57 protein-coding genes and 1 pseudogene are annotated in these 53,680 nt (G+C 45.2%); 24 read left to right on the forward strand and 34 right to left on the reverse strand.

Features of this window, described 5'->3' with window-relative positions; all coding sequences use genetic code 11:
• The 9 genes and pseudogenes from LGT40_RS07780 to cobO all read left to right on the forward strand — a co-directional run.
• A pseudogene (locus LGT40_RS07780) lies at positions 1–492 on the forward strand (cobyrinate a,c-diamide synthase); the annotation flags it as partial.
• Positions 489–1,151, forward strand: coding sequence for a 5,6-dimethylbenzimidazole synthase (gene bluB, locus LGT40_RS07785; protein ID WP_226070369.1), 663 nt, complete (start codon positions 489–491; stop codon positions 1,149–1,151). The pseudogene LGT40_RS07780 and the gene bluB, both read left to right, overlap by 4 nt.
• Entirely contained in the window at positions 1,148–2,056 is a 909-nt protein-coding gene (cbiB, locus tag LGT40_RS07790; protein ID WP_226070371.1) for an adenosylcobinamide-phosphate synthase CbiB, read from the forward strand. The genes bluB and cbiB overlap by 4 nt, the downstream gene beginning before the upstream one ends.
• Positions 2,049–3,038: a threonine-phosphate decarboxylase CobD gene (gene cobD, locus LGT40_RS07795; RefSeq protein WP_226070372.1), complete on the forward strand. Its 990-nt coding sequence runs from the start codon at positions 2,049–2,051 to the stop codon at positions 3,036–3,038. The genes cbiB and cobD overlap by 8 nt, the downstream gene beginning before the upstream one ends.
• The gene (locus tag LGT40_RS07800) at positions 3,035–4,501 is read left to right on the forward strand and encodes a cobyric acid synthase (RefSeq protein WP_226070375.1); all 1,467 of its coding nucleotides are present in this window, start codon (positions 3,035–3,037) and stop codon (positions 4,499–4,501) included. The genes cobD and LGT40_RS07800 overlap by 4 nt, the downstream gene beginning before the upstream one ends.
• Complete coding sequence (gene cobU / locus LGT40_RS07805) at positions 4,494–5,012, forward strand: bifunctional adenosylcobinamide kinase/adenosylcobinamide-phosphate guanylyltransferase (RefSeq protein WP_226070376.1); 519 nt, start codon at positions 4,494–4,496, stop codon at positions 5,010–5,012. Before LGT40_RS07800 ends, cobU begins: the two co-directional genes overlap by 8 nt.
• Positions 5,013–6,074: a nicotinate-nucleotide--dimethylbenzimidazole phosphoribosyltransferase gene (gene cobT, locus LGT40_RS07810; RefSeq protein WP_226070377.1), complete on the forward strand. Its 1,062-nt coding sequence runs from the start codon at positions 5,013–5,015 to the stop codon at positions 6,072–6,074.
• Positions 6,071–6,793 (forward strand): adenosylcobinamide-GDP ribazoletransferase, encoded by a 723-nt coding sequence (locus LGT40_RS07815; protein WP_226070378.1) that lies wholly within the window; start codon positions 6,071–6,073, stop codon positions 6,791–6,793. The genes cobT and LGT40_RS07815 overlap by 4 nt, the downstream gene beginning before the upstream one ends.
• A 7-nt stretch (positions 6,794–6,800) precedes the next feature.
• Complete coding sequence (cobO, locus tag LGT40_RS07820) at positions 6,801–7,409, forward strand: cob(I)yrinic acid a,c-diamide adenosyltransferase (protein WP_226070379.1); 609 nt, start codon at positions 6,801–6,803, stop codon at positions 7,407–7,409.
• A gap of 368 nt (positions 7,410–7,777) precedes the next feature.
• Here cobO and clpA read toward each other — a convergent pair whose 3' ends face one another.
• The 6 genes from clpA to LGT40_RS07850 form a co-directional block, all read right to left on the reverse strand.
• Entirely contained in the window at positions 7,778–10,027 is a 2,250-nt protein-coding gene (gene clpA / locus LGT40_RS07825; RefSeq protein ID WP_226070380.1) for an ATP-dependent Clp protease ATP-binding subunit ClpA, read from the reverse strand.
• 32 nt (positions 10,028–10,059) lie between these two features.
• Complete coding sequence (clpS, locus tag LGT40_RS07830) at positions 10,060–10,386, reverse strand: ATP-dependent Clp protease adapter ClpS (RefSeq protein ID WP_226070381.1); 327 nt, start codon at positions 10,384–10,386, stop codon at positions 10,060–10,062.
• Between the two features lie 8 nt (positions 10,387–10,394).
• Positions 10,395–10,706 carry a Grx4 family monothiol glutaredoxin gene (gene grxD, locus LGT40_RS07835; protein WP_014707423.1) on the reverse strand — a complete coding sequence of 104 codons (312 nt, stop codon included), beginning with the start codon at positions 10,704–10,706 and terminating at the stop codon, positions 10,395–10,397.
• Positions 10,707–10,768: 62 nt separating this feature from the next.
• Positions 10,769–11,611 (reverse strand): phosphoserine phosphatase SerB, encoded by an 843-nt coding sequence (serB, locus tag LGT40_RS07840; protein ID WP_226070384.1) that lies wholly within the window; start codon positions 11,609–11,611, stop codon positions 10,769–10,771.
• A gap of 89 nt (positions 11,612–11,700) precedes the next feature.
• On the reverse strand, positions 11,701–12,228 hold the full coding sequence (ppa, locus tag LGT40_RS07845; protein ID WP_226070386.1) for an inorganic diphosphatase: 528 nt from the start codon (positions 12,226–12,228) through the stop codon (positions 11,701–11,703).
• A 94-nt stretch (positions 12,229–12,322) separates the two neighbouring features.
• Positions 12,323–13,117 (reverse strand): sulfite exporter TauE/SafE family protein, encoded by a 795-nt coding sequence (locus LGT40_RS07850; RefSeq protein ID WP_226070389.1) that lies wholly within the window; start codon positions 13,115–13,117, stop codon positions 12,323–12,325.
• A gap of 110 nt (positions 13,118–13,227) precedes the next feature.
• Between LGT40_RS07850 and LGT40_RS07855 the strand changes: the two genes are divergently transcribed.
• The gene (locus LGT40_RS07855) at positions 13,228–14,547 is read left to right on the forward strand and encodes an MATE family efflux transporter (RefSeq protein WP_226070391.1); all 1,320 of its coding nucleotides are present in this window, start codon (positions 13,228–13,230) and stop codon (positions 14,545–14,547) included.
• On the opposite strand, the gene LGT40_RS07860 is transcribed toward LGT40_RS07855, so the two are convergent.
• Together LGT40_RS07860 and LGT40_RS07865 are read right to left on the reverse strand one after the other, a co-directional pair.
• Entirely contained in the window at positions 14,544–14,747 is a 204-nt protein-coding gene (locus LGT40_RS07860; protein WP_226070393.1) for a hypothetical protein, read from the reverse strand. The genes LGT40_RS07855 and LGT40_RS07860 overlap by 4 nt on opposite strands.
• A 67-nt stretch (positions 14,748–14,814) precedes the next feature.
• Positions 14,815–15,627, reverse strand: coding sequence for an RluA family pseudouridine synthase (locus tag LGT40_RS07865; protein ID WP_226070395.1), 813 nt, complete (start codon positions 15,625–15,627; stop codon positions 14,815–14,817).
• A gap of 55 nt (positions 15,628–15,682) precedes the next feature.
• Between LGT40_RS07865 and LGT40_RS07870 the strand changes: the two genes are divergently transcribed.
• The 7 genes from LGT40_RS07870 to LGT40_RS07900 all read left to right on the forward strand — a co-directional run bounded on the left by LGT40_RS07870 (position 15,683) and on the right by LGT40_RS07900 (position 21,749).
• On the forward strand, positions 15,683–16,141 hold the full coding sequence (locus LGT40_RS07870) for a DUF4124 domain-containing protein (protein ID WP_226070397.1): 459 nt from the start codon (positions 15,683–15,685) through the stop codon (positions 16,139–16,141).
• Positions 16,142–16,143: 2 nt separating this feature from the next.
• Positions 16,144–16,479, forward strand: coding sequence for a phenylpyruvate tautomerase MIF-related protein (locus LGT40_RS07875; RefSeq protein WP_226070399.1), 336 nt, complete (start codon positions 16,144–16,146; stop codon positions 16,477–16,479).
• Positions 16,480–16,561: 82 nt separating this feature from the next.
• The gene (locus tag LGT40_RS07880) at positions 16,562–18,274 is read left to right on the forward strand and encodes a proline--tRNA ligase (RefSeq protein ID WP_226070400.1); all 1,713 of its coding nucleotides are present in this window, start codon (positions 16,562–16,564) and stop codon (positions 18,272–18,274) included.
• A 2-nt stretch (positions 18,275–18,276) separates the two neighbouring features.
• On the forward strand, positions 18,277–19,806 hold the full coding sequence (locus LGT40_RS07885) for a fumarate hydratase (RefSeq protein ID WP_226070403.1): 1,530 nt from the start codon (positions 18,277–18,279) through the stop codon (positions 19,804–19,806).
• A 10-nt stretch (positions 19,807–19,816) separates the two neighbouring features.
• Entirely contained in the window at positions 19,817–20,269 is a 453-nt protein-coding gene (locus LGT40_RS07890; RefSeq protein WP_226070405.1) for a CopD family protein, read from the forward strand.
• 5 nt (positions 20,270–20,274) lie between these two features.
• Positions 20,275–20,976 (forward strand): lytic transglycosylase domain-containing protein, encoded by a 702-nt coding sequence (locus LGT40_RS07895; RefSeq protein WP_226070407.1) that lies wholly within the window; start codon positions 20,275–20,277, stop codon positions 20,974–20,976.
• Between the two features lie 56 nt (positions 20,977–21,032).
• Entirely contained in the window at positions 21,033–21,749 is a 717-nt protein-coding gene (locus tag LGT40_RS07900) for an ElyC/SanA/YdcF family protein (RefSeq protein ID WP_226070409.1), read from the forward strand.
• Here LGT40_RS07900 and LGT40_RS07905 read toward each other — a convergent pair.
• Positions 21,735–22,259: a retropepsin-like aspartic protease family protein gene (locus LGT40_RS07905; protein ID WP_226070410.1), complete on the reverse strand. Its 525-nt coding sequence runs from the start codon at positions 22,257–22,259 to the stop codon at positions 21,735–21,737. The genes LGT40_RS07900 and LGT40_RS07905 overlap by 15 nt on opposite strands.
• A gap of 106 nt (positions 22,260–22,365) precedes the next feature.
• Between LGT40_RS07905 and LGT40_RS07910 the strand changes: the two genes are divergently transcribed.
• Both LGT40_RS07910 and LGT40_RS07915 read left to right on the forward strand, forming a co-directional pair.
• Positions 22,366–23,046 carry a tellurite resistance TerB family protein gene (locus LGT40_RS07910; RefSeq protein WP_226070412.1) on the forward strand — a complete coding sequence of 227 codons (681 nt, stop codon included), beginning with the start codon at positions 22,366–22,368 and terminating at the stop codon, positions 23,044–23,046.
• 12 nt (positions 23,047–23,058) lie between these two features.
• Positions 23,059–24,624, forward strand: a complete 1,566-nt coding sequence (locus tag LGT40_RS07915; RefSeq protein ID WP_226070414.1) for a hypothetical protein — start codon at positions 23,059–23,061, stop codon at positions 24,622–24,624.
• On the opposite strand, the gene LGT40_RS07920 is transcribed toward LGT40_RS07915, so the two are convergent.
• A complete protein-coding gene (locus LGT40_RS07920; protein WP_226070416.1) occupies positions 24,621–25,649 on the reverse strand; it encodes a CNNM domain-containing protein in 1,029 nt (342 codons plus the stop codon). The genes LGT40_RS07915 and LGT40_RS07920 overlap by 4 nt on opposite strands.
• Positions 25,650–25,794: 145 nt before the next feature.
• Positions 25,795–28,542, reverse strand: coding sequence for a cation-transporting P-type ATPase (locus LGT40_RS07925; RefSeq protein ID WP_226070418.1), 2,748 nt, complete (start codon positions 28,540–28,542; stop codon positions 25,795–25,797).
• A gap of 105 nt (positions 28,543–28,647) precedes the next feature.
• Between LGT40_RS07925 and LGT40_RS07930 the strand changes: the two genes are divergently transcribed.
• Both LGT40_RS07930 and LGT40_RS07935 read left to right on the forward strand, forming a co-directional pair.
• Positions 28,648–29,457 carry an NAD(P)H-binding protein gene (locus LGT40_RS07930; protein ID WP_226070420.1) on the forward strand — a complete coding sequence of 270 codons (810 nt, stop codon included), beginning with the start codon at positions 28,648–28,650 and terminating at the stop codon, positions 29,455–29,457.
• On the forward strand, positions 29,457–29,915 hold the full coding sequence (locus tag LGT40_RS07935; protein ID WP_226070422.1) for a YchJ family protein: 459 nt from the start codon (positions 29,457–29,459) through the stop codon (positions 29,913–29,915). The genes LGT40_RS07930 and LGT40_RS07935 overlap by 1 nt, the downstream gene beginning before the upstream one ends.
• Here the strand turns inward: LGT40_RS07935 and olsF are convergent.
• The 14 genes from olsF to glyA all read right to left on the reverse strand — a co-directional run bounded on the left by olsF (position 29,906) and on the right by glyA (position 42,816).
• Positions 29,906–31,639, reverse strand: coding sequence for a bifunctional ornithine lipid synthase OlsF (olsF, locus tag LGT40_RS07940; protein WP_226070424.1), 1,734 nt, complete (start codon positions 31,637–31,639; stop codon positions 29,906–29,908). The genes LGT40_RS07935 and olsF overlap by 10 nt on opposite strands.
• A 137-nt stretch (positions 31,640–31,776) precedes the next feature.
• Positions 31,777–32,157 (reverse strand): aspartate 1-decarboxylase, encoded by a 381-nt coding sequence (gene panD / locus LGT40_RS07945; RefSeq protein WP_226070426.1) that lies wholly within the window; start codon positions 32,155–32,157, stop codon positions 31,777–31,779.
• Between the two features lie 50 nt (positions 32,158–32,207).
• Positions 32,208–33,062, reverse strand: coding sequence for a pantoate--beta-alanine ligase (gene panC, locus LGT40_RS07950; RefSeq protein ID WP_226070428.1), 855 nt, complete (start codon positions 33,060–33,062; stop codon positions 32,208–32,210).
• Complete coding sequence (panB, locus tag LGT40_RS07955) at positions 33,062–33,856, reverse strand: 3-methyl-2-oxobutanoate hydroxymethyltransferase (protein WP_226070430.1); 795 nt, start codon at positions 33,854–33,856, stop codon at positions 33,062–33,064. The genes panC and panB overlap by 1 nt, the downstream gene beginning before the upstream one ends.
• Positions 33,853–34,512, reverse strand: coding sequence for a deoxynucleoside kinase (locus LGT40_RS07960; RefSeq protein WP_226070431.1), 660 nt, complete (start codon positions 34,510–34,512; stop codon positions 33,853–33,855). Before LGT40_RS07960 ends, panB begins: the two co-directional genes overlap by 4 nt.
• The gene (gene folK / locus LGT40_RS07965) at positions 34,509–34,997 is read right to left on the reverse strand and encodes a 2-amino-4-hydroxy-6-hydroxymethyldihydropteridine diphosphokinase (RefSeq protein ID WP_226070432.1); all 489 of its coding nucleotides are present in this window, start codon (positions 34,995–34,997) and stop codon (positions 34,509–34,511) included. Before folK ends, LGT40_RS07960 begins: the two co-directional genes overlap by 4 nt.
• Positions 34,997–36,370 (reverse strand): polynucleotide adenylyltransferase PcnB, encoded by a 1,374-nt coding sequence (gene pcnB, locus LGT40_RS07970; protein ID WP_226070433.1) that lies wholly within the window; start codon positions 36,368–36,370, stop codon positions 34,997–34,999. Before pcnB ends, folK begins: the two co-directional genes overlap by 1 nt.
• Before the next feature lie 51 nt (positions 36,371–36,421).
• Entirely contained in the window at positions 36,422–36,994 is a 573-nt protein-coding gene (gene rnhB / locus LGT40_RS07975) for a ribonuclease HII (RefSeq protein ID WP_226070434.1), read from the reverse strand.
• Entirely contained in the window at positions 36,991–38,127 is a 1,137-nt protein-coding gene (lpxB, locus tag LGT40_RS07980; RefSeq protein ID WP_226070435.1) for a lipid-A-disaccharide synthase, read from the reverse strand. Before lpxB ends, rnhB begins: the two co-directional genes overlap by 4 nt.
• 10 nt (positions 38,128–38,137) lie before the next feature.
• Complete coding sequence (gene ribBA / locus LGT40_RS07985) at positions 38,138–39,244, reverse strand: bifunctional 3,4-dihydroxy-2-butanone-4-phosphate synthase/GTP cyclohydrolase II (protein WP_226070436.1); 1,107 nt, start codon at positions 39,242–39,244, stop codon at positions 38,138–38,140.
• On the reverse strand, positions 39,245–39,886 hold the full coding sequence (locus LGT40_RS07990; RefSeq protein WP_226070438.1) for a riboflavin synthase: 642 nt from the start codon (positions 39,884–39,886) through the stop codon (positions 39,245–39,247). It lies immediately after the preceding gene.
• 3 nt (positions 39,887–39,889) lie between these two features.
• Entirely contained in the window at positions 39,890–40,987 is a 1,098-nt protein-coding gene (gene ribD, locus LGT40_RS07995) for a bifunctional diaminohydroxyphosphoribosylaminopyrimidine deaminase/5-amino-6-(5-phosphoribosylamino)uracil reductase RibD (protein WP_226070440.1), read from the reverse strand.
• Between the two features lie 87 nt (positions 40,988–41,074).
• Positions 41,075–41,548: a transcriptional regulator NrdR gene (nrdR, locus tag LGT40_RS08000; RefSeq protein WP_226070441.1), complete on the reverse strand. Its 474-nt coding sequence runs from the start codon at positions 41,546–41,548 to the stop codon at positions 41,075–41,077.
• A 14-nt stretch (positions 41,549–41,562) separates the two neighbouring features.
• Positions 41,563–42,816 (reverse strand): serine hydroxymethyltransferase, encoded by a 1,254-nt coding sequence (gene glyA, locus LGT40_RS08005; protein ID WP_226070442.1) that lies wholly within the window; start codon positions 42,814–42,816, stop codon positions 41,563–41,565.
• Positions 42,817–42,920: 104 nt separating this feature from the next.
• Between glyA and LGT40_RS08010 the strand changes: the two genes are divergently transcribed.
• Complete coding sequence (locus LGT40_RS08010) at positions 42,921–43,784, forward strand: NAD(P)-dependent oxidoreductase (RefSeq protein WP_226070443.1); 864 nt, start codon at positions 42,921–42,923, stop codon at positions 43,782–43,784.
• Positions 43,785–43,842: 58 nt separating this feature from the next.
• Here LGT40_RS08010 and LGT40_RS08015 read toward each other — a convergent pair whose 3' ends face one another.
• The 9 genes from LGT40_RS08015 to rho all read right to left on the reverse strand — a co-directional run bounded on the left by LGT40_RS08015 (position 43,843) and on the right by rho (position 52,380).
• The gene (locus LGT40_RS08015) at positions 43,843–45,138 is read right to left on the reverse strand and encodes an adenylosuccinate synthase (protein ID WP_226070444.1); all 1,296 of its coding nucleotides are present in this window, start codon (positions 45,136–45,138) and stop codon (positions 43,843–43,845) included.
• Positions 45,131–46,321, reverse strand: coding sequence for an ATP phosphoribosyltransferase regulatory subunit (locus LGT40_RS08020; RefSeq protein WP_226070445.1), 1,191 nt, complete (start codon positions 46,319–46,321; stop codon positions 45,131–45,133). The genes LGT40_RS08015 and LGT40_RS08020 overlap by 8 nt, the downstream gene beginning before the upstream one ends.
• Positions 46,322–46,326: 5 nt before the next feature.
• The gene (locus LGT40_RS08025) at positions 46,327–46,524 is read right to left on the reverse strand and encodes a DUF2065 domain-containing protein (RefSeq protein ID WP_226070446.1); all 198 of its coding nucleotides are present in this window, start codon (positions 46,522–46,524) and stop codon (positions 46,327–46,329) included.
• Positions 46,521–47,393, reverse strand: coding sequence for a protease modulator HflC (gene hflC, locus LGT40_RS08030; RefSeq protein WP_226070447.1), 873 nt, complete (start codon positions 47,391–47,393; stop codon positions 46,521–46,523). The genes LGT40_RS08025 and hflC overlap by 4 nt, the downstream gene beginning before the upstream one ends.
• 2 nt (positions 47,394–47,395) lie before the next feature.
• Positions 47,396–48,604 (reverse strand): FtsH protease activity modulator HflK, encoded by a 1,209-nt coding sequence (hflK, locus tag LGT40_RS08035; RefSeq protein ID WP_226070448.1) that lies wholly within the window; start codon positions 48,602–48,604, stop codon positions 47,396–47,398.
• A 93-nt stretch (positions 48,605–48,697) separates the two neighbouring features.
• The gene (gene hflX / locus LGT40_RS08040; RefSeq protein ID WP_226070450.1) at positions 48,698–49,843 is read right to left on the reverse strand and encodes a ribosome rescue GTPase HflX; all 1,146 of its coding nucleotides are present in this window, start codon (positions 49,841–49,843) and stop codon (positions 48,698–48,700) included.
• Between the two features lie 13 nt (positions 49,844–49,856).
• On the reverse strand, positions 49,857–50,081 hold the full coding sequence (gene hfq / locus LGT40_RS08045) for an RNA chaperone Hfq (protein ID WP_226070451.1): 225 nt from the start codon (positions 50,079–50,081) through the stop codon (positions 49,857–49,859).
• A 73-nt stretch (positions 50,082–50,154) separates the two neighbouring features.
• Complete coding sequence (gene miaA, locus LGT40_RS08050; protein WP_226070455.1) at positions 50,155–51,072, reverse strand: tRNA (adenosine(37)-N6)-dimethylallyltransferase MiaA; 918 nt, start codon at positions 51,070–51,072, stop codon at positions 50,155–50,157.
• Positions 51,073–51,120: 48 nt separating this feature from the next.
• The gene (gene rho, locus LGT40_RS08055; RefSeq protein WP_014707466.1) at positions 51,121–52,380 is read right to left on the reverse strand and encodes a transcription termination factor Rho; all 1,260 of its coding nucleotides are present in this window, start codon (positions 52,378–52,380) and stop codon (positions 51,121–51,123) included.
• 246 nt (positions 52,381–52,626) lie between these two features.
• Here rho and LGT40_RS08060 point away from each other — a divergent pair, with 246 nt between their 5' ends.
• Both LGT40_RS08060 and LGT40_RS08065 read left to right on the forward strand, forming a co-directional pair.
• On the forward strand, positions 52,627–53,184 hold the full coding sequence (locus tag LGT40_RS08060) for a Slp family lipoprotein (protein WP_226070453.1): 558 nt from the start codon (positions 52,627–52,629) through the stop codon (positions 53,182–53,184).
• 256 nt (positions 53,185–53,440) lie between these two features.
• Positions 53,441–53,680 (forward strand): hypothetical protein (locus tag LGT40_RS08065; protein WP_226343188.1); only part of this gene is annotated, 240 nt, incomplete at its 3' end.

Here is a 53,680-nt window from a genome sequence, read left to right on the forward strand (position 1 = left end):
TTTTTTTCACCGTTAATGGATACAGCGCTGCCTGAGGTCGATAGCCTTTATCTGCCCGGTGGTTACCCTGAACTGCATCTGGAAACGCTCAGTCAAAATATGTCGATGCGTCAGGCAATATGTGAACACATTAATGCCAATAAACCGGGTGTGGCTGAATGTGGTGGCATGCTGTATTTGTGCCGTACATTAACCGATAAGCATGGCCAACAAGCTGAAATGTGTGGCGTGCTGGCGGCGGATGCCAGATTACAAGCCAGACTGACAGCCTTGGCTCTACAACAAGTCACTCAGGATAATCACATTTTACGTGGCCACACCTACCACCATTCCTTGTTGGAAAATCAGCCTGAGGCCATCGTCTATGCCGAATGCCCGAATGGTAATCAGGTCCGTGAGGCCGTGTTCCAGCACCAGCGTCTTACCGCCAGCTATATTCACTTTTATTTCCCCTCTTCCCCTGAGCTGATTGCCCGCTGGTTTACCCCATGAGCCAGGATAAATACCGTTTTAATGAACAGGATCGTGAAGCGGTTTATCGCGCCATTGGTGAGCGTCGGGATATGCGGCATTTTATTACTGAGCCCATCGATCAGGATATCCTGCAGCGTTTGTTTCAAGCAGCCTGGCAGGCTCCCAGCGTGGGACTGATGCAACCCTGGCGGATGATTCGGATTACCGATACCACCATCCGTAACGCAATCCATCAAATCGTTGAAAATGAAAGAGTGCTGACCGCAAAAGCCTTAGGTGAGCGTGAAACGGAATTTCTGCGTCTGAAAGTCGAAGGCATTAAGGATTGTGCTGAAGTGATTGTGGTATCACTCATGGATAATCGTGAGCCGCACATTTTTGGTCGCCGCACCCTGCCGGAAATGGATCTGGCATCAGTATCATGTGCCATTCAGAATATGTGGCTGGCTGCCCGTGCTGAAGGTTTGGGCATGGGTTGGGTCTCGTTATTTGATCCCCAAAAATTAGCAGAGCTATTGAGGATTCCTGATGGAGCCTGTCCGGTAGCTATCTTGTGTTTGGGTCATGTCGATGCGTTTTATCAAAAGCCCATGCTGGAGCAGGAAAACTGGCGACAACGACAACCTATGGAAGAGCTTATCTTTGAAAACCGCTGGGAAATCAAAGCCAAACCATGACCTTTATTATCATGCTCAGTGCACTCATCATTGACTGGTTAGTCGGCGAACCGAAAAGGTTGCACCCACTGGTCGGGTTTGGCACTTTGGCGAATAAAATCGAAGCTCGTTTCAATCAAGCCAACCAACATCGATTGCTTCAGTTTTTTGCCGGCATGCTGGCATTGGCCCTTTGTATTGCCCCTATTACTGTTATTACTTATTTGATCAGCCAGATTCCATTTTGGGGAGCCTTGTTTTCCGTTGTGCTATTAACGCTGTGCCTGGGTCATCGCAGTCTTTTTGATCATGCACGACCTATCCTGCAGGCCATGCAACAAGGCGATATCGAACTTGCCAGAACATTGACCAGCCGCATTGTCAGTCGGGATAAAGATCATATTGATGTCAATAAAGCGACCATTGAATCCGTGCTGGAAAATGGTAACGATGCGGTTTTTGGCACGCTTTTCTGGTTTGTTATCGGTGGTGCAGCCGGAGCGGTCGCCTACCGTCTGGTTAATACGCTGGATGCCATGTGGGGCTATCGGACACCCAGGTTATTCTATTTTGGCAAGGCAGCAGCCCGCTTGGATGATGTATTGAATTATGTCCCGGCGCGACTAACCGCCCTGAGTTATGCTGTGCTTGGAAACATACGCAAAGCGCTATCATGTTGGCGACAACAGGCGCCATTATGGGATAGCCCAAATGCTGGACCAGTCATGGCCAGTGGTGCCGGCGCTTTGGATGTTCAACTCGGTGGAGCCGCTCGTTATCACGGCGAATGGCATCAACGTCCGCAGCTTGGCACATCAAATTCGGCTGAAGCAAACGATATTGGGCGTGCTCTAAGATTAGTGTCGAACAGTGTGTTGTTATGGCTTTCCGTTATAGGGATTATTACGGGGATCATTTATGCTTAATCACGGCGGTAGAATTCACGCTTATGCCAAACAATATGGCATTGCCACCAATGATTGGCTGGATCTGTCTACTGGTATTAACCCCAACGGCTGGCCAGTTCCAGGACAGATCCCTGCAAAAATTTGGGCAAGGTTGCCTGAAAATGAAGATGATTTAATCGTCCGGGCTAAAACATATTATCAATGTGAGCATATTCTGCCGGTTGCTGGGTCGCAGGCTGCTATACAGCTGTTGCCAACATTAAGAACAGCCTGTCGTGTTGCGATACTGTCACCTGCTTACGAAGAGCATTGCCATTGCTGGCAACAGGCAGGACATGAGGTGGTAGCGCTGGAAAGTGTTGAACTGGAGCAACAGATCAATCAGTTTGACGTGGTGATTGTGATAAACCCAAACAATCCCAGTGGTGAAACCTTCAGTACAGAACGTTTGTTAAACTGGCATCGCCTTTTGCTTTCCCGCAACGGTTGGTTGATTGTTGATGAAGCTTTTATCGATGTGACTGCCCAAAAAAGTCTGGCGTCTTTTCCGGTTCAGCCAGGGTTGATTATTTTACGTTCGTTAGGAAAGTTTTTTGGCTTGGCAGGTTTGCGGGTAGGCTTTGTGATTGCACATCCTGATATGTTGTCCCTCCTCAATGAAAAGATGGGACCCTGGAGTATTGCTTCGGTATCACGTTGGGTTGCGGCTCAGGCTCTGGCAGATCGCCACTGGCAACAACAGTTATGTCAGCTGCTACCCCAAAGCGCTGCAAGGTTGACCCAACTGCTGACGGATTATCAGCTTCGTCCAACAGGTGGTTGTGCTTTGTTTCAATGGGTTAAAACCAATCAGGCTCCACATATCCATCATCAATTAGCTGAACAAGGCATCCTCTGCAGATTATTTGATAACCCGGTTGCGTTACGCTTTGGCCTGCCCGCTTCAGAAAGCGACTGGTTACGACTGGAAAAGGCATTGCAACAGGTTATAACAAAATGACAGCCAAAACCTTGATGGTGCAAGGCACCACCTCAGATGCCGGAAAAAGTACACTGGTCACCGCGTTATGTCGTTGGCTGGTGAAGCGGGATTATTCTGTCGTACCGTTTAAGCCTCAGAACATGGCTCTCAACAGTGCTGTCACTGCTGAAGGTGGTGAAATAGGTCGTGCTCAGGCGGTTCAAGCCCAGGCTTGTAATCTGCCTCCCCATACAGATATGAATCCGGTTTTACTGAAACCAAACAGTGACACTGGGGCTCAGGTCATTATTCATGGCAAAGCCATTGCCAATATGGATGCGCGGTTTTACCACGACTATAAACAAACTGCGATGGCGGCAGTACTGGAATCTCATCAACGTCTGATTAATCAATACGATGTGGTGATGGTTGAGGGTGCCGGTTCACCCGCAGAGATTAATCTACGGGATCGCGATATTGCTAATATGGGCTTTGCTGAGGCCGTCGATTGTCCGGTGATTCTGGTGGCTGATATTGATCGTGGTGGGGTATTTGCCCACTTGGTCGGTACTTTGGATCTTTTGTCAGATTCTGAACAACAACGGGTTAAAGGCTTTGTGATTAATCGCTTCAGAGGCGATATCAGTTTATTGCAATCTGGTCTGGACTGGCTGGAAAAACGTACTGGCAAACCTGTTCTGGGCGTGTTGCCCTATCTGCATGGGCTGCATCTGGAAGCTGAGGATGCGATTAATATTACACAGGTAGAAAAAGCCGGAAAGGTGCTGAACGTTATTGTGCCGGTCATGCCTCGTATCAGTAATCATACCGATCTGGATCCATTGCGCCTGCACCCAAACGTAAACTTGCAATTTATCGGTCCGGATTCACCGATACCGCCAGCGGATTTGATCATTCTGCCGGGCAGCAAACATGTCAGCGCTGATCTGTACTGGCTTGAACAGCAAGGCTGGCCTGCAGCAATTCAAAAACATCTGCGTTACGGTGGCAAACTGCTGGGGATTTGTGGTGGTTTTCAAATGCTGGGTCAGCAGATTGATGATCCAACAGGTGTTGAAGGTTCGCCTGGCACTTGCAAAAAAGCCCTGGGCTTACTGGATATGCACACGACCCTGCATAACAAGAAACAATTACGGCAAAATCAGGGACAATTATTACTTAATAATGCTGCTATCAGTGGCTACGAAATTCATGCCGGTGTCAGTGAAGGCAAAGCCTTGTTACGTCCGCTGCTACATTTATCGCATGGTCCGGATGGAGCGATCAGCGAAGATAATCAGATTATCGGCACTTATCTGCATGGGTTATTTGAACAGCAGACGAGTTGTGATGCACTGCTGCAATGGGCTGGACTGAATAACGTCAGCAGTCCGGATTATCATGCTTTGCGTGAAGCGGATATTGAACGTCTGGCAAAGATGGTTGAACAGCATATGGATACTTCAGCACTACTGACTATTTTAAAGGCAGAAAATGGCTAAAACCCTGATCCTCGGCGGCGTAAAATCCGGTAAAAGCCGACTGGCTGAACAGCGTGCTATCAATACCGAATTGGCAGTTTGCTATGTGGCGACGGCCCGTGCTGATGACAAAGAAATGCAGCAGCGTATTGCATTACATCAACAACAGCGCCCGACTCACTGGACCACAGTCGAAGTGCCACTCAATCTTGCCGCTGCATTGCAACAACACGACGATACAGATAAATGCTTTTTGGTGGATTGCCTGACGTTATGGCTGACCAATCTGTTACTCGCTGATGACGAAAACTTACTAAATACTGAAACCCAACGATTACTTGAGACTCTGCCAACGCTGCAGGCTGACATCATTCTGGTCAGTAATGAAACCAGTATGGGTATTGTGCCGATGGGTGAATTGACCCGACGTTTTTGTGATGAAGCCGGTCGTTTGCATCAGCAACTGGCGATACAGATGGATAATGTCATCCTGACCGTGGCGGGTTTGCCGCATGCCTTGAAAGGAAACTGAATGATTGATTTCAAACACTGGTTAACTCAACCGGTCAAACCATTGAATACTCAGGCCGCTGATCAGGCGCGCGTTCGACAAAACCAGCTGACCAAACCGGCAGGCTCATTAGGCCAACTCGAACAACTGGCAATACAACTTGCTGCCATGCAAGCTGACAAACCACAAGCCGAGCATGTACACATTACAGTTTATGCAGCCGATCATGGGGTGATGGCAGAAAACATTTCAGCCTATCCACAATCCGTTACCGCCGCGATGATCCGTAATTTTGCTTCTGGTGGTGCGGCTATTAGCGTATTAGCAAAACATTTAAGTGCCTCACTGGACGTCATTAATGTGGGCATTGTTGGTGAGTTGGAAGAAATTAAAGGCGTGCAGGATCTTCGAGTCGCCAGTGGTACCGCTAATTTTTATCAACAAGCGGCAATGAGTGAAGCCGAATGCGAACAAGCGATGCTGATTGGGCGGCATAATGTTGAATGCTGCCTGCAGAACGGTAGCCAGATCTATATTGCCGGTGATATGGGTATTGGTAATACCACAGCAGCCAGTGCCATGGCCTGTGCCCTGTTGAATCTTCCTGCCAGTAAATTGGCTGGTCCCGGAACAGGTTTAACTGCCGAGGGCGTTTTACATAAAGCCAGCGTCATTCAAGAATCTCTGTCATTACATAAAGATCATCTGGATTCACCATTGGCCACTTTGCGCTATCTCGGCGGTTTTGAAATCGCAGCAATGGTCGGCAGTTATCTGCACTGTGCCAAAACGGGTCTGCCGGTGGTGATTGATGGATTCATCAGCAGCGTGGCTGCTTTATGTGCTGAACAAATCTCTCCGGGAAGTCAGCAGTGGTTTATCTTCAGCCATCATAGCGCCGAACCTGGACATAGCGCCGTTTTACAGGCCATGGATGCAAAACCTTTAGTCAATTTTAGTATGCGGTTGGGCGAAGCCAGTGGTGCAGCCGTTGCTATCCCGTTATTAAGAATGGCCTGCGCCCTGCACAATCAAATGGCAACTTTTGAAGAAGCAGCTATCGAAGGAGCCATAAGCGAATGAAGTCTTTTCTGATAGCGTTGCAGTTTTTAACAATTCTACCCGTTCAACTGAAGGGTACATTGACTGATAAAGAAATCGGTCATTCATTGTTGTTTTATCCAGTGGTCGGTTTGCTAATCGGTCTCGTGTTAGGTCTGCTTGCCTGGAGTCTCAACGCTCAATTACCCATGGTCTCTGCCATTTTGGTCTTAACAGTCTGGGTCACACTTTCAGGTGCATTACATCTTGATGGTTTGGCCGACAGTGCCGATGCCTGGTTAGGGGGTATTGGCGATAAAGCCAAAACCTTGTTAATAATGAAAGACCCTGCAGCCGGTCCCATTGCAGTAGTGACAATTGTTTTAGTACTGTTAATTAAGTTTGTCATGCTGACGGTTTTACTCAGCCAGCAGAACTGCTGGGAATTAATCTGGTCTGTGATACTGGCCCGCACCGCTTTACCATTATTATTTTTAACTACTGACTATGTGCGGCCCCGTGGTTTGGGCAGTATTCTCAAACAACAGCAATCCGCAATACATACGCGACGCCTTATGCTCATCGTTGGTGTATTAGCCTTATTCAGTATCGGCCTGTTCCCCCTGTTGTTTGGCTTATTGGTTTTTCTGTTGCTACGCTATCTGATGGAGCGTCGATTAAATGGGTTTACCGGTGATACTGCGGGCGCAATGGTGGAACTGCTGGAAGCGGCGTTACTGATATTTTTTGTTTTATTTTAGGAAATTTATGACTGATTCTGAGAAAAGCCAACGCCATAAAGATCGCATGCAACGTCACAAGGAAGTTGTCGATCAGAAGATCCAGAAAGCCACTAAGGATAAAGGTTTATTGCTGTGTATAACTGGCAACGGCAAAGGTAAAAGTTCATCCGGTTTTGGCATGATTGCCAGAGCGCTGGGCCATGATATGAAAGTTGGCATTGTGCAATTTATCAAAGGCGCGATGAGTACTGGCGAAGAAGCTTTCTATCGTCGCTTTCCAGAGCAGGTCAGTTATCACGTTGTCGGGGATGGTTTTACCTGGGACACCCAAAATCTAGAACAGGATAAAGCTTCAGCAGAAGCTGGCTGGGAAATTGTTAAAAACATGTTACAGGACGACAGTATTAACGTGATTTTGCTGGATGAACTGAATATTGTCCTGAAAATGAAATATTTGGATGCAGATAAAGTAATAGCTGATTTGGCTGCTCGCCCGGCAATGCAACATGTGATTATTACCGGTCGCGGAGCGCCGGACAGCATCATTGAAGCAGCCGATACCGTCAGCCGGATTGAAGATGTCAAACATGCGTTTCGCGATGGTATCCGTGCTCAAAAAGGCATAGAGCTCTAAAGTTTTTTTGAGGTTTTTGGCTTGCTTTTTGCTGTGTCATCAAACGGTAAAGTTACTCACAATTTCTGTGGATAACTCTGTGCTTAACTTTTGAGTTAGTTCCTAAGCTCTTCATATTTAAACACTCTGCTCAAAATGGTTAAAAAACAATCAATCACATTAAACCGTTATAACTCAATCACTTATGAATACACTCAACGTAATCAGTTAGTTAGCGATATCTCTTATTGAATTAAGTGAAGAAATTGTGAAACAGGTGAATAACTTGCCGGTATTAAGTAATGCTGTTATCGGGATTCGTCGGCGATTTGGATATAAAAAAAACCCGGTAGTGCGTTATGTCACTACCGGGTTTATTGTTTGCAATATTAAACCGGCTCAGTTTCTTTGACGATGTCCAATACCAGTTCATCATTTTTCAGGATAACTCTTACATGGCCACCATCACTGAGTTGACCGAACAATAATTCATCGGCCAACGGACGTTTGATTTTTTCCTGTACCAGACGCGCCATTGGTCTTGCCCCCATTTGCACATCATAACCATGCTCTGCCAGCCATTCACGAGCATCATTATCGATTTCAATAGTGACATTTTTATCTTGTAGTAACATTTCCAGTTCAAGTACCGACTTATCAGCAACACGCAAAATGGCTTCTTTACTCAGTGGTTGGAATTGAATAATGCCATCCAGACGATTCCGGAACTCCGGTGAGAAAGCACGTTTTAATGCTTCCGTACCATCCATATAATGTTCCTGCTTGGTAAACCCAATTGAACTGCGCCCCATTTCCTGAGCACCGGCATTACTGGTCATCACCAGTACAACATGGCGGAAGTCTGCCTTACGACCGTTATTATCGGTTAGCGTGCCGTGATCCATAACCTGCAAAAGCAGATTAAATACATCAGGATGTGCTTTCTCGATCTCATCCAGCAGCAATACAGCATGAGGTTGTTTAATGATAGCGTCGGTTAACAAACCACCCTGATCGAAGCCGACATAACCTGGCGGTGCGCCGATCAGACGAGAAACGGTATGTGGTTCCATGTATTCCGACATGTCAAAGCGGATCAGTTCAACACCCAGAATATGGGCCAACTGCCGGGTAACTTCTGTTTTACCTACCCCAGTTGGACCGGCAAACAGGAAAGCACCAGTTGGTTTTTCGGGATGACCCAACCCGGATCGCGCCATTTTAATCGCAGAGCTCAATGCAGAAATCGCGTCATCCTGTCCAAAAATAACATGCTTAAGGTTCGGCTCAAGATTACGTAAATTGTCTTTGTCTGCATTGCTAACCGTCTTCGCAGGTATACGGGCAATCTTGGCAACAATTTGTTGTACATCCTGTACACCAATCATTTTTTTACGTTTTGATTTTGGCAAAATACGTTGAGCTGCACCCACCTCATCCAAAACATCTATCGCCTTATCTGGCAGATAACGATCGTTAATATGACGGGCTGAAAGTTCTGCTGCCTGCTCAATTGCCGCATTGGAATAGCGCACATTGTGGTGTGATTCCAAGCCGGGTTTTAAACCTTTGAGAATTTCAATCGTTTCAGCAACAGAAGGTTCAGGCACATCAATTTTCTGAAAACGTCGCGCCAGGGCACGATCATGTTCAAAAATACTGCGATATTCCTGATACGTGGTTGAGCCAATACATTTCAACTCACCGTTTGCTAATAATGGTTTCAGCAGATTCGCCGCGTCCATTGCACTATTGCCTGCACTCCCCGCACCAATCATTGTATGGATTTCGTCAATAAACAGAATGGCATGTTCCTGCTGCTTGATCTCACGTAACAGACCTTTCAGACGTTTTTCGAAATCACCACGGTATTTGGTACCGGCAACCAGAGCGCCCATATCCAGTGAATAAACCACGGCCTGCTCCAGCACTTCGGGTACATCACCATCAACGATACGTTTGGCAAGACCTTCTGCCAGCGCGGTTTTACCAACACCTGCTTCACCCACAAACAAAGGATTGTTTTTGCGTCGACGGCAGAGCACCTGCAAAGTACGTTCAATCTCATTGGCACGGCCAATTAACGGATCAATTCGACCAAGCTTGGCCTCAGCATTGAGGTTGGTAGCATAGAGGGCTAATGGGCTTTTACTCTCAGAGTTTCCCTCTTCAACTTCGATTTTTTCACTTTTGGTTTCTTCTGCCAGATTTTCAATACCACCGTGACTGATAGCGTTGACCACATCCAGTCGACTGACATCCTGCTTTTGTAACAGATAAACCGCTTGAGATTGCTGCTCAGAGAAAATTGAAACCAATACATTGGCACCGGTCACCTCTTCGCCACCAGATGATTGCACGTGCATAACTGCACGCTGCAAAATGCGTTGAAAAGCTAAAGTTGGCTGAGTTTCACGGTCACTGTCTTCAGCCAGAGTCGGCAGATTATCAGCAAGAAAATCGGTCAGATCCTGACGCAAGGCGTTGATATCCACCTCGCAGGCTTTGAGTACGGCCAACGCCTGTCCGTTCTCCAATAGTGCTAACAATAGATGTTCCACTGTCAGAAATTCATGGGATCTTTGTCGAGCATAGTTGAATGCCTGACTCAGCGTGTGTTCAAGTTCTTTACTCAGCATATTGCTATCCGCCTATTGTCGTTGCAGCCATCTCATTCCTGTTCCATGGTGCACTGTAAGGGATGCCCATGTCGTTGGGCATAACTGTTTACTTGCTCCACTTTGGCTTCTGCGATCTCAAAGGTAAAGATCCCGCACAAAGCCTGTCCTTCTGTGTGCACTTGCAACATGGTTCGTGTGGCACGTTCACGTCCCATATCAAACAAAGTCTCCAAAACCTCAACCACAAAATCCATTGGCGTGTAATCATCATTCATCATGATTACCCGGTATTTCGGTGGTTGTTTTAAGTCAGGTTTAGATGGCGCAACCGCAAAGCCATGTTCAGCCTGCCAATCTTGATCACGTTTTTCTGCCATCGCAAAAATCAACTCGCTGCTTCAACCATTTGTTTGAGTTCGCCGTTCTCATACAGTTCCATAATAATGTCACATCCACCAATTAATTCACCATTAATGTACAGCTGAGGGAACGTTGGCCAGTCAGCATAACGGTGAAGATTTTCACGAACTTCAGGGTCGGCCAGTACATTAACATAAGCAAATTCTGAGCCACAGGCAGTCAGCGCTTGTGATGAGCGACTGGAAAATCCGCATTGTGGAAATTCAGGCGTGCCCTTCATAAACAGAATAACCGGGTTTGATTCAATCGCCTGCTTAATGCGTTCCATAATATCCATCGTTATTACCTCTTTGATTTGGTTAGTTGTAGCAGATGGGGGCACCTGCTGTTAATTCAAGATTACGCCTTTGATAAAGGTCGTTGCAATAGTCCTAACACTCCTTCAAGACCACAATAATTCAATGCTGTATCAGCCGCTTCCTGCACTTTGGGTTTCGCATGATAGGCCACGCTCATACCAGCTTCAGCCATCATCAACAGATCATTGGCACCATCACCAATAGCAATGCTCTGCTTTTTATCGATGTTGATTTCATCACAACATTTAATTAAAAAATCAGCCTTAGCCTGTGCACCACAAATATCCCCTGTGACGTTACCGGTCAGATAACCATTGTCATGCTCGAGCACATTGGCTTGGGTAAAATCCAGATTCAACCGTTTTTTCAGTTTATCGGTAAAAAACGTAAAACCTCCGGAGACCAATGCTGTTTTTATTCCGGCTTGTTGCACCGTTTTTAACATCACCTCTGCACCAGGATTGAGCATCAGTCGTTCGTTATAAACACGATCAAGCATTTCTACTGGCAATCCCTTTAGCAGGGCGACACGTTGTTTGAGTGATGTTTCAAAATCTATTTCTCCACGCATGGCGGATTCAGTAATAGCGGCAACCTGGGGCTTGATGTCCATAAAATCAGCGATTTCATCAATACACTCAATCGTAATTAAGGTGGAATCCATATCCATCACCAGCAAACGACAATTTTTACCATTGAATTCTGCCGGCAGCACATTCATATCAACCATGTATTGTTGGCGTAACATCCTTAAATCCGCATGCTGGGTATTTTCGATCAGAGCGTAACTTTCCCGCCACGTACATTGGCCCGCTAATTTTTCAGCAATTTCATTGGCTAATGCCTGATTTAACTGAGGTCCCTGCAGAATGATCTGTGTCATGTTTTTCTCGCCTTAAAATGACAAACGGCGAACTGACTTACGTCAGTTCGCCGTGTACAACAACAATATTTTAATCAACTCAATGATAATTATTTCGCGTCGTTCTGGTAGCGCGCTACGCTGTCAACAATTTCCTGTTTAGCGGCATCAATACCTTCCCAACCTTCAATTTTGACCCACTTATTTTTCTCCAGATCTTTGTAATGTTCAAAGAAATGGGCAATCTGATTTAATAAAAACTCGGGGACATCTTTAATATCTTTGACGTTGTCGTACATTTTATCATGAGGTACCGCTACAACTTTTGCGTCTTCACCTTTTTCATCTGTCATTTTCAGCATACCGACTGGGCGGCATGCTACTACACAACCATTAATCAAAGGAAAGGGGGTAATAACCAGCACGTCTACTGGATCTCCATCATCCGACAAGGTGTTGGGAACATAACCATAATTGGCAGGATAGAACATAGCGGTGTTCATAAAACGATCAACAAACAAAGCGCCAGTCGCTTTATCGACTTCATATTTAACCGGATTGGCATTTGCAGGAATTTCGATAATAACGTTGATATCTTCTGGCAGATTGCTGCCCGGGCCGACTCGGTCAAGGTTCATAAAGCGATTGCTCCAATAATTAGTTTAGGGGAATGAATAAACTCGGCAATTATAAAAGAAACCACGCCACCATCAAAGTTGAAGTCACAATAAGCTACCGACTGAAAAAAAACAGCGCCACACCAATAAGTAATAATGAAAACATTCGTCGCAACCAATGCGAGGGGATTTTTTTAGCGATTCTGGCACCAATTTGGGCAAAAATTATACTGGTGGCAATGATGCCAAAAAATGCCTGCCAATGAACAAAGCCGGTTTGCCAATCAGATTGTTGGCTGATTTCATCGGGCGCAAAAACAATAAAGCCAATGACCCCAGAAATCGCAATAGGCAAACCAGTGCATGCAGCAGAGCCTATCGCCTGTTGAATGCTAAGACGAGCCATAAGCAAATAAGGAACAATCATTGTTCCCCCGCCAATACCCACCAATGCACTGATGACACCACTTAATAAACCATAAGTGGTTGCAGGTAAGCGATTTAACAATACCGGATAGGCTGCTTTACTATTGGGTAACCATATGCGCAGAGCCATCATTAACGCAAACAATGCAAAAAAAATCTGTAACTTTTCACCACTTATAACACTGGCAAGCAATGCGCCACTGAATGCGCCCAGAACAAGCCCAGGCACTAATCGCCGAACCGCCAGCATCGAAATATTAGCTAAGCGCCAATGTGCATAGATCGAGGATAAGGAAGTCACAACAATCGTCATTAAGGATGTCGCTACCGCCATATGAATTAGATATTCAACAGGCAAAGCTTGTTTACTGAACAACCAGACCAATACTGGCACGATCACCAGCCCGCCCCCAATGCCAAAAAGTCCTGCAAGTGTTCCAGCCACCATTCCCGCGGCCATATAGCTGAACCATTCAATCCACATAGATGTTTATTTCCTGAGCCTGATTACATTTTTCGCTAGAATCATGAACTTTCCCACAGATTTTTAATCATTACCGCTTGCCTGTGCAGGCTATATTTACTGGATAAGTTTTGACAGATAACACTGTAACGCACCGCCAGGTTTGGCGTATTGCCGGGCCAATGATTATTGCCAATATTTCGACTCCCCTATTAGGCATGGTCGATACCGCAATGGTCGGCCATCTCAGCGCCGCGCATTACCTTGGTGCTGTCGCCATAGGCAGTATGATTTTTACCTTTGTTTTCTGGGGCTTTGGCTTTCTCAGAATGGCTACTACTGGTCTGACATCACAGGCTTATGGCGAAAATAGTACCGCAAAAATGCAGGCGGTATTAATGCAATCTATCTGGCTAGCCTTAACCATTGCTTTGTTTTTGCTGCTATTACAGTATCCGATTCGCCAAGTTGCACTACAGATTGTCGATAGCAGCGGCAGCGTTGAACAATTTGCCGCTGTTTACTTTGATATTCGTATATGGAGTGCGCCAGCCACACTGGTGAATTACGCTATTCTGGGTTGGCTGATTGGTCGTGAAGCATCCAAAGCGGCTCTATTGATGGTTTTGGTCATCAATATCAGTAATATTCTCCTCGATGCCCTTTTTGTACTGGGCTTTGGTATGGACGTTGATGGCGTTGCTTTAGCCTCAGTGCTCGCTGAATACAGTGGCTTAATTACCGGATTGCTTCTGCTCAAATACTATGGTGTGAATAAAGCCGGTATACATTTATCGCTCAGCCAGAAAGTGTTGCAAGACAGTTGGAAAGGCTTACATGTGCATGGCAATGTGATGATCAGAACCTTTTTGCTTATCAGCTGTTTTGCTTTATTTACCACCCAAGGTGCTCGCCAGGGTGACACCGTGCTGGCGGCTAACAGTGTGCTGCTGAATTTTATTACGCTGATGGCGTTTGTATTGGATGGTTTTGCTAATGCGACCGAAGCTTTGACTGGAAAAGCCATCGGCCGTAAATCACCCATCATGTTGAGAAGAGCGCTTGGCTTGACTGCTTTTTGGTCCGTGTTAATGGCAATATTGTTTTCGTTGACCTATCTGCTGTTTGGGGCATCGATAATTCAGCTGTTAACCGGCATTGATGCGGTGATTAAATTTGCAAGCATACACCTGTTTTGGGTGATTATCGCACCGCTGATCGCGGTATGGTCATATTTACTCGATGGCCTGTTTGTCGGCGCTACATGCAGTCGAGAAATGCGTAATACCATGCTATTTTCTGCATTATGTTGTTATCTGCCTGCGTTTTACCTGCTGCAACCCTTTGGCAATCACGGGTTATGGGCCGCATTAATTATTTTCCTCGCTGCAAGAGGACTTACACAGAGTATTTATATTAATCGGATAATGCGACTTGCGGATCCATCCTAATGAGAAGATCGAGTTCGGTTCAGATTGCCCGATAAAACCCGCCGATCCTGACCGGAACGTCTTTTGACATGCGACAAATCAAATCGAATCAGTTGTCGTCGTTCCATATTCTGTCGGCGTTGGTATCGGCGACGGTCGTCATCGCCATGAAAAGAGCAAGATTGTGGATCCTGGATGTATTGTGGGTCTGTCTGGCTCATCACTAACATCTCCATTGGCTTCGATAATCGACTTGTACGCCGCCATTTCGTTGCTGTCAATCTGGTATCAGCAGCTAAAGATCTGTTTTTTATGAAAAAGCGGACAATCAAACACCAATCGACTGGCTTTCAACTGTAAGCCATCGACATGCTTTCTGCCGTAACGAGCGTCACCACTGACAGGATGGCCAATTGAAGCACAATGACGACGGATTTGATGCATACGACCGGTTTCAATGGAGACGGCTAACCGCGTTCTGTTTTGTTGTGCATCATAGGTGCGTTTTTCAAAATGACTGACCGCATGCTTGCCATCCAGCGGAGTGTTGACCGTCAGCTTTTGCCATTCCACCTCTCCATCCACCTGAATGTCATAGTGTTTTTCAATTTTCCTTTGCTGGAACATGGTGGATAACTGAGCCGCTGCTTTTTGCTGATGCGCAATAATCATCAAACCATAAGCTTCACGATCCAGGCGTTGCACCAGAAAACTTTGTCGGGGTTTATCAAAAGCCAGTTCTGCAACCCTTAACAAACTGCAATGATCTCCCCACTCTGTGCCTTGTGCCAGCATACCCGACGGTTTAAACCAGACACTGTAAACATCAAAGTCATGCAGCAGCTGCGGAACTTCGGGGATCTGATCCAACAAATGCTTATCGTAATAGATGCGTAAAACCTCTCCCACATTCAGACTTTTGGTAGCACGTCTTAACCGTTGAGTCCGTTTGCCTTTTTGCAACCAGACGGCGCCCTTGCTCATGGCTTGTTTGATTTGCTGGCGAGAAAGCACACTGTGTTCAGCCAATAAATCAATCGCATTTGCAGGGGCTTGCTCTACCGGGATTTTTAACTCGAAACGAACAGAATGATCAGACATTTTATGAAATAGTGCTTTGGCGTAGAATAATGATTTATTTAATTAGGTATCGCTGATGTTTATACCGCAATTACTCGGTGGTTGTCTTGCTTTAATGTTTGCCTTGACGGTTCAGGCAGATGCCTACAAGTGGATTGATGACGATGGTGAAGTCATCTATTCGCAGACGCCCCCCTTGGACAAGCCTTATGAAAAGATGGAAACCCCACCTCCTCCAACCATCGATCCCAAAGCGGCAAAAAAAGAAATCGAATTATTGATTGAACAGCAAAAAGCGGCAGATGCCGAGCGTGATGAGCAGCAAAAACGGCAGGCACAAGCGCAGAAAGCCGCCGCAATTCTTGAAGAAAACTGTCGTGTTGCTCAATATAATTTACAGCAATATCAGGATAATCCCGGCAGACGAGTGATGGATCCTCAGGGAAATGTGACTCGCCCTACCGAAGAAGAGAGACAGGAAAAAATTAACACGTTACAACAGCAAGTTAAGCAATTCTGCAAACAGGAGAATTAACCATGCCTTATTTAAATATTGTGACCAATCAAACAATTCATGATGAAGCTGCCCTATTAAAAGCCGCCAGCAAGACCGTGTCTCAAGCTTCAGGTAAACCTGAGAGCTATGTCATGATTGCCGTTGAATCCAAAACCGCCATGTCTTTTGGCGGCACTACTGAACCAACCGCGCTTCTCGATTATCGTTCCTTGGGGCTCCCCAGTGACCGAAAAGCTTTCTCGGCTGCGTTGTGTTCAATGATTGAGGAACAGATTGGCGTTAGTGGCAGCAGGACTTATATCAGCATGACGGATGCTGAGCGGCAAAACTGGGGCTGGGATCACAGTACCTTTTAATACTAAACAAACTGGCTGCGCTGATACTTATCAGCGCAGTACTGGAATTCAATAACAATAAACAACAGGAATCACGTTTTCCATGCGTACTTCGAAGCTTCTTATTTCCACTTTAAAAGAAACGCCTGCCGATGCAGAAATCGTCAGTCATCAATTGATGCTGCGAGCCGGGCTTATTCGCCGGTTGGCCTCCGGTCTGTATACTTGGTTGCCGATGGGGTTACGGGTACTGCGAAAAACCGAAGCCATAGTGCGCGAGGAAATGAACCGGGCTGGCGCGCAGGAAGTACTGATGCCTTCGGTACAACCAGCAGAACTGTGGCAGGAAAGTCAGCGCTGGGAAAAATATGGACCTGAATTACTACGAATCACCGATAGGCATCAGCGTGAATTCTGTTATGGCCCGACCCACGAGGAAGTGATTACCGACTTGGTCCGTCAGGAAATTCGCAGCTACAAACAATTACCCGTAAATTTTTATCAGATCCAGACTAAATTCCGTGATGAAATCCGTCCGCGATTTGGTTTGATGCGTGCCCGCGAATTCTTGATGAAAGATGCATATTCATTCCATGTGGATCAGGCATCTTTACAACAAACCTATGATGATATGTATGCCGCCTATACCCGCATATTCGACCGTATTGGCCTGAATTTCCGTGCGGTTCAGGCGGATACCGGCAGTATCGGCGGGAACGCATCACATGAATTCCATGTACTGGCCAGTTCGGGTGAAGATGCGATTGCATTTAGCAATGCCAGTGACTATGCCGCAAATGTTGAATTAGCCGAAGCAGTGAAGCCTGTGGGTGAGCGCCCTGCACCTGGTGCAGCTATGCAAATTGTTGATACTCCCCAAAAACATACCATTGAGGATGTCAGCAGCTTTTTAAAAGTACCTGCTTCGCAGTGCCTGAAAACATTGCTTGTAGAAGGCGCTGAGAAAAACGGTGTTGTCGCTTTGGTATTGCGTGGCGATCATGAACTTAATGAAATCAAGGCAGAAAAACATCCGTTAATTGCTGCACCTTTAACTTTTGTCACGCCGGAACAGGTACACGAAGCTACTGGCGCCAATATTGGTTCCATCGGTCCCGTTGGCCTGAACATTCCGCTGATTGTCGACCATGCGGCGGCAAATATCGCCGATTTTGTCTGTGGCGCAAATGAAGATGAAAAACATCTGACCGGCGTCAATTGGGGCCGGGATTGTCCTGAACCAGAAACAGCCGATTTACGGAATGTCGTTGCTGGTGATCCGAGTCCGGATGGCAAGGGCACATTGGAAATTGCGCGTGGCATTGAAGTGGGTCATATCTTCCAGCTCGGTGAAAACTACAGCAGTAAACTCAATGCAGTGGTATTAACTGAAACCGGACAATCTCAGGTCATCACTATGGGCTGTTACGGTATCGGTGTTTCACGTGTGGTCGCAGCAACCATTGAACAACATAATGATGAAAGCGGCATTGTCTGGCCCCAGGCGATTGCACCATTTGAAGTGGTTTTAGTGCCTGTTAATGCCCATAAATCACAACGTGTTCGTGATAAGGCCGAAGAAATTTATCAGCAGCTGCTGGCTGCCGGAGTGGATGTATTGCTCGATGATCGCGGTTTGCGTCCTGGTGTGGCATTTGCTGATATGGAGCTTATCGGAATTCCACATCGCTTGATTCTCGGTGAACGCGGTATGGATAACGATGTGATTGAATATAAACATCGTGCCACAGGCGAAGCGGATGAATTTGCTTTGGATAATGTGCTTGAAGCAATTCAACAAAAGTTAGCTCAATAAATATGACCCTGATTCGTCAACAGGACTTTGTACAAAGCATCACCGATGCGTTGCAGTTTATTGCCAATTATCATCCCAGGGATTTTATTCAGGCAATGAAAAAAGCCTATGAGCGCGAGCAATCCCCTGCCGCAAAAGACGCCATCGCCCAGATTCTGGTGAACTCCCGGATGTGTGCCGAAAATAATCGGCCAATTTGTCAGGATACCGGCATCGTTAATATCTTTCTCAAAGTCGGTATGCAAGTGCAGTGGCAAACTGAGCTAAGTCTTGAAGATATGGTCAACGAAGGCGTGCGCAAGGCTTATCAACATCCCGATAACGTCTTACGTGCTTCTATCGTCGCTGATCCGATTGGTAGTCGTAAAAATACCGGTGATAACACACCAGCAGTGATTTATACCGAACTGGTACCGGGCGATAAAATTGAAATTGATATTGCCGCCAAGGGGGGGGGCAGTGAAAATAAAGCCAAATTCACTATTTTGAATCCCAGTGACAGTCTAGTGGATTGGGTACTGGAAACCGTTCCTAAAATGGGTGCAGGTTGGTGTCCGCCCGGTATGCTGGGTATTGGTATTGGCGGCACGGCTGAAAAAGCCATGCTGATGGCCAAACAGAGTTTGATGGAAGATATCGATATTCAGGATTTGCTGGAACGTGGACCACAAACTGCTACTGAGAAGTTGCGGGTTGAGCTGTATGAAAAAGTGAATCAATTGGGAATCGGGGCACAAGGTTTAGGCGGTTTAACCACTGTATTAGATATCAAGATCAGGGATTACCCCACGCATGCCGCTTCATTACCGGTGGCAATGATTCCCAACTGTGCGGCCACCCGACACGTACATTTCACACTGGATGGATCGGGTCCGGCAACTTTTACTCCCCCATCTTTAACTGATTGGCCGGAAATTACCTGGCAGGCGGCAGAAAATACCCGCCATATCAATCTCGATACCATTACGCATGACGATATTAAACAATGGCGACCGGGCGATACATTATTACTGACGGGCCATTTCTTAACAGGTCGAGATGCCGCGCATAAAAAAATTGCTGATCTTTTAGAGCGTGGCGAACCTTTACCGGATGGACTGGATTTCCATAACCGGTTTATCTATTACGTTGGCCCGGTTGATCCGGTTAAAAATGAAATTGTAGGTCCTGCCGGTCCTACCACTGCAACCCGGATGGATAAATTCACCGAAACCATGCTGGCCAAAACCGGTTTGTTAGGCATGATAGGTAAGGCTGAACGCGGTGAACAAACCGTCGATTTAATTAAACAATATCAATCGACCTATCTTATTGCCGTAGGTGGCGCGGCCTATCTGGTCTCCAAAGCGATTAAATCCTCGCGATTGGTGGCTTTTGAAGAATTAGGTATGGAAGCGGTTCGAGAATTCTACGTTGAAAATATGCCCGTCACCGTTGCGGTAGATAGCCAAGGCCAATCGGTGCATCAAACAGGTCCTCAAAACTGGCAGCAAAAAATTGCTGGTATTCCTATTAAAACGATAACCAATTAGAGAGATTATTATGGGTATAACGATAAGTTTGCATTTACTTGCTTCAGTCATTTGGGTGGGGGGAATGTTCTTTGCCTTTATGTTTTTACGTCCTGCTGCTGGGTCATTACTTGAACCACAACAACGCTTTCCACTTTGGGAAAATGTTTTCAAACGTTTCTTTCCGTGGGTTTGGGCATCGGTGATCACTATTTTAGTCACTGGCATCGGCATGCTATTTATGTTGGGAGGTATGGGCGCAGTAGGGATTCATGTTCATATCATGCTGCTATTGGGACTTTTCATGATGTTATTGTTTATGCATGTCTTTTTTAACCCCTATCGAAAGCTCAAGTGGGCAGTGAAAGAAAATGACTGGATTGCTTCAGCCAATGAACTGGACAAAATTCGTAAATTTATTCGAGCAAATCTCATTCTTGGTTTAATTGTGATTGTCATTGGTTCAGCTGGCCGCTATTTTTAATCACTATGATGATTAAGCCTATTTACTTATCACTATTTGTATTGCTGTTGACCAATGACCTGTTGGCGGGTGATGTTAAACAGGTGCGTAATAGCGATGGTGTGGTGGAATTTACCAATGCTGATGTGGATGTACGTAAGCCAACGTCAATCAATCGCAATAAAACCATCATTTATAAATCACTCTCCAATGATGGGGAGAGTTTTAGTTTTTCCGATCAAAAACCGCTTAATGGCAACTTTGAAGTATTGGCTTATGATTGCTATGCCTGTAATCCGACATCAAACATCAATTGGCACACCATTAGCCTGAATACTGCAGATTATGCGGATACGGTAAAAACCATGGCACGTAAATACAAAGTGGACGCGGCTTTGGTTCGCGCCGTCATACATGCAGAATCCGCATTTAATGCCAAAGCCTTATCCAAAAAAGGTGCTCAGGGTCTCATGCAACTCATGCCCGGTACAGCAAAAGATTTGGGCGTCACCAACGCATTTGATATTCAGCAAAATATCGAGGGTGGCGTGAAATATCTGGCCGGCCTGCTTGATACATTTAATGGCGATATCAAACTGGCGACGGCTGCCTATAATGCTGGACCCGGGGCGGTCCAACGCTATAAAGGCATTCCGCCTTATGCAGAGACTGAAGTCTATGTAGAACGGGTTGGTATATTGCACCAGCGTTATGGACAGGAAAGTTAATCGACCAACTCACTCTAGCCCTTCCGTTATGATTACTCTTATCAGGGATTGACTGTTTGTCTAAATTTGCCTTATTCCGAAAACGCCTTGTCTGCTTCCCCACACTTTGGGGTGGGCTGTTGATTATAATGGTGTTAACTGCCAGCAGTGTGTTTTTAATCAGACAACTGGCGACTATTCTGGCCCCTACCGAACCGGTCTCAGATCGAACCTATCTGGTCGTAGAAGGCTGGCAGGATGAAGACAGTTTATTGGCCGCACTAGCACTTTTTAATGCCGAAAATTATCGCTATATGATAACCACGGGTGGACCTAATACTCGTTTTTTAAACCCTGTACACGCTTCGTATGCAGAGCAGGCTGGTGCATTTATGCTGCAACAGGGGCTAGACCCTGAAAAGCTGATTATGATTCCTACACCTGAGTCAGCACAGGAACGGACTTATCTCAGTGCGGTTATGGTCAGGGATTGGCTTGAGCTGAAAGGTGCTGGATTATCGGAACTGAATGTGCACACCAGCGATGTACATGCCAGACGAACCCGTAGCTTATACCAGGCAGCTTTTCCTGATGTCAGGATAGGAATTTATGCTGCAGCTCCACATCGTTTTCAACTTGATAAATGGTGGAAGACCAGTGATGGTGCAAAAACGGTAATAACCGAGCTGATTGGCAATGTGTGGGTTGCCTGTTGTTTTTACCCTGGAGAGCCGGGCTCGCATTATGAAAAGTGGGCCATTGAAAAAAGCACGCCAGCCTCAGATCTCCGGTAACCTGAGCGTCAATTTACCATCACGTTGGGCCATCTCCAGATGTTTCATAAAGCTCATCCCGAGCAAGACGATATCATCCGACATGTGCGGATTGATATGCGCTTGAATATGCTGGAGCGTGATAGCACCCAACTGCACGGTATCTAATTCTGTGGCATATACCGGCACCACACCATTCGCCGTATTTACCATAGCTTGTCGTCCCTGCTTCAACCCCGCCTCACGAGCAATTCCGGCGGGTACGCTGATATTGGTTGCGCCCGTATCCAGTAAAAAAGTCACTTCATGACCATTGATATATCCTGGCGCAACATAGTGCCCGGCCTGATTTCTCAACAAAACTACATCTGAGCCCAGCCCAGCCTCTGTCTCAACCAGATGACGGTTGGGGTTATATTTTTGCTCAATAAAACCATTAAAGAATAAGGTGAGTGAGCCCATGAGTAATAACCAGAAAATTATGGTGAATGCTTTGGACGAGCCTTGTTGATTTGCTGAATTCATTTTCATTTAAGATAAGTCAGTTAAGGTAAAACCATTTGAATATAGCTGTAGTCAGAATCACATTATGCGGGCAAGCCGCTCAAATTACATCCAAACCGGGAGAGTTAGACAAATGAATACACGTGGTCTGATGGATAAACTTTTACAATCGGGACAACAGTTTCTCGACAAACAGACAAATGGAGCCAGTGGCGGTGACAATAAAATTGGTCAGTTTTTAAGCGGCGCTGGTGGCGGCGCCCTCGCCGGAACAGCGGTAGGTTTATTATTAGGCAATAAGAAAGCACGCAAAATAGGAGGCAGCGTCCTCAAATATGGTGGCGTGGCAGCATTGGGTGCGGTGGCATTCAAAGCTTATCAAAGTTGGCAAGAGAATAACCAGCAATCAGCCCCTCATTCCACCCCACAGACCCTGGACAGACTGCCAGCACCCGAGGCAGAACGGCACAGTCAGGCCATATTAAAAGCCATGATTGGGGCAGCCAAAGCCGATGGACACATTGATGATCAGGAACGATTACTGATTGATCAGCAAATTGCCCAATTTACTGATGATCCAGAACTGCAGCAATGGATAGATTCTGAGCTTAAAACACCGGTCAATCCGGTTGAAATTGCCATATTGGCCTCCAGCCAGGAAATGGCAGCTGAGATGTATCTGGCCAGTTTAATTATGATTGATGAAGATAGCTTTATGGAAAAAGCCTATCTTGATGAATTGGCTCGCCAGCTTAAACTGGATGAATCATTAAAAGCCGAAATTCACCAGGCTAAAAATAACGCCATCGCATGATATGCTCTGCGCATGTCATTTTTACCGAAGATACTGATTCTCTGGCTGAGTGTGGTTTACGCTCAGCCAGTGGGCCTATTAACAGATGCCTCCTGGCAAACGATTGGCTCCCAGCTGACGACTGGACGCTGTCAGCAATGTCATCTCTCCCCGCAAGCCAGATGGTATTTTGACAATGAAATCATTGCCCTCAGTTCAGCACCGGCATCGACAGAAATAACATTACCTGACTGGTTGCAAAAATCACCTGAAATTAATGACGATACCCCGGTATGGATAGCCTCTCCTGAACTAATCGCCTCCGCCCTGTTTAATGGCTCTGAGCAAATCATTGAGCTGCCAGATGGACAGCAACTTGATTTTCAGACTGTGACCAAAATTCCACAAAACCAATCCTACTGGAACAGTGCCACAAACGAATTTTTCCATAAAAAAATGCTTCGTCTTCGAGGAAAAACGCTGGGAAACCGGTTTGTTGCCCGCACCGTTTGGCCTGCAGATTTCTCCATAACGCATTTTCAGTTAATGCCACTCAATCAGGAAGAGAGTTTACAGACCTTGGTACAATCAGATGATGGCGGTGCGCAGCAACCACATCTAAACCGTTTGTTATGGGAACGTGCCCCAGGCGCGGCTAAAAACTCAGCAGGTCAAGCCGTTATCGGCTTAATGCTTAATGGTGCGCAAGGTGACGATCACGAGGCTTTAGCAGGCCACTTTGCTGTCGTCACTGGCCAATTTAACGCGGATGGCAGTTATCACGACTGGTTGGTTAATAATTTTTATAATCTGGATACGGTAAGTGAAAAAGGCATTATTGCAGCCGTCACACCAATGGATAATTACCTGGCAGATTTAAACGCGGGACAAAATTATTATCGTCCTTCATATATGCTGTTTGCGACGTTAAAGGATGAACAACCGGCAACAGCATTTCAGCAATCCATTAATCAGGTAATGAACCATTTTTATCGGCATCATTTTATTTATAACCATGCTGATGCAAATTGTACCGGTGTTTCCATTGATACTTTACGAGCTTTAGGTTTGCAAATTCCGACCCGGGGAATCAATGGCTATGTTCTGGCTATTGGCGCCTATTTTTATACGGCGTTGACAGAATATGATCTGGAGGCTGCACGACAAATTTATGATTACCTCACCACTGAAACAACGCGTTTATTCCCCGCCGTAGCTTTTGATGCGATAGGCGAAGATTTGCTCCGGCTCGCCACTAACGAATCGCCGCGCGCGCTCTCGGCCTTTGAGCAAACCCTGGCTGACAGTATTGAGGCCATCTGGTTTGTCCGTATCCCACAGATCCCCTCGAGTCGTGTGTATGGTAACGCTCCGGTGTATAGCTTTAATGAGTTTGTAGAAACCGCTCCAGCTGATCGAGATGACTGGCTTTCTATTGAATTATCCGATCGCGAGATCCCGCCATCACTAAAACAACAAACACCCGTGAATCCGCCCCCCTATCCGATTCCCTGGCCCGTTGTGTTGATCTTATTTGGTCTTATGAGTTTTGTAGTTTTAACGTTACGCTGGCTATTTAAGCGGAAACAGATGAGCTAATTGGTTTGGCTGGTAGTATGACGCTGACGTTTTTCCCATAGTTTTTTGGCATAACGTCGCATATTCGGAATATCATCTGTTTCATCCATAATCGACTTTCCGATGATGGTTTCAAAAATATCTTCCATCGTCACTAATCCCAACCAGCTACCATATTCGTCGTAAACAAGGGCCATATGTTGCCGCTCTTTCATCAGCAACGTCATAACGGATTCCACATCTTTTTGATCTGTGACGACCACGATGGGTTTCATGACCTTTGAGACTTTTTGACTTTCATCGGCACCAATGACATCACGACGAAAAATTACACCTAAAGGTGACTCATTTGCATCCAATACCGGATAGCGTGAAAACTGTCCCTCTTGTGAGCGTTGAATAAATTCGGCTATGGTTTCATCAGGTCCCACATACTCCGAGACCATTCGTGGCGTCATAATGTCTCGTGTGCGGATTTCATGTAAATCCAGAATATTGGAAATCACCCTCGATTCATCTTCATCCAGTTCACCCAGTTCATGTCCTAATGATGTCATCGCTTTGATTTCAAGACGAATATCTCCTTGTTGTTCTTTACCGCCAAGCAATTTCATCATCTGATCTGACACCCAGATAAACGGTTTCAACAACCAAATCATTCCATTCAGGATGGGTGGCATCATTGGAGCTAAACTACGCCAGTACTTTGCACCAATCGTTTTTGGCAGGATTTCAGACAAGATTAATATCAATAATGTCATGATCACCGAGGCTAGTCCTAAATAGCCATTGCCAAACACGACCGTCACTTGTGCCCCCACGCCTAAAGCACCTACGGTATGCGCGACAGTATTAAGTGTCAGTATGGCGGCCAGGGGTTGGTCGATTTTGTCTTTGAGGCGATTTAGCTGGCCGTAGAGTTTAGGTTTGTGTTCTTTCTGCTGAGCAATATAGCTGGGTGTGACGGAGAGTAAAGCCGCTTCGAGAATAGAACATATAAAAGAAACAACAATTGAAAGTACCGCAAAAGCGATAAGTAGTGTCATGAGGGGGTACAACTCCAGTTACAAGGAAATATAATGTTACACGCGAAGCAATTCGCTGTATATCCAATGAATTTCCATAAAAACCTGCATTAACCTTCACACCGGCTGCAGCAAAGGGCATCAGTCCAGCTTGTCTCTGCGCGGTTTATTTTAGGTGAGGGCTCTTTGTATTCTTTATTGTCTGATGGTTTTGAACTATCAAGCGACGTAACCACTTTTCCAGTTCAAGAATGCAATACATGATGGCACCCACCGCCATGATTTCCATACCAGGGCGCCAGTCGATAGGCGTTGACTCAAATAAGCGATTCATGAAAGCGGAATAGGTAAATAACAGCTGTAATCCCATCACCGCACCAATGGAAATAAAGACCACATAGGAAGTAAACCACTTCTTGATTGACCAGGAAGCACTGTTTAAGCAACGCACATTAAACAAATAAAAAACTTCCATGACGACCAGTGTATTCACGGCATAAGTTCGTGATTGTTCAATAGAGGCTCCCTGTGACTGGCTCCACAAAAACATACCATAAACTCCTAATACAAATAACAATGACACAAAGCTGATGCGCCATAGCAAAAAACCCGAGAGCATTTTTTCATCACGTTGTCTGGGTTTACGATACATTGCGTCTTCTTCACCAGGCTCAAAGGCAAGAGATAACGCTAACGCTATTGAACTGACCATATTTATCCATAAAATCTGCAAAGGTGTTATGGGTAAGGTCATACCAACCATCACAGCGACGATAATACTTAATGATTCGCCCCCATTGATCGGTAATAAAAACAGTATGGCTTTTTTAAGATTATCGTATACCGTCCGACCTTCTCTTACAGCCTTGACAATAGAAGCAAAATTATCGTCAACCAGCACCATTTCTGCGGCTTCTTTGGCGGCTTCAGTCCCGCCTTTTCCCATCGCTATACCAACATCAGCTCTTTTTAATGCTGGAGCATCATTTACGCCATCACCCGTCATCGCGACCACATGACCATTCGCTTGCAAGGCACTGACCAACCTTAATTTATGCTCAGGAGCCGTTCGAGCAAACACATCTGTTCGATTCACAGCATCTTGTAACTCGGCATCAGAGAGTTGTGTAAGCTCGTGTCCCGTCAGCACCATTTTTGTATCATGCAAACCAAGTTGTGAGGCGATGGCAGAAGCCGTTGCCGCATGATCTCCAGTAATCATTTTGACTTGGATCCCGGCCTTATGGCATTCGTTGACAGCCTTAATCGCCTCTTCACGAGGCGGATCAATCAAACCAATCAAACCCAATAACACCAATCCTTCATCCAAATCTTCGAACTGCAACTCTCCGGAATGTTGAGCAACCGTTTTAGTCGCTATTGCCAGGACACGCTGACCTTCAGCGGCAATTATTTCTATCTGTGAATGCCAATAGGCGTGATCAATGGGTTTATCGCCCTGCTCAATCCTGTGAAACTGACAGAGCTCAATAATTTTTTCCGGTGCCCCTTTGACCGCAATAAAATCATGTCCTTGATGATCATGATGCAATGTCGCCATAAACCTATGCGAAGTATCAAACGGAATCACATCTCGTCGCGGGAAATTGTGTTTCAACTCTTCGATGGTGAAATCTGCTTTTAATGCGGCTGTAAGCATAGCCGCTTCCATTGGATCTCCTTCAGCCAGCCATTCTTCATCCCGACGTTTTAAGGCTGAGTCATTACAGATGGCGGCGCATCGAAGTAGCAACATTAAGGTGTCATATTGCCGCAATTCAACCGGTTGGTCATCCAAACTGAACTCACCGGCTGGCGCATAGCCAATGCCAGTGACGTGAAAGTGATTTTTGAAGTTTATTACACTTGAAACCGTCATTTCATTGCGAGTTAATGTACCCGTTTTATCAGAGCAAATAATAGATACTGCACCCAGTGTCTCAACAGCAGGTAAACGCCGGATAATCGCATTACGACTGGCCATTCTCTGTACCCCAATCGCTAACGTAATCGTTAAAATAGCTGGCAAGCCTTCGGGAATACCAGCCACAGCGACCCCGACAACGATCATGAACATTTCAATCGCCGGCGTCAGATTGACCCAATACCCATAACTGAATACCAAACCCGCAATCAGAATGATGATCAAAGTTAACCAGCGGGAAAAAAATGAAATTTGCTGCAACAATGGCGTGGTCAGGTTTTCAACAGACGACATCATGCTGCTGATGCGTCCAATCTCTGTCTGAGATCCGGTCGCCACAACAACGCCATGCCCTTGCCCTGAAGTAACCAACGTGCCGCAATAAGCCATACATAACCTGTCGCCAAGCACAGCATCTTCTGCGACCGGTTCACTATGCTTTTCCACTGCGACGGATTCCCCTGTCAGAACGGCTTCCTGGATCTGCAGAACGCTGGCACTGAATAAACGTAAATCGGCTGGAACCTTATCACCGGGCTCCAGCACCACCACGTCTCCAGGTACCAGGTCAGCTGCTTCGATCCTCAGACGATGGCCATTACGAATAACTGTCGCATGTGGGGCCAGCATATTCTTGATAGCATCAAGGGCTTTTTCTGCTTTTCCTTCCTGAACAAAGCCAATCAAAGTATTTAAAATGACAACCGCAAGTATCACCCAGAAATCAATCCAGTGTGCTAGTAAGGCGGTCAGTAATGCCGCACCTAACAAGACGTATATCAGCAGATTGTGCATTTGAGCGAAGAGCCTGGCAAAAGCGGAACGGTTTTTGGCATAAGGCAAGTGGTTAGCACCAAATTGCTGCAGACGTTGTTCAGCATCTTCGGTATTCAGCCCCTGTTTTTGGCTGTTTAGACGCGTTAAACTTTCCTGTGAATCGAGATGATGCCAGGGTATTTGAACTAACTGTTTCTGCAAATCGTTGCTCACCGATAGCTCCTCACAATGATCTGATCAACAACATCAAGCATAACGTGTTTTACATGCAGGCCTTAATGAAATGAGACTTAACTTGATCTGCATCATTCGACACAATTGGCTTATTATTTATACATTTTAAAGGACCTTATCATCAAAACTATCAGTCTGTTAGGCAGTGGCTGGCTGGGCTTACCTCTGGCAACTCAACTTTGTAAGCGTGGCTACCATGTAAAGGCATCTACTCGCCAATCAGTTCGATTCGCTGAAATCGAATCCTGTGGCGCCAGCCCATTTTTAGTTGATATTGATCAGTTATCCGACATCAAAGCATTTCTTGATAGCGAGATCCTCATCATCAATATTACCTCTAAAAATCATCACGGTTTTACCAATCTTATTCGTCAGATAGAGAGCTCACCAATCCAGAAAATATTATTTATCAGCTCCACTTCTGTGTATCAAAATCTGAATCGTCAGGTAAGTGAAGACGAGCAAGCCGAAGATCACAACAGCGTGTTATGGCAAATCGAACAGCAATTTCAAGCCAGTAAACATTTTAAAACTACAGTGTTACGTTTCAGTGGGCTGATTGATGCACGACGCCATCCGGGCAGATTTTTTCGTAATGGCCGAAGGGTGCCTCAGGCTAAAGCCCCAGTGAATTTGATTCATCTGGATGATTGTCTTGGAATTATTGATGCCATTTTGCAACAGGAATGTTGGGGAGAGATTTTGAATGGCTGTGCCGATACTCATCCCAGCAAGTATCTGTTTTACAGTTATGCCAGAGAATTGATGGAGCTGCCCCCACCTGAGTTTGATACTGATTCAGAGGTCAGTTACAAAATAATCAGCAATCAAAAAGTTAAAACCAAGCTGAACTACACGTTTCAGCATCCTGATTTAATGAAGCTCACTTTCTAATGAAAAATTTTCCCTGTCCATGCCAAAGCCATTCTGATTATCACGCGTGTTGTGGTTTATTACATCAGGGTGGGCAAACTGCGACGAGTGCTGAACAGTTAATGCGTTCGCGTTACAGTGCCTATGTGTTGAAAAATATCAGTTACTTGCAGGCGACATTACATCCGTCACATCAACAGCCCGATGATGCGTTTAACCTGCAGCAGACAATGGCGACCACACAGTGGTTGGGATTAAGCATTATAGATCACGTCGAAAAGGGTGATCAGGCGGAAGTCGAATTTGTTGCGTTTTATAGTGATCATCCCATCGGACAATTGCACGAACGCTCGCGGTTTAGCCGCCAACAGGGTCAGTGGTTTTATATGGAGGGTGATTTCCTGCCGCCGATAAAATTGGGTCGCAATGATAGCTGTATTTGTGGCAGCGGCAAAAAACTCAAGCGCTGTCATGGCTGAGGCTGGGCTTGGACGTTTTTTTCACCTAAATAACGTTTACGCTTAGCTGGCTTTAATTGCTGCAAATCAACCATCACCAATCCATCAATGCAACTGCCGAAATTAGCATCGACATTAAAATCGATAAACCGAACGCCACTCGGCTCACAAATATCAGCATACTGTTTATAAAGCGTTGGCACCGTCACGTTCATATGTGCCAGTTGCTCACGCATGGCCATAAAGTCACTGTCGGCATCTTGATTTAATAAAGTGCTACAAACTCGTTGCTGTATGTCGTTATCAAACGATGTGGGCACTCTCGCTGTAGCCAGCCCCTCACTATCAGCAAAATGCTTTTGATAAAAACTGACGATTAACGCCTTGGCGAAATCCGGATAGGTATTGCTCAGGCTGACCGGACCAAACAGGTAACGAATCTCTGGATAACGTTTAAGGTAAGCACCTATGCCATACCATAAATAATCAAGGCTGCGTTTCCCCCAGTATTTCGGGCTGACAAAGCTGCGACCTAATTCAATACTCTGCGGAAAGTAACCCTGCATTGCAGGGTTAAAATCAAACAGCTCACTCGTATAAATGGTATGTCCAGAGCCCATAATTCGTGCCACTTCGCCAATTCGGTAAGCGCCAGCGATTTCCAGCTCCTGTTCATCCCACAAAATCAAATGCCGGTAATCCCGATCATACTGATCCAAATCACGCTTTTTACCGGTGCCTTCACCAACCTGTCTGAAGGTGATCTCACGAAGCCTGCCAATCTCCTGCATCACAGCAGAATTAGGCTGATAATCAAATAAATAAATCTTTTTGTTATCGGCTGTTTCGCCGAGTAATTCAGCTTGTTGCAATTCCTTTTTGATGGCCCGCCGCTCTTGGGGATGCGCAATGGTCTGCTCTGTGACAAATAGTGGCTTTTTACCTTTCGCCATACGATATAGATGACGACGTAATAATTTGGCTTTTTCTGACTTTACTAACGGTAATTGTTCAAGTTGCTGATACGCAATCGGTTCCCCCACCCGCATCGCGATAGTTTTGGAATTTTTATTGAACATTTCATGCGCCAGCATCATCCCTGACAATGGTTTGTAAACCATGGATGCGCTATAAAAAAGCGAAGAATTTCTGGCTTCTACGTATATTGGCAATATTGGGGATTGCGTTTTTTTGGCAAAATTCAGGAAGCCGGTATTCCATTTGCCATCTCTCACTCCACCTGGGCGAATTCGTGAAACTTCACCAGCGGGAAATACAATAACAGCCTCATCATTATTCAGGCATTCGACTATTCGAGCGATACTGCTTTTACGTGTAGATTTAGACAAATTATCTACCGGCAGAAATAATGAGTTTAAGGCCGCAAAATTCAACAACATATCGTTGGCGACGATTTTTACATCACGTCTCACTTCACCAACCAGCTTTAACAGGCATAGCCCATCCAATGCGCCCAACGGATGATTGGCGACGATCACCACTCTTCCTGTGGCTGGAATATTATTACGGTGGCGATGGGTAATGCTGTAGCTGAAGTTAAAATAATCCAAAACTTCATCAATGAAATCAAAGCCTTCGAGCTGCTTATGAAGCTCTAAAAAGCGGTTGACTTCCTGTTCGTGGGTAATTTTTCGAAGGAATCCTAAGGTCGGTATTCTGACCCATGGTTTTTGATGTTGAAAATTGGGAAATTTTTGTTGAACGGCTTGTTCAATATTGAGCATACATTTTCTCAGCGGACTTCATTGAGCGAAGTCTAGAGAAAACAGATGACAAAAATATAACGATTTAATGACGTTTCGATGACAGGCCCGCCGCAGCAAGCGTATCGGTTAACAAGATAACTTAAACGAAGCTTTCTTTAGGCCGCTTGAACCGGTATGGCGTGGCGCATATGGGTAATATCATTATTTTCATTAAGATATACCAGCGTAGGCTTGAAGCTTTTTACTTCTTCAGCATCCATCGCAGAGTAAGCACAAATGATAATACGATCACCAGGTGAGGCTTTGTGTGCTGCCGCACCATTGACGGAAATAATATTGGATCCGTCTTCCGCACGGATAGCATACGTCACAAACCGTTCGCCATTGGCAACGTTATAAATATGAATTTGTTCATATTCATGAATACCTGCTGCTTCGAGCAGTTTGCCATCAATAGCACATGAACCCTCATATTCCAATTCAGAATGGGTTACACAAGCACGATGTAATTTAGCTTTTAACAGTGTCAGATGCATAGCTGGCAATTTCCGTCAGTAAGCCGCATATTATCGCTTTTTAAGAATGCTCAAGCAAGGTTACAGGCAATATTGTCAATTAATCTTACATTGGCAAGCCGCCCTGCCGCTAGCAAGCGCAACTTTTTATCGACAGCGGGCACGGCGGTTTGCAAGTCATCAGCACGACGAATATCAATATAGTCCAGCGAAAAACCAGCAGCCGTCAGCTTTATCTCAGCCTGTTTCAGTAAAGCAGGATAATCCTGTTGGCCAGACTCCAACTGCTGCTTAAGCTGAGACAGTGTTAAATACAATGTCGCGGCTTGCTGCTTAAGTTCATCAGTCAAATGCTGGTTACGTGAACTCATTGCTAAGCCGTTTTGCTCACGTACTGTTGAAGCCCCCACAATTTTCACTGGCAGATTCAAATCACTGACTAATTTGCGTATTAGCAATAATTGCTGGTAATCCTTTTCTCCAAATACGGCAACATCCGCCTGAACCATGTTGAATAACTTGGTCACCACTGTGGCGACACCATCAAAGTGTCCGGGACGTTCCAAACCACAAAGCTTGTCATCCATACCCGGCACATGGATAAATGTGTGAAAGTCCATACCCTGCGGATACATCACTTCAGCATTCGGTGTAAATAGCAGGTTACAGCCTGCTTGCATCAGCTTTTTAATATCAGTCTGTAGTGTGCGAGGATAATTGACTAAATCCTGTTTATCATCAAACTGTAATGGATTAACAAATATACTAACCACAACTTTATCAGCCAGTGTCTGGGCTTTTTTTACCAATGAGATATGTCCGTCGTGCAGGTTACCCATTGTCGGAACAAACGCTATGGTCTGATGTTCGCCTCGCCAGGTTTTTATCTGGCCCCGCAGGCTCAGAATGGATTCCACAATTTGCATTAATACTGTTGCTCAGAAGTAGGAAACTCGCCTTTTTTTACGGCTTCAACATAACGGTTTAGTGCTGCAGGTATATGGCCACATTCAGCCAGGAAGTCATGACTGAACCGCGGACGCCTGCCCGGTGTAATACCCAACATGTCATAAAGTACTAACACCTGGCCATCACAGTCAGCTCCGGCACCAATACCAATCACAGGGATCGTTAACGATTTACTGATCTTTTTAGCCAGATCGGCTGGAACACATTCAAGCACTAACATATCAGCGCCTGCCTTTTCCAAACTGACGGCGTCTTGCAGGATTTTCTCTGCTGCAGTCGTTTCACGACCTTGAACCAGGTAACCACCCAGCTTATGTACTGACTGTGGCAATAGTCCCAAATGACCGCAAACCGGGATTCCTCGTTGTGTTAATGCAGTAATTAACTCAACCAGTTCCGCTCCCCCCTCCAATTTGACCATCTGAGCACCACCTTCAGCCATCAAACGGGCAGCATTATGCAACGCCTGATCGATATTGGCGTAACTCATAAAAGGCATATCACTGATAACAAACAAACGATCACTACCACGAATCACATTGGCGGTATGATAAATCATATGATCCACGGTGACCGGCAGGGTGCTCTCCTGCCCCTGAATCACCATGCCTAATGAGTCACCAACCAGAATGATATCTACGCCCGCCTGCTCCAACATGGCGCTAAAGCTTGCATCATAGGCAGTCAATACAGCTATTTTATTCTGTTCAGCCTTCATTTTGCGCAGCTGATTTAGACGCAAGCGACTCATGTATTTTTCTCTTTCACTGGCAGCGGATTGTAATATTGGCGACCACTTTGGATAGTACAAATCTGATCTAAAAGTTGTTGATAATCCGCCTCACTTTTCACTAAATCAATTTGCTCGGCATTGACGATCAACAATGGTGAAGCATCATAATAATGGAAAAAATCAGCATAGGAATCTGCCAATCTTTTCAGATAGGCATCCTCAACATGCTGCTCATAACTGATCCCACGTTGTGAAATCCGGGTTTTCAGAATGGGCAAGGATGCTTGCAGATAAATAACCAGATCGGGAGTGCGATGATGCATAGTCAGGCTATCGTAAACCATGTTGTATAGAGCCAGCTCATCATCATCCAGCGAAATCTGGGCAAACAAACGATCTTTTTCCAGCATGAAATCAGCGACATGCAGTGATGTAAATAAATCATCCTGTTGCAATGTTTTAGCCAGCTTGACACGCTGCATCAGAAAACTCAGCTGGGTAGGTAAGGCGGATTGTTTAGGGTGAAGATAATAACGTTCCAGAAACGGATTCTGCTCTGGTGCTTCCAATAAGGTATTGCCTGAAAAGCTTTCTGCTAATCTTTTCACCAAATGGGTTTTACCGACACCAATTGGACCTTCGACAACAATATAGCGATGTGGCAATGTTTTCATAAGCTAATTTTATCCACTTGTTGTAAATCACCTTGCGGGCACGAAGGTAATATTTGCTGTAAGGGACCCAATCCCGGAATCTCTATCTCCGGCGCAATTTCGGCCAGTGGAAATAACACAAAAGCCCGTTCATGCATGCCCGGATGGGGTATTTTCAGCCGCTCATCATCAATTCGTTGCTCACCATAGAGCAAAATATCCAGGTCAAGCGTCCGCTCACCCCAATGACGCTTTCGTTCCCTTCCATGTAATTGTTCGACAGATTGTAAAGTATCGAGTAATTGATGTGGACTCAGTGATGTTTCAAGTGACAGGACCGCATTAATATAATCCGGCTGGTCTGCCGGCCCCATCGGCGGGCTTTGATATAACGAGGACACGGCAATGATAGTCACTCCAGTCAATGACTGCAGATCATTTATTGCGGTTTTAATCTGTTGCAGTGGATTTTCCAGGTTACTGCCGAGACCAATATAGACGAGCATTATTCAACTTTTTTGATAGCAGGTTTACGACGGCGGCGGCGACGTGGCTTGCGTTTTTCTGTTTCTCCACCATTACCCAAAGCATTTACCATTTCAGCCTGGGTTGTTGCCGAGGCTTGCTGGAAAATTGTCCACCACTCTGTCAGCTCCTGAAGTGGTTCACCAGACTGGGCACGTAATGCCAGAAAGTCATAACCGGCACGAAACTTTGGATGTAACAGCAACGCAAAAGCGCGCTTTCCCTGACGACGAGTCAATCTGGGTTGCATCGTCCATATATCACGGGTCACTAGACTGAACCGCTTAGGGATGGCGACAGTTTGGATTTGTTCAGCCAGTACTTCACCGGCAGCACGTTGCATTGCTGGTATTTCAGGCATTTCTTTGCATAAATGCAACCAACGCTGGCGAAGCGGCTCCCATAATAATGCAGCAAATAGAAATGCCGGCGTCACCGGTTTGTTGTCCGCTAATCGTTTATCAGTATTTTCCAGCGCTTTCATCAGTAATGTACGGGGGAAGCCATGGTTTTCCTGATGTAATAAGGCGGCAGTTTGCGGATAAAGATGATCAAATACACCGTAATGACATAGCAGTTCGTGGGTGACGGCAGCCTGACCACTTAAATAGAGTTTCAAGGTTTCATCAAATAATCGGGCGGGTGGAATATCCCCTAGCAGCGGTGCGAGCTCCACGATTAACTGTTCGGTTTCGGGTTCCAGTTTGAGACCTAATTTGGCCATAAAACGGAGAGCCCGTAACATTCTCACAGGATCTTCACGATAACGAACGGGCTTATCGCCAATCAATCGAATCAAACCTGCTTGCAAATCGGCAATCCCACCCGTGTAATCAACAATCGAAAAGTCACGGATATTGTAATACAAGGCATTAATGGTGAAGTCACGGCGCCATGCATCCTGCTCTAGGGTACCGTAGACATTATCCTGTGTTATGCGGCCTTGCTTATCGACATGATTTTCCGCTTCAGGTGGTGCTCTGAAAGTGGCCACTTCGATTATTTCGTCACGGCCAAAGCGTACATGTACCAATTTAAAACGACGGCCGATTAACTGACTTCGACGAAATAAGCGATGAACCTGTTCTGGCAAAGCATTGGTGGAGATATCGAAATCTTTGGGTTCATATCCCAGTAATAAATCTCGCACACAGCCACCCACTAAATAGGCTTCATAGCCTGCATCTTTAAGGGTATAGAGTACTTTTAATGCGCTAGGGCTGATTAATTCACGGGAAATATTGTGATCTGCACGAGGCACAATAAGTGGTGGGGCTCCCTCGGCTGCTGCACGGCTTTTTTTACCGGCTTTGATCCGTTTGAATGAGGTGATGAGTGAATTTATCGAAAGCATAAGGTGCGAATAATACCATGCTTGTAAACGTTATCAGGAAAATGCATCAATTTATCTCAACGCTTTGCGTACAGGAGCAAATGAACGCCGATGGATAGGCGATGGCCCAAGTTCTAACAAAGCTTGTTGGTGTCTTGCTGTTGGATAACCCTTGTGTTGAGCAAATTCGTAGCCGGGATAGAGTTGTTCAAAAGCCTGCATTTCACGGTCTCTAGCCACTTTGGCTAATATTGAAGCAGCAGCAATGGCTGGTTCAGTTAAATCACCTTTGATAATCGTGGTTACAGGACAGAACAGTTGAGGAGCATGAATTCCGTCAACCAGTGCATGCTCAATTTCAAATGGCAATGCCATCACGGCTCGTTTCATCGCCAGCAGACTGGCCTGCAAAATATTCAACTGATCAATTTCTTCCACCTCTGCTCGTCCTAGTGCCCAAGCATAAGCCGATTGTTCAATTAAAGGCACTAACTGCTCGCGACGCTTTTCACTGAGCCTTTTGGAGTCTGTCAGACCTTCAATCGGTTTACCCGGATCGAGAACAACAGCAGCCGTCACAACCGGGCCAGCCAATGGACCTCTGCCAACTTCATCTACACCCGCAATTAAGGCAACGATACTCATTCGGAAAGCAGACTCAATACAAGCTCAGCTGCATTGTCAGCACCACCACTTGGCCCCAATGCCTCACGTACCTGAATTCGAATTTGCTCAGCATGCTGCAAACGCTGAGGGTGAGTCAATAGATCCATTAACTGTTGTTCCAGACGAACATCTGTAACGTCATCTTGCAACAGCTCTTTGATAACAGGACGTTGCGTCACAATATTGCACAGACCTACATAAGGAATTTTGACTAGCCGTTTCAGGATACGATAGCTCCAGGGAGAAACTTTATAAGTAATAAAATGCGGTACGCCTATTAAGGCAATTTCCAGCGTGACTGTACCCGAAGCAGCTACTATTGCGTCACAAGCTTTGATAACGTCATAAAAATCATCTTTAATGATCTTTATGGGTAGGATCGAATTTGAAAGATACTGCTGCAGGTAGGCTTCATCAATTCCGGGGGCTTGAGGAACAATTATCTGAATTGGAAAATGACGTTTTTCGATCCGCTCAGCAGCGGCCAACATCACCGGTAATAAAGCGGAAATTTCACTACGCCGACTACCGGGAAATAAACCAATAACCCGCTTACCATTTTCTAAATTGAATTTTTCACGAGCGGCAGAACTGGAAAGTGCGGTGTGCACCGCATCGACCAGAGGGTGTCCCACACAGCTGACCTCAACCCCGGCGCTTTGATATATCTCCTGTTCAAAAGGAAATAATACAGCCATATGGTCAACATCCCGCTTGATTTGTTCAATGCGGCCAGCACGCCATGCCCAGATTTTAGGGCTAATGTAGTAAAGAACTTTTATACCTAACTTTTTAGCCTGTTTTGCCAGTTTGAGATTAAAGCCGGGATAATCAACCAGAATAAGTAAATCAGGAGGTTGACGGCGTAATTCCTCAACCACCTGATTAAAAATACCTTTAATTTTCGGGTAGCGCTTGATAACTTCTACCAGCCCCATCACCGCTAATTCGGCAAAATCAATACTGATATCCGCCCCAGCAGCCCGCATTTTATCACCACCAATACCGGTGATATAAATTGCAGGCTGATGTTGCTTCAATGCCGTTACCAGGCGTGCAGCATGCGCCTCACCAGATGCCTCACCAGCAACAATGTAGATATGATTACTCACGGTTCCTAACTCAGTCGTCTACATAACCGGTTAATTCCAAACCAAATCCGGAAACCCCTGTTAGTTTGGTTGGTGTGCCGATTACCCGCATTTTACGTACCCCGAGATCCGCTAAGATTTGTGCGCCGACCCCAAAGGTTCTCAAATCCCAACTGGCTTTGAATGAAGCAGCTTCACCCTGATCCTGCTGCTGATAACGGGCAATTTTGGCGGCAAGTTGTTTGTTCTGTTCCGGTTGACGCAGGACTACTAATACCCCTTTCCCAGCTTGTTGAATACGACGCATAACTGATGGTAATGGCCAATGTGTCGGTTCCCGTTTTGAGGCTAGTAGATCACCTAAAGGATCAGCCATGTGAACCCGGACCAATGTTTCCTGTTCGGCATCAATATCACCATAAACTAATGCCAGATGGGTTTGACCGCTCACATCATCTTGATAACTATGTAAGGTAAAATCTCCGTATTCGGTTGGAAATGCACAGGTCGACATGGCTTTGATAGTCATTTCATTTTGCAGTCGATAGCTGATCAAGTCTGCAATGGTGCCAATTTTAAGTTGATGGGTTTCAGCAAATTTTTCCAGATCAGGGCGCCGTGCCATACTGCCATCATCGTTTAAAATTTCGACAATAACGGCAGCTGGCGTACAACCTGCCATTTGAGCCAAATCGCAACCCGCTTCCGTATGGCCCGCCCGGGTTAAGACGCCACCAGGCTGTGCTTTGAGTGGAAAAATATGTCCAGGTTGTACCAGATCTTCAGGCTTGGCCTGAGATGCGACGGCTTTTTGGATGGTCAACGCACGATCCGCTGCGGAAATCCCCGTTGTCACCCCCTCAGCTGCTTCAATTGAAACGGTGAAGTTCGTGGCATAAGGTGTTTGATTATCAGTCACCATCAATGGCAGTCGTAATTGCCGACAGCGCTCTTCCGTTAATGTCAGGCAAATCAGTCCACGTCCAAATTTAGCCATAAAATTAACGGCTTCTGCAGTAACTTTATCCGCAGCCATCACTAAATCGCCTTCATTTTCGCGATCTTCATCATCCATTATGATGACCATTTTTCCTTGTTTCAGATCATCGATAATTTCTTGGGTGTTGTTGATTTGCATTTAACGAATATAACCATGTTGGGAAAGAAAATCCCGGCTGATATTTGAGCCGGATTGGGGAAGCAAACGCTCTAAATAACGAGCAATCAGATCGACTTCCAGATTGACCTTGGTGCCGATTTGATAATGTTTGATGATGGTTTCTTCAAGTGTATGCGGAATAATATTGATTTCAAAGCCACCCTCAAACACGCCATTAACCGTCAGACTGACCCCATCTATTGTAATAGAGCCTTTTTCTGCAATGTAGCGCTCCAGTGCTGCTGGAACTTTTATTTTATATTGCCAGGAACGCGCCGCAGCGGTCTTGCCCATCACTTCGCCTAAACCATCAACATGGCCACTAACTAAATGTCCGCCCAACCGATCACCCACGGCAAGTGCTTTTTCCAGATTGGCTTCACTACCTGTTTTTAATTGTCCCAGGCTGGAACGTTGAAGCGTTTCCTGAGAGACATCAAATTGCAAACTTCTGCTCGCCTTTTCAACCACGGTCAGACAAACACCGTTGACGGCGATGCTGTCACCTAATTTGACGTCATTAAGATCTAACCCCGCAGAGTCGATATGCAAACGGATATCCCCTCCCACCGTTTGCATGGATTTTAGTTGACCGACTGCTGCAATAATGCCTGTGAACATAAATTAAAAAGCCTCGTTATATTCGGGTTTAGCGGTAATTCGCCAATCATTACCAATCGCACGAATATCAGTAATGTTCAGTTGAATATTCTGTGCCATGCGTTCCATCCCTGGCAGATGAAAAACTGCTCTGGCACTATCGCCCATAAGTTTAGGAGCTACATAAAAAATCATTTCATCAATTAGTTGGGAACGTAACAGCGCTCCATTTAAAACCGCCCCGGCTTCCACCATCACTTCGTTAATCTCGCGCTTGGCCAATACCGCTAACATGCCACTTAAATCGACCTGATTATTGGGAGCTGGCAATACAATTGTTTCTATATCGTTGCGTACCATGCGATCGCAGGCGGTAAACAACAACACTTTTTTATCATTAAGGATCTGTGCATTGGCAGGCATTCGCAGTTCACTGTCGACGATGACTTTTAACGGTTGGCGAATGGTTTCGTTTTCTGAATACCAATCCGCCACATGCCGTACATTTAATAAAGGGTCATCCGCGATAATCGTTCCCACTCCAGTAAGAATCGCTGAACTACGAGCTCTCAATTTCTGTACATCTGCCCGAGCTTCTTTACCGGTGATCCATTTGCTCTCACCAGATGACATAGCGGTGCGTCCATCGAGACTCATCGCCATCTTACTTCGCACGTAGGGCCTGCCGATACGCATACGTTGAATAAAACCGGGATTTAATTGTTCTGCCTGGGTGGCCAAAATACCTTGATGAACTTCAATACCGGCTTGTTCAATACGCTGTATCCCGGTGCCTGAAACCACTGGATTGGGGTCTGTCATGGCGACATATAAGCGTTTGATACCGGCCCGAATTAACGCATCAGCACAAGGTGGTGTGCGGCCAAAATGACTGCACGGCTCGAGCGTTACATAACAATCGGCCTCCTCCGCATCATGTCCGGCATCATGCAAAGCATTGATTTCAGCATGTGCTTCTCCGGCACGATGGTGCCAACCCCGACCAATCACCTCCCCATTTTTGACGATGACACAGCCAACACGTGGATTAGGATCTGCCGTATATAAGCCTTTCTGAGCTAATTGTATTGCTTGAGCCATGTATTGTTCGTGTTGGCTCATAGGGTTTGCCTCCACAAATTATCTTTGACACTGATTGTAATCGCATTCGAATGATGCGGTTGCATAAACTTAGATTGACAGCGAAATTCAGCTGTCTTTGTCAGATAAAGCACGATTTTCCATACGCTCGATTTCTTCTCGAAAGGCATTGACGTCCTGAAAGCTACGGTAAACCGAAGCAAACCGAACATATGCTACTTCATCAAGCTCCCGTAATGCATCCATCACCCAGTCACCAACCAGACGACTCTGCACTTCTCTTTCACCCGTTGCCCATAAGCGACGGGTAATTGTTTTTACGGCGTTATCAATAGCATCAATACTGACTGGGCGTTTTTCAAGGGCCCGCATGATACCGGCACGCAGTTTATTTTCGTCAAAGGCTTCTCGTGTAGCATCCCGTTTAACCAGTCGAGGAAGGCTTAGCTCAGCTGTTTCATAAGTCGTAAAACGTTCGTTACATTCCTGACACATGCGACGACGCCGAATCGCATCTCCCTCAGAAGAGAGACGCGAGTCGACGACTTTTGAATCTTCAGCTCCGCAAAACGGACAGCGCATCAGTCAGCACAAACTTATGAGTAAACCGGCAGACGTTTGCAGATTTCCGTCACCTTGATCCGAATAGCAGCAATTACTTTTTCATCACCGTGACTGTCAATCACATCACACATCCAGCCTGCCAGGTCAGTGCAATCCTGTTCGCTGAAGCCACGCGTAGTGACAGCAGGTGTACCAACGCGGATACCGGAGGTCACAAAAGGCGATTGCGGATCGTTAGGCACTGCATTTTTATTGACAGTGATATGTGCGTCTCCCAACCAGGCATCAACTTCTTTACCGGTTAATCCGGCTTCAATAAAACTGACCAAAAACAAATGATCATCGGTCCCTTTGGAGACGACGTCATAGCCACGAGCCATAAATACTTTGGCCATGGCTTGTGCATTCTTGACTACTTGCTGCTGATAGGTCTTGAACTCAGGCAACATTGCTTCTTTAAACGCGACCGCTTTCGCTGCAATCACATGCATCAACGGGCCACCCTGAAAACCCGGGAAGACGGCAGAGTTGAGTTTTTTCTCGATTTCAGGATTCGATTTAGCCAGAATCAAACCACCACGTGGACCTCTTAATGTCTTATGAGTCGTGGTAGTGGTTACATCGGCGATCTGCACCGGATTTGGATAGAGTCCTGCTGCCACTAAACCGGCAACATGAGCCATATCAACCAGTAGATAAGCTCCAACTGAATCGGCTATATCGCGGAATTTTTGCCAATCGATAATGCGCGAGTAAGCTGAAAAACCGGCGACAATCATTTTGGGCTGATGTTCTTTGGCTAGTTTTTCGACTTCATTGAAATCGATTTCACCGGAATCACTGCTGATACCATAAGCAACAGAATTATAGATTTTTCCAGATGCACTGACTTTAGCACCGTGTGTCAAATGCCCACCATGCGCCAAGCTCATTCCAAGAATGGTATCCCCCGGTTGCAATAAAGCCAGATAAACAGCAGCATTGGCTTGCGATCCTGAGTGGGGTTGTACGTTGGCATAATCTGCGCCGAATAAAGCTTTTGCGCGTTCGATTGCCAGATCTTCTGCGGTATCAACATGTTCACAACCGCCATAATAACGTTTACCGGGATAACCTTCTGCGTATTTGTTGGTTAACAATGAGCCCTGAGCTTCCATCACCCGTGGGCTGGTATAGTTCTCAGAAGCGATTAATTCAATATGATCTTCCTGACGTTGTTCTTCAGCTGAAATGGCTTGAAATAACTCGTCATCAAAATCAGCAATGCTCATGTTTTTTTTGTACACAGTTTTCCCCTGTAGCGGCTGTAAATGCCCGCATATTGTATCCCACAACGCACGTAGCATCTATGTAAGAATAGAATTTTTAATTACCCAAATGAGGAGTCATTATGAAAATAGCCATTCTTGGTGGTGGCCTGATGGGAAAGGCGCTTGCAAAGCACCTTCTCAACCAGAAATGTGATTTAAGTATCTACAACCGCAGCATCGAAAAAATTACTGATTTAAGCGCACAACACGCTAGAATCTGCCCCACTGCAACGGAAGCGATACAAAATAGTGACATCGTTCTGCTATTACTGAGTGATGCTGATGCGATTGCTACAGTTCTTGATAGTGTGGAGCCCACAGCATTTACAGGTAAATTATTTATCCAGATGGGCACAATTGCGCCAGAACAATCACAACATATTGAAAACCAGTTAAACAGTATCGGGGCAGAATATCTCGAATGTCCGGTTTTAGGCAGTTTGCCAGAGGCTCAAAGTGGCAAACTGATTCTGATGGCCGGTGGTGATGAGGCAAATTATCAACAAGCCCTGCCACTATTGAAAATGATGGGTGAAACGCCGCGTTATATTGGTCGTACAGGCCAAGGAGCTGCACTTAAACTGGCGATGAATCAATTAATTGCTGGACTGACTGCCACATTTTCATTAAGTCTGGCGCTAATTGAAGAATCACAGATTGATGTTGAGCAGTTTATGCAGATACTGCGTGAAAGCGCTTTGTATGCACCAACTTTTGATAAAAAACTGGATCGCATGCGTAATCGCCATTTCAGTGATCCAAACTTCCCTACCAAACATTTGGCGAAAGATACTCGGTTGTTTCTCGAAGTCGGTGAACAACTGCGTCTTGATACAAGCGCTTTAGAGGGGATTAATCGTTTACTGGATAAAACTCTGGCAATGGGATTGGATAATACCGATTATTCGGCAATTTACGCTGCCATCTCGCCCGATCGAAAATAGTTACACAGACAAAAACGCCCTCATAACGAGGGCGTTTTAAAATCATTCTATGCAATTATTACAAACTGAATAAATCACGGCGAATAATCGTTTCACAGCGATCTGGCCCCGTGGAAATAATATCAATCGGCACCCCAGCGAGCTCCTGAATTTTATTGATATAGTTACGTGCATTTTCGGGTAAGGCATCAAACTCCGTAATACCCAGCGTAGAGTCCTGCCAACCTGGCATGTCGATATAAACGGGCTCACAACCTTCAAATTCATCCGCACTCAGTGGAAGAACTGTGACCTCTTCACCATTACGTTTATATCCAACACACAAACGAATGGTTTCAAGACCATCCAATACATCCAGTTTAGTTAAACATAAACCGGTAATACTGTTAATCCAGCTGGCACGATTTAAGGCCACCATATCTAACCAACCACATCGACGATCTCGCCCTGTAGTCGAGCCTTTTTCACGACCTTTTTCGGAAAGATGTTTACCGATGCCACAACTTAGCTCAGATGGAAATGGGCCGGCACCTACACGGGTTGCATATGCTTTGGTAATACCCAGTACATAATCGATATGACATGGACCAACACCAGCACCTGTGGCACTGCCACCGGCAGTGGTATTAGATGAGGTGACATACGGATAGGTACCATGATCAATATCCAGCAGTGCGCCCTGCGCACCTTCAAACATCACACGATCGCCATTTAAATAATATTGTTGAAGCATTGCCGGGATATCAGCAATCATTGGCAACAATACATCACGCATTGCTAACGTCTCATCCCGCACTTGTTCAAAACTGACCGGCGCGGACTGATAGTAGTTAATTAATGCAAAATTGTGAAAACTGACGACTTCACGAAGTTTTTCAGTAAATTTCTTTTCATTGGTCAGATCACCAAGGCGTAAACCACGACGCGCTACTTTATCTTCATAAGCAGGACCTATACCACGGCCGGTAGTCCCAATGGCATCTTTACCACGGCGTGATTCTCTGGCGACATCCAGAGCAACGTGATATGGCAAAATCAACGGACAGGCTGCACTGATTTTCAAGCGTTGACGTACCGGAATACCATTCGCTTCCAGCTCATCCATTTCTTTAATTAACGCTTCAGGTGATAACACTACTCCGTTGCCAATCAGGCATTGAACATGCTCACGTAAAATTCCTGACGGTATGAGATGCAGAATGGTTTTTTTGCCTTCGATAACCAAGGTATGTCCTGCATTATGTCCACCTTGGAATCTCACTACCGCAGAAACGCTATCGGTCAGCAGATCAACAACTTTGCCTTTACCCTCATCGCCCCATTGGGAGCCGATCACTACAATATTTTTAGCCACGCGTGTTATTTCCTGTCTCGACCACTTGCCAGTGGCCATCTTGTTGAATCAATGTTTTTTCACTATGTGTTGTACTACCAGGCAAATCAAATACAACAATGTGTCCCTGTTCTCGTAAATCTGCCACTAACTCCAGCTGTTGCGGATCAGCGGACCAAACTGTCGAGATAACCTGACGCTTTTCAGTGGGTTTAGGAAAACTCGTGACGAGCTTTTTCAAATCCAAACTGAACCCTGTTGCCGGTTGCGCATGACCAAAATCTTGTCCGATGTCATCATATCTGCCACCCAGTGCAATCGCTTGAGCAGAATTAGACTGATAAGCCGCGAAAACAACTCCGGTATGGTAGTGGTAACCACGAAGCTCTGCCAAATCGAAATTTAATTGGATATCAGGTAATCGCTGTTGTGCCATCTCGGCTAATAAAATCAGCGAATCAAGCGATTTTAATACTGGAGCAGGCGCTTTTTGCAATGTCTGTTTTGCTTTATCCAATACACTCACATCACCATTAAGTTCGGATAAAGCCGCCAACATGTCACTGGCTTCCTCAGCAATCGCATAACCTGATAATAATTTTAAAATTTCAGGTAAAGCCTTGCGTTGCATGGCAGAAAAAAGTGCTTGCTCTTGTTCATCATCCAGTTCGGCAAAATCGGCCAATCCACGATAAATACCGACGTGGCCAATATCCAGCGAAATTGGACCAGAAACCCCACTGACCTCTAATAACTCGATCATCAGCTGGATAATTTCCATATCGCTTTCCGGCCCAGCATGTCCGTAAATTTCGGCACCTAATTGAATTGGATTTCGTGAACTGGTCTGGCCAGCCGGCAAGGTATGCAGGACACTGCCGATATAACAGAGACGCAATATGTTGCTATTATCACGCAAACGATGCGCCGCAATTCTGGCAACTTGGGGAGTCATATCGGCACGAATACCAAGCAAACGACCTGATAACTGATCAATCAGTTTAAAGGTTTGCAGATCCAGAGTTTTAGCAGTTCCGGTTAATAACGAATCCAGATACTCGACCAACGGTGGAACGACGAGTTGATATCCCCAACTTTGCATACGATCAACCAACTGCCGATGCATCCTTTCCAGCTGTGCAGCTTCTTCCGGCATTAATTCATCGATGCCCTCAGGGAGCAACCAACTTTCTTTCAATGTCATGTAAATTAATTAACCCAATATAAAATCAGCAAGCCTGCCACCATACTGAGCAACCCGGTTATACGAAGTTGTTGATCAGTCATGGTGGCAACCTGCAATAAGGCCCGCCTTAATGCTGCAGGATTAATAAAAGGCAAAATCCCTTCAATTACCAGCATTAACGCAGTGGCAAGCCATAGGCTATGAATCAGCGAATCGCTCACTGCTCCAATGTATTCAAGTCACTAAAACTGCTGAAAAAATCACCTTTCGGCTCAATAACCAGCAAATCATCTCCTTGGAAGATGTGTTTATAAGCACCTAAGCGGCGATAAAAGGAATAGAAATCCTCGTTCTGCCCATAGGCATCGGCATAGATTTGTGTAGCCAAAGCATCACCTTCACCTCGTAACATTTCAGACTGGCGATTGGCTTCAGCCAGAATAACAGTACGTTGTCTATCTGCATCCGAACGAATTTTTTCCGCCTCTTCTGCACCGCGAGACCGTAAATCTTTCGCGACACGCTCACGTTCCGCTTCCATTCGGGTATAAACAGATGTACTGACTTCTGTCGGTAAATCAATACGTTTAATACGAACATTGACGACTTCAATACCAAATTCTGCTGAAATCCGGTTTGCTTCATCCATTAAGCCACTCACCATTTCAGAACGTTCACCGGATACCACTTCCTGAATAGTACGACGTCCAAATTCAGCTCGTAAACCATCTTTGATGATTTGCGATAAGCGTAATCTGGCACTTTCCTCATCGCCACCCATTGAAGTGAAGTAATCCGCTACATTAGAAATACGCCATAAAATGAAAGAATCAACAATAACGTTTTTCTTTTCGCCAGTCAGATAACGGGCTGGTGTAGCATCTAAACTGAGAATTCGGCCATCAAAGCGACGCACTTCATTTACAAATGGAATTTTAAAATGAATACCGGGTTCAAAATCGGCTTGTTCAATTTGACCTAAACGAAGCAAAATAACGCGCTCACGTTCATCTACAAAAAAGATAGCTGAACTTACCGTGATCAGTGCCAGAACAACAATAAAAATAATTGCAGTAAATTTAGAACTCATAATTAACGTCCTCCTCGGCTACGTGATCCATCTTGAGCAGAGGAACTCGTTGTGGATGTTGTGTTTGTTGTAGTCGGGTAATTTAAGTTATTTAAATCTACACGGGGCACCTTGTTACTACTGCTGCCCATTTTATCCAGTGGTAAGTACAAGACATTATTGCCACCACTTTCAACATCAACCATAACTTTCTGACTACGACTGTAAACCGATTCCATCGCGTCAATATATAAACGTTCCTGGGTGATTAATGGAGCCTTTTCGTATTCCGTCATAACTTGTACAAATCGACTCGCTTCACCATTTGCTTTTGCAACGACTTGGCTCTTATAGGCTTCGGCTTCCTGAATTACTCGGAAAGCCTGACCACGAGCGCGTGGGATAATATCGTTTGCATAAGCCTCGGCTTCGTTTTTCTGTCTCACTTCGTCTTCACGTGCTTTAACCACGTCGGCAAAAGCTGACTGAACCTGTTCGGGGGGCTGGACATCCTGCATACTGACACTGGTTACTGTCAGACCAGTAGCATGAGCATCAAGCATGGCCTGTAAACGTTGCTCTGTTCTGGTAGCAACTTCACTACGACCTTCTGTTAATACAAAGTCCATAGTCGATTGTCCAACAACTTCACGCACAGCACTTTCCATCATTTGACGTAAAATGGTGTCAGGAGTACGAACATTAAACAGATATTGTGCTGCATCATTTATACGATATTGACCGGCTATTTTTAAGTCGACAATATTTTCGTCATTCGTCAACATGAGAGACTCTGACAAAACATTGCTTTCTGGTCTGCCACCACTTGAACGGTAACCGATTTCAACTGAACGTATTTTGGCAACATCGACCACTTCAACTTTATCGATTGGATAAGGAAAGTGCCAATGGGGTCCAGGCATGGAGGTATGGCTGTACTGACCAAAACGCAGAACAACACCCCGTTCCGCAGGCTCTACGATGTAGATACCAGAAAGTAACCAAACCAACAGGATAATGGCAGCAATTAATCCGGCGCCGATTGAGCCAGATTTGCTTCCACCTTCAGGCGGTTGGGTATTGTTACCACCACCGCTTTTACCGCCAAACATTCCAGCGAATTTCCGTTGTAGATTTTTTACTACTTCATCAAGATCGGGGGGGCCATCATTATTGCCACCGCGTTTACCCCATGGGTCTTTATCACCACTGCCGGGTTCGTTCCAAGCCATGTACCGCTCCAAAATTTAAATTAAGATTTTAATGTGGGAACCGAATGAATCTATTTTACGGACATGGGTGCCGATAGCAACCAAAAGTCCGTTTTAATTGACTGGTTCTATCGTCAAGAGTTGCTCAGGAAAATATTCTTGCAATGCCAATCTTAGAAGCTCCAAGCCTTCGCCAGTATGAGCAGAAAGCCATATTCGACGAATTTTTCCTTGCTGATCTCTTTCCAGTTTGGGCTGGACGTTGTCCAAGCGGTCAATTTTGTTATAAATGATGAGTTGCGGCAACTCGTCAGCACCTATTTGCTGTAGAACATCATCCACATGTTTCATTAACTCATCTCTGTCTGCTGCAGCAGCATCAACTACATGTAATAAAAGAGAAGCATCACGCGTTTCTTCAAGCGTCGAACTAAATGACTCGACCAAATCATGTGGCAACTGGCGGATGAATCCAACCGTATCGGCAAGTATCAAGGGTTCTGTATCAGCAATTCTGAATCTGCGCAGAGTAGGATCTAACGTTGCGAATAAACGATCATCAGCATAAACATCTGAAGCCGTCATTCGATTAAAAAGCGTCGATTTACCCACATTGGTATAGCCAACCAGCGAAACAACCGGTACCCCTGCTCTCTGACGAGAACGACGGCCTTGATCACGTTGCGATCGAACTTTTTCCAGTCGCTTTTTGAGAGATTTAATTCGTTGGCCTAGTAAACGTCTATCGGTTTCAAGTTGCGTCTCGCCTGGTCCACGTAAACCGATACCACCTTTTTGTCTTTCCAAGTGAGTCCAGCCACGCACTAGTCGAGTTGAGAGATGCTGTAACTGTGCTAATTCGACCTGTAGCTTGCCTTCATGTGACCGGGCTCTGCGGGCAAAGATATCAAGTATCAGACCCGTTCGACCTAAAACACGACATTTCAGGCGTTGTTCCAGATTGCGTTCCTGACTTGGAGATAATTCATGATTAAAAATTACTACCGCTGCATCATTTGCAGCGACTAATTCCGCTATTTCTTCAACTTTACCGGTTCCGGCAAAGTATTTTGAATCAGGTCTCTGACGTTTACCGTGCACCACAGCCGAGACGGCAGCACCTGTTGAATTAACCAGTTCGAAAAATTCTTGTTGGGTTTCATCAAAGTCTCGATCATTAAAATCGAGATGAACCAGAACTACTGATTCTTGTTCAGCATTTTTTTCAAATGCAGCATTGCTATCAGGTCTGTCAAACAATCAATAAACTCCCTTATTCATCCTGGGTTATTTGAACATTGCGAGCAGGAACAATAGTAGAGATTGCATGTTTATATACCATTTGATTTACAGAGTTCTTGAGTAAGATGACAAATTGATCAAATGAATCAATTTGCCCCTGTAATTTAATACCATTTACAAGGTATATTGACACCGGAACATTTTCTCGACGTAATGCATTTAAAAAAGGATCCTGCAAGGATTGGGCTTTAGCCATTGTCGACTCCATCGTTGTTATTATTGTTAAACTTCAAGGTGTATTAGGCATTCTAAAAGGCTACGCAAAATCGTCAAGCTTTATCGGCTTCAGCCAATTTACAACGCACGAAATCTAACACCTGCTTTTCTGGTAAATCTATGCCACTATCAAACCAGACACCATCTTTTTGTGCTCTTAACCATGTTAATTGGCGTTTTGCCATTTGCCTTGTAGCGATGATTGCTTTTTCAATAAACGTTGATTCATCATATTCACCGCTCAAGAAAGACCAAGCCTGTCTATAGCCTACAGCGCGAATAGATGGTAACGAGCAATGCAGATCGCCACGATCATAGAGATTTTTTACTTCACTAATAAAACCGGCTTGCATCATCTTTTGATAACGGTCTGCAATCCGTTTATGTAGAATTTTTCTATCAAAAGGAGACACAATAACTTTAATCACTTTATATGGCAGCAAAAACTCTGAATATTGGGTTAATTCAGTCAAGGATTTACCTGAAAGCTCATAGACTTCTAAAGCACGTAATAGTCTTTGTGGATCATTAAGGTGAATACGTTTTGCTGAAACGGGGTCTACCTCGGACAATCGTTTATGCAAAGCAGATAAACCATATTCCTCTAGCTGCTCCTGAAGTCTTTCTCGAACATGTATATCTGCTTCTGGTAAATCAGCGATACCATATTGCAATGTTTTAAAGTAAAGCATAGTTCCGCCGACCAGCAAAGGGATCTTGCCACGGCGGGTAATATCAGCCATTAACGTCAGGGCATCTTGTCGAAACCGTCCGGCTGAATACGTTTCCTTTGGATCAATAATATTGACCAGGTGATGGGGAAACTTTTTTAAAGTTCCAACACCTGGTTTTGCCGTACCAATATCCATCTGACGGTAAATAAGTGCAGAGTCCACACTAATAATTTCGACAGGCAAATGTTGGGACAGAAATAAGGCCAAATCTGTTTTTCCGGCTGCCGTTGGCCCCATTAAAAAGATTGCTGGTGGTGCGTATTGGCCTTGCAACAAGTTTATTTATTACCCTTGTTTCATTGAGTCAAAAAACTCAACATTCGTTTTTGTCGACTTCAAACGATCCATCAAAAACTCCATTGCTTCGATGGGCTCCATTGGAGCCAGAATCTTGCGTAGAATCCACAGTTTCTGAAGATCTTCTTCATTTGTCAGTAACTCTTCGCGGCGTGTGCCCGAGCGTGTTACGTTAATTGCAGGGTATATGCGACGGTCGGCAAGTTTGCGTTCAAGTAACACTTCCATATTACCTGTACCTTTAAACTCTTCGAAAATAACTTCATCCATGCGTGAACCGGTTTCTATCAAGGCCGTTGCAATGATGGTTAAGCTACCGCCTTCTTCAATGTTACGAGCCGCACCAAAGAAACGTTTAGGTCGTTGTAACGCATTTGCATCAACACCACCGGTCAAAACCTTACCAGAGGAGGGTGAAACGGTATTATAGGCACGAGCTAAGCGAGTAATTGAATCCAACAGAATTACAACATCATGCTTGTGTTCCACGAGTCGTTTTGCTTTTTCAATAACCATTTCTGCTACTTGTACATGACGTGTGGCAGGCTCATCAAAAGTACTTGAAACGACTTCGCCCCTTACTGAACGTTGCATTTCAGTAACCTCTTCCGGGCGCTCATCAATCAACAATACAATAAGATCGCTTTCAGGATAATTCGATGCAATCGATTGTGCAATTGACTGTAAAATCATTGTTTTACCAGACTTTGGTGGAGCAACAACCAAACCACGCTGGCCTTTACCAATTGGTGCAGCTAAATCAATAATTCGGGCAGTTAAATCTTCTGTACTGCCATTACCACGCTCAAGATTGAAACGTTCGTTTGCAAAGAGTGGGGTAAGGTTTTCAAAGGGAACTTTATTACGGGAATTTTCGGGTTTTTCGTAGTTAATCTCATCGACTTTTACTAAAGCAAAATAACGCTCACTGTCTTTAGGTGGACGAATTTTACCTTTAATCGTATCGCCGGTTCGTAAATGGAACCTTCTTATTTGGCTCGGTGAAACATAAATATCATCAGGACCCGCTACATATGAATCTTCAGGAGAACGTAAAAAGCCAAACCCATCTGGTAATAACTCTAATACGCCTGTAGTGTAAACATCGTCACCTTGTTTAGCATGTGCTTTTACAAGTGCAAAAATAAGCTCTTGTTTTCGGTTTCGGGCAAGGCCCTCGAGATTCATGGAGAGTGCAAGTTCCATTAATTCAGCAGCGGACTGCTTTTTCAGTTCTGTCAGATTCATGTATTACCTAAAATGGGTTTTTATATCAGAATTGCCTTGGATGCGCGTGGAGAACGCGATGTCTATGAAGTTTGGGAGATATGACCAGAAAATTGCCAGCAAGAATATCAGGAATTGGTATAGTCGTCCAGCATTTTTGGGAAAAAACTCCTTAGTGGAAATTTTAGTTGTTAATTTTGTGCTTAGTGAAACTAATAGTACATGTGTTTTGTTCTAATAAGGTAAACAATTTGAAAGAGGCTTTAAATGACTAAGTGGTCTGCGTTTTCCGTGGCAAGTTTGCTTTTCATGGTGCTGACGGGCTGTAGTAATATTCCGAAACAGATTACTACAGCTCCGCTTAATGATCTTCAGCTTAGTAAAGTTCGTGATCAAGTAGAAAACTTTCAAAACCAACAAGTCCGCTGGGGTGGCGAAGTCGTCAGTGTAGAAAATAACAATGATGTATCGCTTGTTCAGATCGTTCAATATCCCCTCAATAATTATGGCAAACCGGTTACTACTAAATCCAGTGAAGGACGTTTTATAGCCAAAACAGATGAATTTATTGATCCCGTCGTTTTTAAAGAAGGAACACTACTCACATTTACGGGGATTGTGGATGGTGAGACGGTTCGTAAGATAGACCAGAAAGAATTAACCATGCCAGTAATTAATGTTACGTATATGTATAGATGGCAAATATATCCTACGGTTCAAAGAGATCCGTTTTATGACCCATTTTATTACAATGGCTTTTATCCCTATCATGGTTACTATGATAGGTTTTGGTATCACCCTCGATTCGGATATAGATATTATTAATAAACTTGAACGCATTTAAGCAGGGATTTAAACCCTTCGTTTGATTATATATTTCTAACGCCTAATGTAAATTTACTGTCTGCCGGATATTTAACTGGCAGCTTATGTAGAAAACATGCCGGTATCATTATCTTTCTATCACAGAAAGATGTTCATTAAGCTCGGAAATATGCCACTCTTCTATATTGACGCCTTCGATAAGTCCCTTTAATTCTGGCCCGGCTTCTCCTTGGTTTATCACCACCTCCCGGATCCTGTGGGCTCTCGTTCTGCCAAGAACCGGGCTGGTACGGAGCTTGCGGCCACCGGCCTGTCGTGCCGGCCAGGTGAACGCCTGGCATTGTTGGTGACCTATCCAAAGCCTCGCAGTTATTCTCATGCATGTGATGTGCGCCGGGAACGCAGAAGCGGTTATCGGTCACTCTGTTCAAGTAAGTCACATTGTCTAAACGATAGAGAAAAAAAGGCCAATCTCGCTCGAGATTGGCCTTTTCTA

It is taken from the genome of Methylophaga pinxianii, assembly GCF_020447225.1.
Taxonomy (GTDB): Bacteria; Pseudomonadota; Gammaproteobacteria; order Nitrosococcales; family Methylophagaceae; genus Methylophaga; species Methylophaga pinxianii.

Excerpts from the sequence above, each read along its gene's own strand:
- rho (WP_014707466.1), bottom strand. The coding sequence starts at position 52,380 with ATGAATCTGACAGAACTGAAAAAGCAGTCCGCTGCTGAATTAATGGAA.
- folK (WP_226070432.1), bottom strand. The coding sequence starts at position 34,997 with ATGCTCGTCTATATTGGTCTCGGCAGTAACCTGGAAAATCCACTGCAA.
- LGT40_RS08060 (WP_226070453.1), top strand. The coding sequence starts at position 52,627 with ATGACTAAGTGGTCTGCGTTTTCCGTGGCAAGTTTGCTTTTCATGGTG.
- LGT40_RS07905 (WP_226070410.1), bottom strand. The coding sequence starts at position 22,259 with ATGAAAATGAATTCAGCAAATCAACAAGGCTCGTCCAAAGCATTCACC.
- LGT40_RS07870 (WP_226070397.1), top strand. The coding sequence starts at position 15,683 with ATGTTTATACCGCAATTACTCGGTGGTTGTCTTGCTTTAATGTTTGCC.
- nrdR (WP_226070441.1), bottom strand. The coding sequence starts at position 41,548 with ATGCGCTGTCCGTTTTGCGGAGCTGAAGATTCAAAAGTCGTCGACTCG.
- hflC (WP_226070447.1), bottom strand. The coding sequence starts at position 47,393 with ATGAGTTCTAAATTTACTGCAATTATTTTTATTGTTGTTCTGGCACTG.
- serB (WP_226070384.1), bottom strand. The coding sequence starts at position 11,611 with ATGACACAGATCATTCTGCAGGGACCTCAGTTAAATCAGGCATTAGCC.
- clpA (WP_226070380.1), bottom strand. The coding sequence starts at position 10,027 with ATGCTGAGTAAAGAACTTGAACACACGCTGAGTCAGGCATTCAACTAT.
- bluB (WP_226070369.1), top strand. The coding sequence starts at position 489 with ATGAGCCAGGATAAATACCGTTTTAATGAACAGGATCGTGAAGCGGTT.
- rnhB (WP_226070434.1), bottom strand. The coding sequence starts at position 36,994 with ATGAGTATCGTTGCCTTAATTGCGGGTGTAGATGAAGTTGGCAGAGGT.
- ribD (WP_226070440.1), bottom strand. The coding sequence starts at position 40,987 with ATGAGCCAACACGAACAATACATGGCTCAAGCAATACAATTAGCTCAG.
- hfq (WP_226070451.1), bottom strand. The coding sequence starts at position 50,081 with ATGGCTAAAGCCCAATCCTTGCAGGATCCTTTTTTAAATGCATTACGT.
- LGT40_RS07880 (WP_226070400.1), top strand. The coding sequence starts at position 16,562 with ATGCGTACTTCGAAGCTTCTTATTTCCACTTTAAAAGAAACGCCTGCC.
- LGT40_RS07910 (WP_226070412.1), top strand. The coding sequence starts at position 22,366 with ATGAATACACGTGGTCTGATGGATAAACTTTTACAATCGGGACAACAG.
- cobO (WP_226070379.1), top strand. The coding sequence starts at position 6,801 with ATGACTGATTCTGAGAAAAGCCAACGCCATAAAGATCGCATGCAACGT.
- LGT40_RS07815 (WP_226070378.1), top strand. The coding sequence starts at position 6,071 with ATGAAGTCTTTTCTGATAGCGTTGCAGTTTTTAACAATTCTACCCGTT.
- panC (WP_226070428.1), bottom strand. The coding sequence starts at position 33,062 with ATGCAAATTGTGGAATCCATTCTGAGCCTGCGGGGCCAGATAAAAACC.
- LGT40_RS07890 (WP_226070405.1), top strand. The coding sequence starts at position 19,817 with ATGGGTATAACGATAAGTTTGCATTTACTTGCTTCAGTCATTTGGGTG.
- LGT40_RS08020 (WP_226070445.1), bottom strand. The coding sequence starts at position 46,321 with ATGACATTGAAAGAAAGTTGGTTGCTCCCTGAGGGCATCGATGAATTA.
- ribBA (WP_226070436.1), bottom strand. The coding sequence starts at position 39,244 with ATGCAAATCAACAACACCCAAGAAATTATCGATGATCTGAAACAAGGA.
- clpS (WP_226070381.1), bottom strand. The coding sequence starts at position 10,386 with ATGGCAGAAAAACGTGATCAAGATTGGCAGGCTGAACATGGCTTTGCG.
- pcnB (WP_226070433.1), bottom strand. The coding sequence starts at position 36,370 with ATGCTTTCGATAAATTCACTCATCACCTCATTCAAACGGATCAAAGCC.
- LGT40_RS07850 (WP_226070389.1), bottom strand. The coding sequence starts at position 13,117 with ATGTGGATTGAATGGTTCAGCTATATGGCCGCGGGAATGGTGGCTGGA.
- LGT40_RS07885 (WP_226070403.1), top strand. The coding sequence starts at position 18,277 with ATGACCCTGATTCGTCAACAGGACTTTGTACAAAGCATCACCGATGCG.
- LGT40_RS07920 (WP_226070416.1), bottom strand. The coding sequence starts at position 25,649 with ATGACACTACTTATCGCTTTTGCGGTACTTTCAATTGTTGTTTCTTTT.
- LGT40_RS07875 (WP_226070399.1), top strand. The coding sequence starts at position 16,144 with ATGCCTTATTTAAATATTGTGACCAATCAAACAATTCATGATGAAGCT.
- LGT40_RS07860 (WP_226070393.1), bottom strand. The coding sequence starts at position 14,747 with ATGAGCCAGACAGACCCACAATACATCCAGGATCCACAATCTTGCTCT.
- ppa (WP_226070386.1), bottom strand. The coding sequence starts at position 12,228 with ATGAACCTTGACCGAGTCGGCCCGGGCAGCAATCTGCCAGAAGATATC.
- LGT40_RS07960 (WP_226070431.1), bottom strand. The coding sequence starts at position 34,512 with ATGAAAACATTGCCACATCGCTATATTGTTGTCGAAGGTCCAATTGGT.
- panD (WP_226070426.1), bottom strand. The coding sequence starts at position 32,157 with ATGCATCTGACACTGTTAAAAGCTAAATTACATCGTGCTTGTGTAACC.
- grxD (WP_014707423.1), bottom strand. The coding sequence starts at position 10,706 with ATGGATATTATGGAACGCATTAAGCAGGCGATTGAATCAAACCCGGTT.
- hflK (WP_226070448.1), bottom strand. The coding sequence starts at position 48,604 with ATGGCTTGGAACGAACCCGGCAGTGGTGATAAAGACCCATGGGGTAAA.
- LGT40_RS07865 (WP_226070395.1), bottom strand. The coding sequence starts at position 15,627 with ATGTCTGATCATTCTGTTCGTTTCGAGTTAAAAATCCCGGTAGAGCAA.
- cobT (WP_226070377.1), top strand. The coding sequence starts at position 5,013 with ATGATTGATTTCAAACACTGGTTAACTCAACCGGTCAAACCATTGAAT.
- LGT40_RS07990 (WP_226070438.1), bottom strand. The coding sequence starts at position 39,886 with ATGTTCACAGGCATTATTGCAGCAGTCGGTCAACTAAAATCCATGCAA.
- cobU (WP_226070376.1), top strand. The coding sequence starts at position 4,494 with ATGGCTAAAACCCTGATCCTCGGCGGCGTAAAATCCGGTAAAAGCCGA.
- LGT40_RS07800 (WP_226070375.1), top strand. The coding sequence starts at position 3,035 with ATGACAGCCAAAACCTTGATGGTGCAAGGCACCACCTCAGATGCCGGA.
- cbiB (WP_226070371.1), top strand. The coding sequence starts at position 1,148 with ATGACCTTTATTATCATGCTCAGTGCACTCATCATTGACTGGTTAGTC.
- cobD (WP_226070372.1), top strand. The coding sequence starts at position 2,049 with ATGCTTAATCACGGCGGTAGAATTCACGCTTATGCCAAACAATATGGC.
- LGT40_RS07915 (WP_226070414.1), top strand. The coding sequence starts at position 23,059 with ATGTCATTTTTACCGAAGATACTGATTCTCTGGCTGAGTGTGGTTTAC.
- LGT40_RS08010 (WP_226070443.1), top strand. The coding sequence starts at position 42,921 with ATGAAAATAGCCATTCTTGGTGGTGGCCTGATGGGAAAGGCGCTTGCA.
- olsF (WP_226070424.1), bottom strand. The coding sequence starts at position 31,639 with ATGCTCAATATTGAACAAGCCGTTCAACAAAAATTTCCCAATTTTCAA.
- LGT40_RS07895 (WP_226070407.1), top strand. The coding sequence starts at position 20,275 with ATGATGATTAAGCCTATTTACTTATCACTATTTGTATTGCTGTTGACC.
- panB (WP_226070430.1), bottom strand. The coding sequence starts at position 33,856 with ATGAGTCGCTTGCGTCTAAATCAGCTGCGCAAAATGAAGGCTGAACAG.
- miaA (WP_226070455.1), bottom strand. The coding sequence starts at position 51,072 with ATGGGGCCAACGGCAGCCGGAAAAACAGATTTGGCCTTATTTCTGTCC.
- LGT40_RS07935 (WP_226070422.1), top strand. The coding sequence starts at position 29,457 with ATGAAAAATTTTCCCTGTCCATGCCAAAGCCATTCTGATTATCACGCG.